Origin of the sequence: Burkholderia cepacia GG4, assembly GCF_000292915.1 — a bacterium.
In the GTDB taxonomy this organism is placed as follows: domain Bacteria; phylum Pseudomonadota; class Gammaproteobacteria; order Burkholderiales; family Burkholderiaceae; genus Burkholderia; species Burkholderia cepacia_D.
The window spans coordinates 1,141,898-1,199,288 of record NC_018513.1 but is presented as its reverse complement, the minus strand read 5'-3'; the positions used below and the strand labels follow the sequence as shown (position 1 = coordinate 1,199,288).

The following is a 57,391-nucleotide window of genomic DNA, read 5'->3' as shown; positions in this document are numbered from 1 at the left end:
TTCGAACTGCTCGTTGAAGATCGTGATCTCGCACTGGCCCGAACCGTCGTCGAGCAACGCGATCAACATCTTGCCGCGCTGGGTCATCTGCGTGCGCAGCGACGCGATGATCCCCGCGACGAGCTTGTCGCGCCCTTCCTTCAGGTCGCCGACCTTCTGCCTCACGAACCGGCGCACTTCGTCGCGATACGCGTCGAACAGGTGACCGGACAGGTAGAAGCCGAGCGCGCCCTTCTCTTCCTGCAGGCGACGCTTGTCGTCCCAGGCAGGTTCGTCGACGAGCGCATGCGCGTGCGGCGACTCGGCGCCCATGTCGAACAGACCGGCCTGCATCGCGTTCGCCGCGGCCTGATCGGCCGCTTCCATCGCGAGCGGCACCGACGCAATCAGCTGCGCGCGGTTCGCATTCAGCGAATCGAACGCGCCGGCGCGGATCAGCGCCTCGACCGTGCGACGGTTGACGACGCGCCGGTCGATCCGCTCGCAGAAGTCGAACAGGTCGGTGAAGCGCTTTTCCTCGCGCGCACGCAGGATTTCCTCGATCGCGTTCTGGCCGCTGCCCTTCACCGCGCCGAGGCCGTAGCGGATCGTGCGCGAGCGCTTGCCGTCGGCTTCGGCGACCGGCTCGAAGCGGTAATGCGACGCGTTGATGTCCGGCGGCAGCACGGCGAGGTTGTTCACGATGCAGTCGTCGAACAGGATCTTCACCTTGTCGGTGTCGTCCATCGCGAGCGTCATGTTGGCCGCCATGAATTCGGCCGGATGGTGCGCCTTCAGCCACGCGGTGAAATACGCGAGCAGTGCGTAGGCCGCCGCGTGCGACTTGTTGAAGCCGTAGCCCGCGAACTTCTCCATCAAGTCGAAGATTTCGTCGGACTTCTCGCGCGTGAGGCCGTTCTTCGCCGCACCTTCGGCGAAGATCTCGCGGTGCTGGACCATTTCCTCGGGCTTTTTCTTGCCCATCGCGCGACGCAGCAAGTCGGCGCCGCCGAGCGAGTAGCCGCCGATGATCTGCGCCATCTGCATCACCTGCTCCTGATAGACCATGATGCCGTAGGTCTCTTTCAGGACGGGTTCGACGCGCGGATCCGGATATTCGACCTTCTCGCGCCCGTGCTTGCGCGCGCAGAAGCTCGGGATCAGGTCCATCGGGCCCGGACGGTACAACGACACGAGCGCGATGATGTCCTCGAAGCGGTCGGGCTGCGCGTCCTTCAGCATGCCCTGCATCCCGCGGCTTTCCAGCTGGAACACGGCGACCGTGTTGGCCTTCTTCAGGATCTGGAACGACGCCGGATCGTCGAGCGGCACCTGCGCGAGCGACCAGTCGGCCTTCGACGGATCGAGGCGGCGAATGTAGCGCTCGGCCCAGTCGAGGATCGTCAGCGTCGTGAGACCCAGAAAGTCGAACTTCACCAGGCCGACGGCTTCGACGTCGTCCTTGTCGTACTGGCTGACGACACCGCCGTCGTCGCCCTGCGTGTACAGCGGGCAGAAATCAGTCAGCTTGCCGGGCGCGATCAGCACGCCGCCCGCGTGCATCCCGACGTTACGCGTGAGGCCCTCGACGCGCTGCGCGAGGTCGAGCAGCTGGTGCACTTCGTCCTCGTGGTCGTAGCGCTCCTGCAGCTGCGGCTCTTCCTTCATCGCGTCGGCGATTGTCACGTGCTTGCCCGGCTTGAACGGGATCAGCTTCGCAACGCCGTCGGTGAACATGTAGCCGAGATCGAGCACGCGGCCGATATCGCGCACGGCCGCCTTCGCGGCCATCGTGCCGAACGTGGCGATCTGCGACACGGCGTCTGCGCCGTATTTCTCCTTCACGTACTGGATCACGCGATCGCGGCCGTGCTGGCAGAAGTCGATGTCGAAGTCGGGCATCGACACGCGTTCCGGATTCAGGAATCGCTCGAACAGCAGGTTGTAGCGCAGCGGGTCCAGATCGGTAATGCCGAGCGCGTACGCGACCAGCGAACCGGCGCCCGAGCCGCGGCCCGGGCCGACCGGCACGCCGTTGTTCTTCGCCCAGTTGATGAAGTCGGCAACGATCAGGAAGTAGCCCGGGAAGCCCATCTTCGTGATGGTCCCGCACTCGAATTCGAGCCGCTTGTAGTACGTGTCGCGCTGCGCGTCGCGCTCCGCGGCGTCCGGAAACAGCTGTGCGAGGCGCTTCTCGAGCCCCTCCTTCGACAGCTGCACCAGGTAGTCGTCGAGCGACATGCCGTCGGGTGTCGGGAACAGCGGCAGCTTCGGCTTGCCGAGCTCGAGCTTCAGGTTGCAGCGTTTCGCGATCTCGACCGTATTCGCGACCGCGGACGGCAGATCGGCGAACAGCGCGACCATGTCGTCCTGGGTGCGGAAGTACTGGTCGGTCGTGAAACGCTTCTGGCGCCGCGGGTTCGCGAGCATGTCGCCTTCCGAGATGCACACGCGCGCTTCGTGCGCGGTGAAATCGTCGTCGGTCATGAACTGCGTCGGGTGCGTCGCGACGACCGGCAGCTGCAGCGCCGCGGCGAGCGTCGCGGCCTGCTGGATGTACGCCTCGGCGCCCGGCTGGCCGTAACGCTGCATCTCGATGTAGAAGCCGCCCGGGAACACCTTCGCCCAGCGCTCGGCATGACGGCGCGCGGCCTCCTCGTTGCCGGCCGCGAATGCGAGCCCGATATCGCCCTGCTGCGCGCCCGACAGCGCGAGCAGCCCCTGCGAGAGTTCACCGTCGAGCCAGCTTGCGTCGAGCTCCGCGCGGCCGCGATACTGGTTCGTGAGCCACGCCTTCGACAGCAGCTCGCACAGGTTCAGGTAGCCGACCTTGTCCTTGACGAGCAACAGCAGGCGCGACGGTTTGTCGCGATCGTCCGGATTGGTGATCCAGACGTCGCAGCCGGCGATCGGCTTGATGCCCTTGCCGCGGGCTTCCTGGTAGAAACGGACGAGGCCGAATGCGTTGCCGAGATCGGTGAGGGCGAGCGCGCCCTGACCGTCCGCGGCCGCCGCCTTGACGATGTCGTCGAGGCGCACGATGCCGTCGGCAATCGAGAATTCGGAGTGAACGCGAAGATGGACGAAGCGGGGATCTGACATGGGCGTTATTGTAGCCGCGTCGTCGCGCAGCCTGCCCAAAAAATCCCCCCGCCTGGCCGTCCGGCCGATGCGCGCGACCTCGGCCAAACGGCCGGGTGCCGGCAGACGTGCAGTTTGCGGGATAATACGGGTTTTCGAATCTTCGCCCCGGCTTCGCACCCTTTTTTGCGGGGCCGCCGTGCGCCCGCCGCACGGCCGCGGCCGTTTTCCCGTCGGACCATCATGACCATCGTCAACCTCGCCGCCTACCACTTCGTGTCGCTCGACGCGACCGAGCAATGGCGCCCGCTCGTCACCGCCCGCTGCAACGAACTCGGCCTGCGCGGCACGATCCTGCTCGCGCCGGAAGGCATCAACCTGTTCATCGCCGGCCCGCGCGAAGCGACCGACGCGTTCATCGACTACCTGCGCCACGATCCGCTGTTCGAAGGCAAGTTCGCGACGCTGCAGTTCAAGGAGAGCCTGTCCGACTCGCAGCCGTTCCGCCGGATGCTCGTGCGTCTGAAGCGCGAGATCATCACGATGAAGAAGCCCGCGATCAAGCCGGAACTCGGCCGCGCGCCGTTCGTCGACGCGCCCACGCTCAAGGCATGGCTCGACCGCGGCCACGACGACACCGGCCGGCCGGTCGTGATGCTCGACACACGCAACGCGTTCGAGGTCGACGTCGGCACGTTCGACAACGCGCTCGACTACCGGATCGACAAGTTCAGCGAGTTCCCGGAAGTGATCGACGCGAACCGCGCCGACCTCGAAGGCAAGACGGTCGTGTCGTTCTGCACCGGCGGGATCCGCTGCGAGAAGGCTGCGATCCACATGAAGGAAATCGGCATCGAGAACGTGTACCAGCTCGAAGGCGGGATCCTGAAGTATTTTGAGGAAGTCGGCGGCGCGCACTATCACGGCGACTGCTTCGTGTTCGACTACCGCACCGCGCTGAACCCGCAACTGCAGCCGACCGAGAACGTCACGTGCTTCGCGTGCCGCGCGGTCGTCACGCCGGAAGCCCAGCAATCACCGAGCTACGTGCCCGGCAAGTCCTGCCCGGCCTGCGCGCAGGCAGCCAGCGCCGCGTAAGCGCGCGCCTGTTCGCGCCCCGATGAACGGCTACCGCGGCCGCTTCGCGCCGTCGCCCACCGGCCCGCTGCATTTCGGCTCGCTGGTCGGCGCGCTCGCGAGCTGGCTCGACGCGCGCGCACACGGCGGCGCGTGGCTCGTGCGCATCGAGGACCTCGACGGCCCGCGCACGGTGCCCGGCGCCGCCGACGACATCCTCGCGACGCTCGCGCATTTCGGCATGACGCCCGACGAACCGCCCGTCTGGCAAAGCACCCGCGATGCCGACTATGCGGCCGCGCTCGAGCGGCTCGTCGCCGCGGGGCTCGTCTATCCGTGCGGCTGCACGCGCAAGGAAATCGCCGATTCGCTGCGCGCCGCGCACGAGCGCCACACGACGCTCGCCTATCCGGGCACCTGCCGCACCGGCCTGCACGGCAAGCCCGCGCGCGCATGGCGGCTGCGCGTGCCCGACGGCGCCGACGCGATCGTCACGTTCGACGACCGCTGGCAGCACACGCAAGCGCAGAACCTCGCCACCGAAGTCGGCGATTTCGTGCTGAAGCGCGCGGACGGCCAATGGGCTTATCAGCTCGCGGTCGTGGTCGACGATGCCGACGCGGGCATCACGCACGTCGTGCGCGGCGCCGACCTGCTGGATTCGACCGCGCGCCAGATCTACCTGCAGCGCTGCCTCGGCGTACCGACCCCCGACTACCTGCACGTGCCCGTCGTCGTCGATGCGAACGGCGAAAAACTCAGCAAGCAGACGGGTGCGACCGCGCTCGAACGCGACGATCCGCTGCCGGCGCTGCGGGCCGCCGCCACGCATCTTGGTCTCGCGGCCGATGGTCACTTGCCGGGCGCTACGCTGGATGCGTTCTACGCGGCCGCGACCGATGCGTGGGCGCGTCGCTTCGGGCCGCACGCCGGTTGACTCGCTGGCGGCATACCGCCTTGCGCCAGCCGCTTCCCTGCTTCCGTCGGAGTTGAACCCGATCGCGTGAGAGCGTGACGGAAGCCGGAATGGAGCGCCCGTCGACGGCAGCACGGCAACGTCTGAAACCGCTCGGCGGCACGCGCCACATGCCAACCGCGGCAGGTCACCACGCCCCCGGACGGCCCGCCCCTTCAAATCGTCTCGCCCAATGAAAAACGGGCACATGCTCATCGCATGCACCCGTTGCTTCGGCAGCGCTCGCGCGCTGCGCCGATCGCCTGGCCCGTCCGCTTACGCCGACGGCTTGCGCGGCATCCCGAACCCGCCGAGCAGCGCGGCGACCTGACGCTTCGGCCCCTTCTTCTCGGGCTGCTGCGCGGACTGCGTCTCTTCCGGCTGCTTCGCCGGCGCCGACGGTTCGTACGGCTTCAGGAAGAAATCGTCGACCGGCGCCTCGTGGCGACGGTGATGGCCGCGCTCGGAACCGCCCGAACGACGCGCCGACGCACCGCGATGCTCGTCGCGCTCGCGCCGGCCACCACGTTCACCGCCACGCTCACCACCGCGGTCACCGCCGCGTTCACCACCGCGCTCGCCGCCGCGCTCTTCGTGACGATGGCGCGCCGGCTTGTCGAGCGCGAGCGTCTGCACGTCGAGCGGCCGCTTGATCAGCTTTTCGATATCGGCGAGCTGCTTGCGCTCGTTCGGGCTGCACAGCGACAGCGCATCGCCCGTCGCGCCCGCGCGGCCCGTGCGGCCGATCCGGTGCACGTAGTCTTCCGCGCTGAACGGCAGGTCGAAGTTGATCACGGCCGGCAGTTCGGCGATGTCGAGACCGCGCGCGGCCACGTCGGTCGCGACCAGCGCCTCGATCTCGCCGCGCTTGAATGCGTCGAGCGCCTGCATCCGCTCGATCTGCGTCTTGTCGCCGTGGATCGCAGACGCGACCACGCCATCGCGCTCGAGGTTGCGGGCCAGCCGGCTCGCACCGATCTTGCTGTTGCAGAACACGATCACCTGCTTGAGCCCGCGATCGCGCAGCAGCTGCACGACGGCAGCCTGCTTGTCGCCTTCGGCGACGTCGTAGACGATCTGCGTGACGTTCGCGTTGGTCGAGTTGCTGCGCGCGACCTCGATCGTCTGCGGATTGCGCAGATAGGTCGATGCGAGCTTCTTGATTTCGCCCGAGAACGTGGCCGAAAACAGCAGCGTCTGGCGCTCCTTCGGCAGCAGGTTCAGGATGCGCTGCAGATCGGGCAGGAAGCCCATGTCGAGCATCCGGTCGGCTTCGTCGAGCACCAGGATCTGGACCTGGCCGAGGTTGGCCGTCTTTTGCTGCACGTGGTCGAGCAGGCGGCCCGGCGTCGCGATCAGGATCTCGACGCCGCGGCGCAGCTCGGCCATCTGCGGGTTCATGTCGACGCCGCCGAACACGACCGCGCTGCGCAGCGGCGTGTGCTTCGCATACGCGTGCACGTTCGCGGCGACCTGGTCGGCGAGTTCGCGGGTCGGCGTGAGGATCAGCGCACGCACCGGGTGGCGCGCCGGGGACGCGCTCGTGTTGGCCTGCGGCAGCAGGCGCTGGATGATCGGTAGCGAGAAACTCGCGGTCTTGCCGGTGCCCGTTTGCGCGGCGCCCATGACGTCGCGGCCGGCGAGCACGACCGGAATGGCCTGCGCCTGGATCGGCGTCGGCGTCGTATAGCCCTGCTCCGCAATGGCTTTCAGGATATCGGCGGCAAGGCCGAATTGATCGAAGGTTGCGTCGACTGGCTTGGCGACAGAATCGGACATGGTGGCGTTTCGCTCAAAAGGCGCGGCGGGGACATCGTGCGTCAGGCCGGCCGGGCCTGCGCTCATCACAATTCGGAAGTAGACGGAGCCGCGGCGCGCCGCGCGGCGCCGCTCTGGCGCTTGGGACCGGTTCGATTCGAACATCGGGCGCCACAGGCCGTGCGGACTCCGTTCGGCGCGAATGCCGGCGGAAAGGGGCGTATTGTAGCACTGCGCGGCCATCTGTCCGTGACAACACCGCGAACGGCCGTGGTGGCGGCTCGCGGCGTGCGCCGGCAGGCCGGTTTCAGGCGCTGCGATGAGCGATCGGGCGATCCCGTTCGGTCGATGAGCAGCATTCGGGGTCGAATCACGATCAGATCCGCCGGAAGGCCGACCTGCAGCCGACGCGGCTGGCCGCCGTGGCCCCGCCGTTCGGCCCAAGGCCAAACCCGGCTAGCCGCGCCGATCCCGGCGATCGGCATCCGCAATCGATCGCGCGCGACGCTCAGCCCTTCTTTTTCTTCTCGACCTGCACGCAGTCGGCGAGCAGCGGCGGCGCCTTCTGGTCGGCGATCTCGTCGCGCAGCGTCCCTTCCTTGCCCTTCGTCCACCACGTATAGCGTCCGGCCTGGTAGCGCACGCCCGACGCCGACACGGTGTCGACGAACAGCAGCTGACGCCCGTTGACCGGCACCAGCGCGAAGCTCTGGCCGTTGCCTGCGAGCCAGTACGACACGCGCACCGGCTGCTTCTGGTTCGCACACTGATAGACGGCCTGCTGGCGCGAATCGGCGTCGATCTCCTCGACGGTCAGTTGCGCGGCATGCGCGACGGAAACGGCGGTGCCGGCCAGCACGAGCGCGGCGAAGGTTTGGCGAATCATGCAGGTCCTCTCACGAGACGGGTGGAAGCGCGCCCTCGCGGGGCGCGCGGTTATCGTTGGTGTTGGGTCGATGGTTGGTCGGTCAGGGATCGATGACGTCGGCGCACGCGTCGGTCGGCGCGGCCGCGACATGACCGACGACCGGCACGATCTTCAGCCCGGCCGACGCAATCCGGCACGGCGCGGCCGCGAGGCCGCAGCCTGCAAGACTCGCGACCAGCGCCAGCGCGGCGCCGAGCTTTCCGATACGTCCGAGACTTTCGAGACTTCCGCCTCGCAGCAAGGTCGATGCCATCGCACGCTCCTCGCCGCTCAGCGCGCCGACACGGGTCGCACGGCCGCCGCGGCGCGCTTGGCGCGTTCACGGGCTTCGTCGACGGTCGCGCCGGTCGCGAGCGCGACGCCCATGCGCCGCTTCGCAAAGCTTTCCGGTTTGCCGAACAGGCGCAGGTCGGTGCCCGGCACCGCCAGTGCCTCGCGCACGCCCTCGAACGCGATGCCGCGCTCGTCGAGCCCGCCATAGATCACCGCCGATGCAGCCGGCGAGCCGAGCGTCGGGTCGACCGGCAGCCCGAGAATCGCGCGCGCGTGCAGCTCGAACTCCGACTGGCGCTGCGACGCGAGCGTGACGAGGCCGGTGTCGTGCGGCCGCGGGCTCACCTCGGAGAACCAGACATCGTCGCCGCGCACGAACAGCTCGACGCCGAACATCCCGCGCCCGCCGAGCGCCTCGGTCACCTTGTGCGCGATCTCGCGCGACTTTTCCAGCGCGACCGCGCTCATCGGCTGCGGCTGCCACGATTCGACGTAGTCGCCCGCCACCTGCACGTGCCCCACCGGCTCGCAGAAGTAGGTGCGCGTCTCGAGCGTCGCGGGGTCGATCGCGCGCACGGTCAGCTGCGTGATCTCGTAGTCGAAATCGATGAAGCCCTCGACGATCACGCGGCCGTGGTTCACGCGGCCGCCCGCCATCGCGTAGTCCCATGCGGGCTTCACGTCAGCTTCGCTCCGCACGACCGACTGTCCCTTGCCGGACGACGACATCACGGGCTTCACGACGCACGGCATGCCGATCTTCGCGACGGCCGCGCTGAACGCATCGAACGAATCCGCGAACGCATACGGCGACGTCGCCAGCCCGAGCTCCTCGGCCGCGAGCCGGCGGATGCCTTCGCGGTTCATCGTGAGCTGCGTCGCGCGCGCGGTCGGGATCACCTCCGCGAGGCCGGCCGCCTCGATCGCCGCGAGCGCGTCGGTCGCGATCGCCTCGATTTCCGGCACGATCAGGTGCGGACGCTCGGCCTCGACGATCGCGCGCAGCGCGGCGGCGTCGGTCATGTCGATCACGTGCGCGCGATGCGCGACCTGGTGGCCTGGCGCGTCCGGATAGCGGTCGACCGCGACGACTTCGACGCCGAGCCGCTGCAACGCGATGATGACTTCCTTGCCGAGTTCGCCGGCGCCGAGCAGCATGACGCGCGTGGCCGAGGGTGAAAGCGGCGTACCGAGCCGCTGACCGATCTGCATGTGGATTTCCCGCTGGTTCTGTTGGAGGACGAAAACGGCTTCGATGTTAACACGCGCACCCGGGCCGGTTTGGCCGGTTTGGTCGTGCCGGTGCTCCGCCATGCGGGGCCCGCGGGCGCGCCGCGAACGTTTTCACGCGTGAAGTGTCGGCTCGCCTCGCGCGGGGCGGGTGCGTTACTCTTACGCCTTGATCAGAATCCGATGAGGAACGAGGCTCATGTCCCACCTGTCCGCGGCCGCACGCGCACGCACCGGCCTGCTTCGACCGTTGCGCGCGCCGCTCTGCGCGTTGACGCTTGCCACGCTTCTCGCCGCCTGCGCGATGCCGACCCACCCCGATTCCGCCGCCCGCGCGCCCGACCCGTACAACCCCGCTGCCGTGCAGCTGCTCGACGACACGAGCTGGGAGCTCACGAGCTGGCTGAATGCCGACGGCACGCAGCGCGCGATTCCGCACGGCGACAACGGCGAGCCGATCAAGCTCGCGCTGTCCACCGAATCGGGCATCCGGCGCGCAAGCGGCTTTTCGGGCTGCAACCGCTATATGGGAACCTACGCGCTCAAGAACGGCTTGCTGAGCTTCGGGCCGCTCGCCGGCACCCGCATGGCGTGCCCGAACGCGCTCGGCGGCGAACTCGAACACGCGTACCTCGATGCGCTCGCCCACATCGAGAAGACCGGTGTGCAGATGCGCGAGCCGCAGCAATTGCAGATCGTGACCGAAGCCGGCGCGACGCTGACCTTCACGCGCCGGAGCCCCTGATGCAGCGCGCGGGCGAAGGCCGACCGGCCGTCTTCGCCGCGCCCGGATAGCGGACGCACGCGTCCGTCGGCCTGAACGCGCATCGATGCGCTCAGGCTGCCTTAGAGTCCTGTTCGTCGGCCGGTTAAACTCGGCGGGTCGCGCACCGCGCTCCCCGCCCTCTTCCTGTTTCATCAAAGCATGCACACGGTTGTCTTCGGCTGGTTCGGCATCTCCGCCGTCTGGTTCCTCCTTCTCTTCTGGCGTCTCGTTCAGGCGATGCTGCCCGGCGGCGGCGGGCTCGCCGGCCGCGGCTCGATTCGCCTGTGGCTCGGCTTCGCGGCCGTGTTCATTGCCAGCTGCACGCTGACGAGCCCGCTGTCGGGCCCCGACACGAACGCGCTCGGCCATGCGTTCTCGACCGGCTTCGCGCACGTGCTCGGCCCGATCGGCACGCCGGTCGCGATGGTCGTGCTGTTGTTCGCGGGGCTGCCGTGGCTGAGCGGCATCGGCTGGCGGCAGTTCGCCGCGTGGGTCGACACATCGTTCGGCGTCAAGCTGGCGCGCGACGTCGACGACGACGATGTGCGCGGCGTCGCCGACCTGCCGCGCAGCGCGCTGCATCGCGACGACGACATCGTGCAGCCGACCACCGCGCATACGGTCAATTCGATGGCGCCCCGGCAGAACGGCCGGTATTCGCGCCCGACGCTGTGGAAACCCGACCCGCAGGCCCGGCCGAAGCCGCGCAGCACGACCGCTCCGCGTCCGCACGCGGAACCCGTCGCCCCGTCGGGCTGGCTGAAACCGACGCCGGCCAATCGCATGCCGCCGGTACCGCCCACACCGGGCCCGGTGAGCGCGATGCCGCCCCCGACGACCGGCAGTACTGCCAGCCTCGCGCGCGCCGCGGCGAACGCACAGGTGGCGCGCCCCGACCCGGCCCCGCTTCCGGCCGGATTCGAACCCGTTCGGCCGCGGCCGACCGCCGTGCGACCGGCTGCTGCCGCACTGAAGCAGCCGGCTGCGCCGCGTACCGCGGTCACGCCACGCCCGGTCGGCGCGACGCCGCCGCGCACGCCGGTGCGCCCGGCTACCGGAACAGGTGGCGCCGGCCAGTCGCAGGATGCGGCACGACGCCGTCCTGCGCCGCCGGCACCCGCACGCGCCCCGCTCTACGCGTGGGTGCAGCAGCCCACGGAACCGATCACGCCGGCGCCGAGCGTTCACGACACGCTGCGCTCGATCGAGGCCAGTACCGCGCAGTGGGCGACGCTGGACGGCGCCAGGCCGACCGACGCGTCGCGTACGGTCGCCGCGGCCGCGACCGTGGCCGGTGCGGCTGCAGCGGTAGGCAGCGTGGCCGCGTCTGCGTCGACGGCCGTGCCGGCCGGATTCGTTTCGGATGCGCATCCGTTCGCGTCCCATGGCACCGGTCGCCCGGACGAACACGATGCCGCATCGGCATACGACGACACCGCACCGATCGTGCTGGACGCCTTCATGCCCGCCGCGCCGAGCGTGCACGCTCCGGTTGCCGAGACCGGCGCGCCGGTGTTCGGCGCTACCGCATCGCTCGCGCTGCCGGACCTCGGCGCCGATGCGCCGACGCACCATGCGGACGACGACGGCCGACCTGTCACCGATGTCCGTGCCGCGGCTGCATTCGATGCGCCTATCGACTTCGCCCCGTGGGAAGACATCGTCAGCCCGCCGGTTCCCGCGTTCGATTGGTCGCACGACAGCCCGGTTGCCGCGCCGTCGACGGTTGCCGGCGAATCTGCAGGTGCACGCGCGACCGCCGTCCCGCCTTCGGCCGCCGTCACACAGGTGGAAAACGAGACGGTTCGCCGCTTCGATGCGAACGTAGCGGCCACGTCCGCCGACGTCGTCGATCGGTACGCGCCACAACCTGCGCCCTCCGCCCCCGCATCCCTGCCGGACGATGCGGTGTGGAGCACTCGCGCAACCGTGGGCAGCATGGAGCCCGTCGCGCAGACCGCTCCGACCATGCCCCTCCCCGCTTCGTCGCGCGCCGAAACGACGACGCGCGGCCTTGCCGACGCGATGCCCGTTGCGGCAGCGACGGCGGCTGCGGCGACACTGGCCGCATCGCATGCGGCCGTGGCCCCCGCTGTGACGGGAACGGCCGCGAATGCAGCAGCAAAGAACACCGTTGAAGCCGCACCGTCGTCCGCAGGCACGCAACACGCGACGACGCCGGCACCAGACTCGGCGCCGGCGGCTTCCGCGAATGCCGTTGCGTCCGCGCCGTGGTCAAAGCCGTCGTCGGCTCAATCATTCGGTGACGCGCAGACAGTGTCGGCCACCAGCGCGTCGTCGCCCGTCGGCACCGCGCCCGGTTCGGTTGCGCCGACACCCGCACCGACACCGGCAAACACATCGAACAGCGCCGTTGGTGCGACGCAGCCTTCGTTCGCCGGCGTGACGAACACGGCTTCCGGTTCGCAGTCGCAACCGGCCGCGTCGGCATCGCCCGTTGCATCGGTTGCACCGTCCGGGGTTGCAGGCACTGCACATGGTTCCAGCGATCGCATGCCGGCTGCCGCATCGTCGACGATCGGCGCTACGGGTCCGGTATCCGGCACGGTCACGCCATCGCCGGCACCGACGACGCCGGTCCAGACGCCCGCGACTGGCGCCTCCGCCCTGCCCACCGCGCAGCCTTCCTCGCTCGCGGCGACTGCAGCAGTGGCAACGACTGTCCCGACGCCCGCGATTGGCGCCTCCGCCCTGCCCGCCGCGCAGCCTTCCTCGCTCGCGGCGACTGCAGCAGCGGCAACGACTGTCCCGACGCCTGCGACTGGCGCCTCCGCCCTGCCCACCGCGCCGCCTTCCTCGCTCGCGGCGACTGCAGCAGCGGCAACGACTGTCCCGACGCCTGCGACTGGCGCCTCCGGTTTTGCTGCGGCACAGCCATTCGCATCCGCGCCAACCACCGCGACAGCGACTTCTGTCCCGACGTCTGCGACGAGCGCTTCCGGTCCGACCACGGCGCAGCCTTTCGGGGCGACACCGACCGCAGCGGCCGCGACGTCTGCCCCGACGCCTTCGATTGGCGCATCCGGGCCGACTATCGCGCAGCCTTACGCGACCACGCCGACCGTGACTGGCGCCACCGGCTCCGCCTCGGCCGGCACGACCTTCAGCGCGACCGCGTCGCAACCGACGGCAAGCAAGCCGATGCCACCTGCCGCAACGTCTTCCGCACCGTCGGGTATCGCATTTGCCGCGACGACGACCGGATCGGCCACGGCTTCGGCAGCACCGCCGCCCCGCATGCCTGACACCGCGACGATCGGCGGGCCGGCCGTGCCGACCGGCGTTGCGCAAGCAGCAACCGGCACCCTGCCAGCCGCTGCCGTCGTCACGGCGCCGTCCTCCGGCGCACGCGCTCCGCTGAGCACGAACGCGGCCGCTTCACCCGCCGCGTTCGGCGGCACGCCCGCCCAGACGAGTGCCGCGCTCGCCTCCACCGCCGCAACCACGGCGGCGACGTCGGCGACCGCGTCCCTGGCTTCCGCTGCCGCGACGCTGTCAGCATTGCCGACCTTCTCCGTTCCGCGCGCATCGATGGACACGGCAGCACCGGCGACCACGCCCGCACCCGCGACGCGGGCCCAGTCGTTCGCGACGCCGCCGGCGCCTGCCGCTTCGCCGGCGACCTGGTCGATGTCCGGTACCGGCGCAACGCCCGCGACAGCCGGCATCGCCGCACCGGCCGTCACGACCGCGCCGCTCCCGGCTGCCACACTCGCCGACGCGCACCTGCCGCCGGCGACCGATCCCGCCGCCGCCGCGGAACCGAGCGCGCCGGCCCCCGACGCATCGGCCGCACCGGCACGCCCGCCGCGCCCGAACGCGTTCGAATTCCACGCACCCGCGTCGTTCAACGTCGAACTGCCGACGCTCGACCTGCTCGAGCCCGCGTCCGGCGACATCGAGACAATCACCGAAGAACACCTCGCGCAGACCGGCCAGGTGATCGAACAGCGCCTGCAGGAGTTCAAGGTGCCGGTGACGGTAGTCGGCGCATCGGCGGGCCCGGTGATCACGCGCTTCGAGATCGAGCCCGCACTCGGCGTGCGCGGCAGCCAGATCGTCGGCCTGATGAAAGACCTGTCGCGCGGCCTCGGCCTCACGTCGATCCGCGTCGTCGAGACGATTCCCGGCAAGACCTGCATGGGTCTCGAACTGCCGAATGCGAAACGGCAGATGATCCGCCTGTCGGAGATCCTCGAATCGCGCCAGTACCAGCACTCGACGTCGCAGCTGACGATCGCGATGGGCAAGGACATCACTGGCCACCCGGTCGTCACCGATCTCGCGAAGGCGCCGCACATGCTGGTCGCGGGCACGACGGGTTCGGGCAAGTCGGTCGCGATCAACGCGATGATCCTGTCGCTGCTGTACAAGGCGACGCCCGAGGACGTGCGGCTCATCATGATCGACCCGAAGATGCTCGAGCTGTCGGTCTACGAAGGCATCCCGCACCTGCTCGCGCCGGTCGTCACCGACATGAAGCTCGCAGCGAACGCACTGAACTGGTGCGTCGGCGAAATGGAAAAGCGCTACCGGCTGATGTCGGCCGTCGGCGTGCGCAACCTCGCGGGCTTCAACCAGAAGATCCGCGACGCCGAGGCGAAGGAAAAGAAGATCGGCAATCCGTTCTCGCTCACGCCCGAGGATCCGGAGCCGCTGTCGAAGCTGCCGCTGATCGTCGTCGTGATCGACGAGCTGGCCGACCTGATGATGGTGGCCGGCAAGAAGATCGAGGAACTGATCGCCCGCCTCGCGCAGAAGGCGCGCGCGGCCGGTATCCACCTGATCCTCGCGACCCAGCGCCCGTCCGTCGACGTGATCACCGGCCTCATCAAGGCGAACATCCCGACGCGCGTCGCGTTCCAGGTATCGTCGAAGATCGACTCGCGCACGATCCTCGACCAGATGGGCGCGGAATCGCTGCTCGGCCAGGGTGACATGCTGTTCCTGCCGCCGGGCACCGGCTACCCGCAGCGCGTGCACGGCGCGTTCGTCGCCGACGAGGAAGTGCACCGGATCGTCGAATACCTGAAGCAGTTCGGCGAGCCGCAGTACGAGGAAGGGATCCTCGACGGCCCGGCCGCCGACGGCGCGACGCAGGACCTGTTCGGCGAAGCGCCCGATGCGGAAGCCGATCCGCTGTACGACGAAGCCGTCGCGTTCGTCGTGCGCACGCGGCGCGCGTCGATTTCGTCGGTGCAGCGGCAGTTGCGCATTGGCTACAACCGCGCCGCGCGCCTGGTCGAGCAGATGGAAGCGGCCGGGCTCGTGTCGCCGATGGGGATCAACGGCAGCCGCGAGGTGCTCGTGCCGGCCGCGGCCGACTGAGCATCGCGGCCGCACGGCCGCCGACGGGCGAAACGGGCGCGCCGCTCAAGCGGCCGCCCAAAACAAAGGGCGCTGCCTCGGCAGCGCCCTTCGTCATTTACTGCGCTACCGGCACCAGCTTGAAATCGACCGGGCTGCCGACCGCCACCTTCTGCGGATTCGGGCCGAGCTGCCCGGTTTCGACATCGCGGCTGAACACGTAGAACGTGTCGCTGTCCTGGTTGCCGACGATCAGCCACTTGCCGGTCGGATCGATCATGAATTCACGCGGCGTCTTGCCGAGGCTCGACTGGCGGCCGACGGTCTTCAGCCGGCCATCGGCCTGGTTCACCGAATAAATCACGAGGTCGTTGACGTCGCCGCGGTTGCTCACGTACAGGAAGCGGCCGTCCGGCGACAGGTGGATCGCGCCGCCGCCGACCTTGCCCTTGAAGCCGGGCGCCGTCATCGGCAGCGTCTCGACCGGCGTCAGCTTGCCGTCGTGGTAGCCGAACACCTCGACCGACGCGTTGAGTTCGCTCGTCACGTACGCGAACCGGCCGTCGGCGCTGAACACCATGTGACGCGGGCCGGAGCCGGCCTTCACGGACGTGTAGCGCGTGTCGGTCGGGCTGATCAGCCCGCGGCTGCCGTCCACCGTGTAGCGGTAGCCGTAGAGCTTGTCCGTGCCGAGGTCCTGCACGAACAGGTAACGGCCATCCGGCGAAAATACGGTCGAGTGCACGTGCGCGCCGTCCTGGCGCCCCTTCACGGGGCCCTTGCCTTCGTGATGCACCGCCAGCACGGCCGCGCCGACCGCGCCGCCGTCGCGGATCGGGAACACCGTGAAGCTGCCGCCCGGATCGGCCGCAACCGAGTAGTTGGCCGTGACGAGGTACTTGCCGTCCGGCGACAGCGCGAGATAGCAAGGATCGTTCCCTTCCGACGACACGCGGTCGATGAACGTGAGCGCACCCGACTTCGCATCGAAGCTGAACGCGCTGACGCCGCCGCGCTGCGTCGCCGGCCCGTTGTCGCCGGGCTGCTCGTTGACCGCGTAAACGGTGCGACCGTCGCGGCTCGGCAACAGGTACGACGGATTCACGGCCTTCGCCGACGACACGGGCACGACGCTGCCCGATTTCGTATCGAAGCGGTACACGTAGATCCCGTCGCTGCCGTGGCCCGTATAGGTGCCGACGAGCAGGTTGTAGACGCCATCGGCCGGTGCCGGCGCTTGCTGAGCGAACGCGTGGGTCGCGGACAGTGAAAGTACGATTGCGAAACCTTTCATCCAGTGAGCGAGCCTAAGCGGGAACCCTCGTGTCGAAGCGTGTGCGTCACGCTCGCATAAACGGTTGGGCATTGAATCCTCCTTGCATCGAGTCGCTTCAAGTGTTGAGATAGGACGAAACGCCGGCCGTTCATGCGCGCCGCCGCCCGGCCGAGTATACGGGGCGCGACGCCGACACGTGAAGAAGCCCGGGCGCCGCAGCCTGCATTGTGAACTCGAATACCCAAGGACCGCTTGCCCATGCCCGCCCTGATCGAAGACTACGCCCTCGTCGGCGACGGCCACACGGCCGCGCTGATTTCAAAAGACGGCTCCGTCGACTGGCTGTGCTGGCCCCGCTTCGATTCGGGCGCCTGTTTCGCGGCGCTGGTCGGCACCCCCGAGCACGGCCGCTGGCTGCTCGCGCCGGCCGCCGACGCCGCGATCACGCACACGACACGCCGCTATCGCGGCGACACGCTGATCCTCGAAACCGATTACGAAAGCGCCGACGGCGCCGTCACCGTGGTCGATTTCATGCCGCCCGGCAACGGCTGGTCGGAACTCGTGCGGATCGTCGTCGGCCGCCATGGCACGATGAAGATGCGCATGGAACTGGTGTTGCGCTTCGACTACGGTTTCTCGATCCCGTGGGTCACGCAGCTGCCCCGCGAGAACGGGGTGAAAGCCATTGCAGGTCCCGATACGGTCGTGCTGCGCACGCCGGTGGCGCTCACCGGCAAGAACCTGCACACGCTCGCGGAATTCACGGTGAGCGCCGACGAGCGCGTGCCGTTCTCGCTCGCCTACGCGGCGTCGCACCTGCGGCTGCCGCCCGAGCGCGATCCGCTGTCGATGCTCGCGCGCACCGAGAACTACTGGCTCGAATGGTCCGGGCGCTGCCAGGTGCAGGGCCGCTACGCGGCCGCCGTGCGCCGGTCGCTGATCACGCTGAAGGCGCTCGCCTACGAGCCGACCGGCGGCATCGTCGCGGCGCCGACCACCTCGCTGCCCGAGAAGATCGGCGGCAACCGGAATTGGGACTACCGCTACTGCTGGCTGCGCGACGCGACGATCACGCTGCTCGCGCTGATGCGCGGCGGCTATTACGACGAAGCGCGCGCGTGGCGCACCTGGCTCGGCCGCGTGATGGCCGGTTCGCCCGAGCAGATCCAGATCATGTACGGGATCGCGGGCGAGCGCCGGCTGCCGGAAATGGAGCTCGACTGGCTGCCCGGCTACCAGGATTCGAAGCCGGTGCGCATCGGCAACGGCGCCGCGAACCAGCTCCAGCTCGACGTGTTCGGCGAGGTGATGGCCGCGCTGCACCTCGCGCGCGTGGGCGGCCTGCAGGCCGACGACACGGTGTGGTCCGTGCAGTGTTCGCTGCTCGACCATCTCGAGAAGATCTGGCAGGAGCCCGACGAGGGCATCTGGGAAACGCGCGGCGGCCGCCGCCACTTCACGTTCTCGAAGGTGATGGCGTGGGTCGCGTTCGATCGCGCGATCAAGTCGGCCGAGATGTTCCGGCTGCCCGCGTCACTGGACCGCTGGCGCGCGCTGCGCGAGCAGATCCACGCGGACGTGTGCGACAACGCGTGGCACGAGGGCAAGCAGGCGTTCACGCAGAGCTACGGCAGCGACGAGCTCGACGCGAGCGTGCTGCTGCTGCCGCTGCTCGGCTTCCTGCCGCCGGAAGACCCGCGCATCGTCGGCACGGTCGACGCGGTCGAGCGGGAATTGCTGCACGACGGGCTGGTGATGCGCTACCGCACGACCGAGTACAACGACGGCTTGCCGCCCGGCGAAGGCACGTTCCTCGCGTGCAGCTTCTGGCTGGTCGACAACTACGCGCTGCTTGGCCGGATCGACGACGCGCACCGGCTGTTCAGCCGGCTGCTCGCGCTGTCCAACGACCTCGGGCTGCTCGCCGAGGAATACGACCCGGTCGAGGGTCGGCTCGTCGGCAACTTCCCGCAGGCGTTCTCGCACGTGGCGCTGGTGCATACCGCGATGAACCTGATGCACCACGAAGAGGCAATGGCACGCGCGGTCGGCCAGCCCGCGCCGGCCTTGGCCACGGGGCGCTGACCGGCGGCGGGGGCGGCTTCTTCAGAGAACGTCAATTCGCAAAACTTTGATGAAAAATCGGGGAAATGTTGCATTGCAACACCCATCGTTGTCCGATATGATCGACGCGATTGTCCGGCCGCAGCGCAACATGGCCGGTCGCTGACCCACACGGCACGCCGCGACGCCCCACGCCGCCCCTGCGCACCGTCCCCCAAGCGGGAGTAGTCTGCATGCTTTACCAACTGCACGAATTCCAGCGGGCCATGCTGAGCCCGCTCACGGCCTGGGCCCAGGCCGCCTCCAAGTCGTTCGCCAATCCGTCCAGCCCGTTCTCGCTGATGCCCGGCGCGACGCGGATGGCCGCGGCGTATGAGCTGATGTACCGGCTCGGCAAGGATTACGAGAAGCCCGAATTCAACATTCATCAGATCGTCAAGGACGGCCACAACATCCCGATCGTCGAGCAGACGATCATCGAGAAGCCGTTCTGCCAGCTGCTGCGCTTCAAACGCTATTCGGACGACGCCGATGCCGTCACGCAACTGAAGGACGAGCCGGTCGTGCTGGTCTGCGCGCCGCTGTCGGGCCACCACTCGACGCTGCTGCGCGACACCGTGCGCACGCTCCTGCAGGATCACAAGGTGTACATCACCGACTGGATCGATGCGCGGATGGTGCCGGTCGAGGTCGGCCCGTTCCACCTGCACGACTACATCGCGTACATCCAGGAATTCATCCGCCACATCGGCGCGCGCAACCTGCACGTGATCTCCGTGTGCCAGCCGACGGTGCCGGTGCTCGCGGCGATCTCGCTGATGGCGAGCCGCGGCGAGGACACGCCGCTGACGATGACGATGATGGGCGGCCCGATCGATGCGCGCCGCAGCCCGACGTCGGTCAACTCGCTGGCAACCCAGCACTCCACCGCGTGGTTCGAGAACAACGTGATCCATACGGTGCCCGCGAACTATCCGGGCGAAGGCCGTCAGGTGTATCCGGGCTTCCTGCAGCACACGGGCTTCGTCGCGATGAACCCGGAACGTCACGCGCAATCGCACTGGGACTTCTACCAGAGCCTGCTGCGCGGCGACGAAGACGACGCCGAAGCGCACCGCCGCTTCTACGACGAGTACAACGCGGTGCTCGACATGGCCGCCGAGTATTACCTCGAGACGATCCGCGTCGTGTTCCAGGAATTCCGGCTCGCGGAAGGCACGTGGGATGTCGAAGGCGAGCGCGTGCGTCCGCAGGACATCAAGCACACCGCACTGATGACGATCGAGGGCGAACTCGACGACATCTCGGGCAGCGGCCAGACGCATGTCGCGCACGAGCTGTGCACGGGCATCCCGCAAGACGATCGCCGCAGCCTGACCGCCGAGAAGTGCGGTCACTACGGGATCTTCTCGGGCCGCCGCTGGCGCACGATCATTTATCCGCAACTGCGCGACTTCATCCGCGAGCATGCGCCCGAGCCGAAGAACGGCGCAACGAAGGGGCCCGGCGATGCACCGGCCGTGACGACGCTCGCCGCCGTGCCGGTCAGCAAGCCGCAGCCCGAAGCGACGGCGCGCGCCACCGCCGCGAAGCGCACGCGCGTGAAGGCACCGGCCGCGACGGTCGCGCCGGCCAAGACGGCAACCGCGAAGGCCGCGCCGGCCGCGAAACGCGCGGGCAGCACGCGCGCCAAACCCGTTCGCGCGCGCAAGGCCGCCTGACGCACCGCGTTCCGACGCAAAAACGCCGCCGTTGCTTGCGCACGGCGGCGTTTTTTATCCGGCGGCCGCGGGCGGGCGGCTCATCGGCTCGTCAACTCAGCGTCGCAGCAGATACGCGAGCAGTACCTCGGTGTTCATCCTGACCATCTCGGCGCGCTCGTCGGCTTCGCTGAAGTCGCGGCCGAGCGTCGCGGCGAGCGTGAAGCGGTTCGACACGATGTAGTAGCCGAGTCCCGACAGCGTCACGTAGAAGCGCAGCGGATCGACATCGCTGCGGAACAGCCCGGCCTTCTGGCCGCGCATCAGCACGTTGCCGAGCTTCGCAACGATCGGCGACATCATCTCGCGGATCCGCGTCGACTTGTGCAGGTAGCGCGCCTCGTGCAGGTTCTCGTTGTTGATGAGCCTCAGCAGTTCCGGATGGTCGCGGTAGTAATCCCACACGAAATGTGCGAGCCGCGTGACGGCTTCGACGGGCGCGACGCCATCTAGATCGAGCACGCGCTCGGCCTCGGTCAGCGCGGAGAACGCATGTTCGAGCACAGCCGTAAACAGCTGCTCCTTGCTGCCGAAGTAGTAATAGAGCATGCGCTCGTTGGTTTCGGCCCGGCGCGCGATCTGGTCGACGCGCGCGCCGAACAGCCCTCCACTCGCGAACTCTTCGGCTGCCGCCATCAGGATGCGGCGGCGGGTACCTTCAGGATCTCTTTTGATTTTTGGCTGATTCATGGTGGCGTTTTGCTTTGTGAGCCGCGTGATCCGGACCGGCACCCCCATCGCCTCGGCGCCGGCTGCCCTGGAACGAGCGCGCCGCGTGCGGCCGCCCTCCTGCTGAGCCCCTGCAAAAAAGCGGTTCGATTATGCGCACAGACAGCGTCCAGCGCAATGCGGGAAATCGGCGATAATTGAGCTTTGGCAAACCTTTCCGGCCGCGCCAGACGCGGCCGAGAGCCATTCGGCGCTGCTGCGCCCGTTGTCACCGTGACCGATTCCAAGACCCTCGCAGATCGCATCGAAGATCTGCTGCCCCAGACGCAATGCACGAAGTGCGGCTATAACGGCTGCCGTCCGTACGCCGACGCGATCGCCGCTGGCGACGCGAACTACAACCAGTGCCCGCCCGGCGGCGCCGAAGGCATCGCACGCCTTGCGGGCCTGCTCGGCAAACCCGTGATCCCGCTGAACCCCGTCAACGGCAGCGAGCATCCGCGCGCCGTCGCGTTCATCGACGAAAGCCTGTGCATCGGCTGCACGCTGTGCATGCAGGCGTGCCCGGTCGACGCGATCATCGGCGCACCGAAGCAGATGCACACGATCATCGAATCGCTGTGCACCGGCTGCGACCTGTGCGTGCCGCCGTGCCCGGTCGACTGCATCGCGATGGTGCCCGTGACCGGCGATCGCACCGGCTGGGACGCGTGGTCGCAGGAGCAGGCCGACGCCGCGCGTGAACGCCACGACCGCCGGCTCGCACGCCAGCGTCGCAGTTCGACGTGCGTCACGATGTGAATCAGAGAATTGTCGTGGACATCGATCACCTGTTGAGGCGAGGTAGCATGTTGATGGACATAGACAGATGTGCATATCTTCGCATTCAGCACGGTGACAGAGGCGTTTTCTTCGTGACCCTACTTGATCACGGCGGAAATTGGTGAGTTGGATTGGCGCAGAACCTTCAGTCGTGGACCGAGGGCGATGATCGATTTGTTTTCATTGGTCTGGAGAAATCACATGACATTCATAAACAATTTGGGCGGTTTGGCATTGCTTTTCACTCCCCGCTGGTCCGCCCCTGCGCAAGGACGCAATGGACAGACCCGCAGATCGCCGGATTTGTGGGTACGTCCAACCAGTTCGACATGCAGGCCGGGACCCTGGCGGAAAACAAAACACATACGCAACCCCCCAAAAGCTCAGGAGAGTCAATGGTCACCGATCACACCAAAGTGAACAAATGATCATGTTGCCCGGCGACCAGGCTGAACTTGAAACCCGAAACCATCGCGACGATCGACCCCGTTAAGAAAGAGGGTGACGGAAAAGTCGCCGCGCTCCAGGGGGACAAGGGGCATGCATTCGACAATGCGTAACAAGATCACGAGGTTACCTTTCATCAACAGGTCATTGATCCGATCGACAAGCAGCTGACACCGTCGGCGAAGAACGACGACCGGAACGATCCGTCCGCGCCGCCCGACAAGAACAGTCCATGAACGCCAGCAAACGACGCGCGATCTACGAAACGCTGCAAAGCCTCAATCCACATCCGACCACCGAGCTCGAATACACGACACCGTTCGAGCTGCTGATCGCGGTGATGCTGTCCGCGCAGGCAACCGACGTGTCGGTCAACAAGGCGATGAGGAAGATGTTTCCGGTCGCGAACACCCCGCGACAAATCGTCGCGCTCGGCGAAGAAGGCGTCGCCGACTACATCAAGACGATCGGCCTGTACCGGACCAAGGCGAAGAACGTGATCGCGACGTGCAACATCTTGCTCGAGCGCTACGACGGCGAGGTGCCGGCCGATCGCGAAGCGCTCGAAAGCCTGCCGGGCGTCGGCCGCAAGACCGCTAACGTCGTGCTGAACACCGCGTTCGGCCAGCCGACGATCGCGGTCGACACGCATATCTTCCGCGTCGCGAACCGCACGGGGCTCGCGCCGGGCAAGGACGTGCGGGCCGTCGAAGCCGCGCTCGAGAAGTTCACACCGAAGGAATTCCTGCAGGACGCGCATCATTGGCTGATCCTGCACGGGCGCTATGTATGCAAGGCCCGCAAGCCCGAATGCTGGCACTGCGCGATCGAGCCGCTGTGCGAATTCAGGCCGAAGACGCCGCCACCGAACGAATGAGCGTCAGCCGCGGCTGACCCGCCGCCGGGGCCGCACGGCACCGCCGGCCGGCCACGTTGCGGCGCCGGCCGCTTCCCTTTCCCCGCTATGCGTTGGACGTCGCCGTCGCATCGTCGGCCGCCGCGCCGCCCGCGCGCACGAGCGCCAGCACGGCCGCGAGGATCGCGACGCCGCCGGCCCACTGCAGCGGCGACAGCGCCTCGCCGAACAGCAGCGCCGCGAGCGCGACCGTCACGACCGGTTCGAGCGTCGACAGCATCGACGTGCGCGCGGCCCCCAGCCGCTCGAGCCCGGCGAAGAACGCGAGCATCGCCGTGACCGTCGACACCAGCGCGATCGCGAGCATCGACGCCCAGCCGCCGGCCGTCGCCGGCCAGCGCGGCGGCGCGCCGAATGCAGCGGTCCGCACGATCGCGATCGCGACGAGCGTCGCGGTCGCCGACAGGCAGATGATCGCGGTGGTCGCGAGCGGATCGACGCCGCGCGTCGCCTTCGTGCCGCCGACGATGTACAGGGAATAGATCACCGCGGCGGCCAGCGCGAGCGCGATGCCGAGCGGCTCGCCGTGGCCACCGCCGACCATCAGCGCCGAGCCCGCAACACAGAGCACCAGCGCGACCGCCTTCGCACGCGTGAGGCGCTCGCCGAGCCACCACGCGGCCAGCAGCGTAACGAAGGCCGGATACAGGTACAAGAGCAGCGCGACGAGGCTCGCCTGCGCGTGCTGGAGCGCGCTGAAATAGCAGAACGACTGTCCGACGTAGCCGAGCGCGCCCATCGCCACGAGCGGCGCAAGCGCGCGGCCGCGTGGCCATGCGACACGGCGGTGCCGGGCGATCGCAGCGAGGACCGCGCCGCCGATCGCGAAGCGCACGATCAACAGCCCGAGCACGTCGACGCCGGCGGCATACGCATAGCGGCCGAAGATCGCCATCGCGCCGAACGCGACGGCGGACAGCGCGACATAGAGCGCGCCCTGCAGCGCGGCCGACGGTGAGCGGGTGGTGGCGGACATGACGATACGGCGCGAACGCGACGACGGGAATCGTCGGAGTGTAGCGGCGCGGCGACGCTCAGCCTAGCCCGCGCTTACCCGTTGCGCCGCCCCGCCGCGCAAGCCGCGCCGGCCGACTGCCGCCACCCGCGGCGGCGCCAGCACCGTCCGCCGACCCGGCGTACAATGCCCGACGCGGCATGAGGCCGCCCGAATCACGACGCTTCCCCACCATGTTCAATCCGAGTCGCGACGAAGTCCGTCGCTTTTTCACCGAAACCTGGCGCAAGCAGCGCGCCGGCGAGATCCTGACGCCGCTGGAAGCGATGGCAGCAGACTGGATCGTCGAGCACCCCGAATACCACGCCGACCTCGCGGACGCCGACGGCGCCGCCGCGCGTAATTACACGCCCGAGGAAGGCCGGACCAACCCGTTCCTGCACCTGTCGATGCACCTCGCGATCAGCGAGCAGTTGTCGATCGACCAGCCGCCCGGCATCCGCGCCGCGCACGACAAGCTGGCCGCGAAGCTCGACTCGACCCACGACGCGCAACACGTGATCATGGAATGCCTCGGCGAGACGATCTGGGAAGCGCAGCGCACCGGCACGCCGCCCGATACGGACGCGTACCTGCAGCGCATCCTCCGTCGCGCGTCGCGCGACTGAGCGCCGCGGACAAAAAAATACCCCGCCGTGGCGGGGTATTCTTGCTGCGTGGGCCGGCAAGGCCCGTCGCGCTTACTTCTTGAACACGAGGTCGGTTTCTTTCAGCGACTCGATGTAGGCCGCGATGTCCTTCATGTCGCTGACCGACAGGTTCTGCACCTGCGCCTGCATGATCGCGTTGTTGCGACCGAGCAGCGGGTTCGTCAGCCCCATCTGGTACTGGCGCATCGCCCACACGAGGTAGTCGGCGTGCTGGCCCGCGAGACGCGGATATTCGGCGTTGATCGGCTTGTTCAGCTGCGCGCCGTGGCAGGCCGCGCAGTTGTGCGATTCGACCAGCTCCTTGCCCTTCGTGGTGTCCGCCGCATGCGCGGCACCGATCGCGAGGCCGGCCGCCAGTGCAACCGCCACCGTCTTGAATGCGTTGTTCATGAATGCTCCTGTCCCGCCGGTCAGATCGGCGGCGCGCGCTTTACTTGTAGGGATTGTCCTTCGTGTCGGCCTTCTGGGCGGCGTAGTACGCCGACAGATCCGCGATGTCCTGGTCCGTCAGCGAACCGGCAATCGCGTTCATCGACGGGAAGTGACGATCCTTCTTGCGGTAGGCCTTCAGCGCGTTCTCGAGGTATTGCTGGTTCTGGCCGCCGAGGACGGGCACCCGGTAGACCTCCGGGTACGCTGCGCGGTAATCCTGGATGCCGTGGCAGCCGATGCACATGGCGGCCTTGCTCGCCCCGTCCTTCGGGTTGCCGACCACACCGGCCGCCTGCGCGCTGCCCGCGAGCGCCACGAGCGCTGCGACAACGACGTGTTTGCCGACGAATTTGTTCATAGCTCTTGTAACCTAGCTTGAGGGGAAACTGGCGCCGAAGCGGCAACGGCCCGCGCCGTTTTGCTGATCGGATCGCCACGCAGGCCAAAAAAAACGGCCAGATTGTACCGCGCCGGCGGGGAATGCGTCCATACGGCGCCCCGGTTGGTCCCGCCGCAGCCCCGCAACGATACGCGGGCCCGGCCCAACCGGACAGCCCTTCTGACTTATACTGGGTTTTTTTGCGATTAAGAAGAGCGCCGCCATGCGTTTCGAAGGATCCTCGCACTACGTCGCCACCGACGATCTGAAGCTCGCGGTCAACGCCGCACTGACGCTGCAACGCCCACTGCTGATCAAGGGCGAGCCCGGCACCGGCAAGACCATGCTCGCCGAGGAAGTGGCCGCCGCGCTCGACATGCCGCTGTTGCAGTGGCACATCAAGTCGACGACGAAGGCGCAGCAGGGCCTGTACGAATACGACGCGGTGTCGCGGCTGCGCGACTCGCAGCTCGGCGACGCGCGCGTGAAGGACATCTCGAACTACATCGTGAAGGGCGTGCTGTGGCAGGCGTTCGATGCCGAACACCCGAGCGTGCTGCTGATCGACGAGATCGACAAGGCCGACATCGAATTCCCGAACGACCTGCTGCGCGAGCTCGACCGGATGGAATTCCACGTGTACGAGACGCGCGAGACCGTGCGCGCGAAGCATCGCCCGCTCGTCATCATCACGTCGAACAACGAGAAGGAACTGCCCGACGCGTTCCTGCGCCGCTGCTTCTTCCACTACATCCAGTTTCCCGACCCGGCGACGATGCAGAAGATCGTCGCGGTCCACTTCCCGAACATTCGCGAGGAGTTGCTGCACGCGGCGCTCGAGAGTTTCTTCGAGTTGCGCAGCGTGTCGGGGCTGAAGAAGAAGCCGTCGACGTCCGAACTGCTCGACTGGCTGAAGCTGCTGCTCGCCGAGAACATCCCCGCCGACGCGCTGCGCGGCGTCGACGCGAAGCAGATCGTGCCGCCGCTCGCGGGCGCGCTGCTGAAGAACGAGCAGGACCTGAGCCTGCTCGAGCGGCTCGTCTACATGAACCGGCACAACCGGTAACCCCACCCGCGAAGGCCCGGCCATGCTGCTCAGTTTCTTCTACGCGCTGCGCGCAGCCAAGCTGCCCGTCTCGGTGAAGGAATACCTGACGCTGCTCGAATCGCTGAAGGCCGGGCTGATCTCGCCGTCGATCGACGCGTTCTACTTCCTCGCGCGGATGACGCTCGTCAAGGACGAGCAGTACTTCGACAAGTTCGACCAGGCGTTCGGCGCGTATTTCCACGGCGTGTCCGCACTGCCGACCGAAGCGTTCGACATCCCGCTCGACTGGCTCGAGAAGCGCCTCGAGCGCGAGCTGTCGCCGGAGGAGAAGGCGCAGATCGAAGCGATGGGCGGGCTCGACAAGCTGATGGAGCGGCTGAAGGAACTGCTCGACGAGCAGAAGGAGCGCCACGAAGGCGGCAACAAGTGGATCGGCACGGGCGGCACCTCGCCGTTCGGTCATGGCGGCTACAACCCGGAAGGCGTGCGCATCGGCGGCCCGTCGAACGGCAACCGCACCGCGGTGAAGGTGTGGGAAGCGCGCGCGTACCGCGACTACGACGACTCGGTCGAGATCGGCACGCGCAACATCAAGGTCGCGCTGCGGCGCCTGCGCCGCTTCGCGCGCGAAGGCGCGGCCGAGGAACTCGACCTGCCCGGCACGATCCGCAGCACGGCGGCGAACGCCGGCTGGCTCGACCTGCGGATGGTGCCCGAGCGCCACAACAACGTGAAGGTGCTGATGCTGCTCGACGTCGGCGGCTCGATGGACGATCACATCAAGCGCACCGAAGAGCTGTTCTCGGCCGCGAAGGCCGAGTTCAAGCACCTCGAGTTCTACTACTTCCACAACTGCGTGTACGACCACCTGTGGAAGAACAACCGCCGCCGTCACGCGGAGCGCACCGCGACGTGGGACGTGCTGCACAAGTTCACGCCCGACTACAAGCTGATCTTCGTCGGCGACGCGACGATGAGCCCGTACGAGGTACTGCAACCCGGCGGCTCGGTCGAATACAACAACCCGGAAGCCGGCGCCGTGTGGCTGCGCCGCCTCGCCGACCAGTTCCCCCATCATGCATGGCTGAACCCCGAGCCCGAGCGGCTATGGGAATACCGGCAATCGGTCGCGGTGATCCGCGACCTGCTGGGCCAGCGCATGTATCCACTGACGCTCGCGGGCCTCGAAGCCGCGATGCGCGCACTCAGCAAGTAACGAACCCAACCTGCAGACACGAAGGCCGCGTCCGAGCGGCCTCCCCCCCGGAGATAGCATGAACCCTTCGCCCACCGCGAGCGCTGGCCGCGCCGGCGGCCGCCGCTTTTTCGCCGATACGTCCGTCTCCGCGCTCGTCGCCGGCTTCGTCGCGATGATGACGGGCTACACGAGCTCGCTCGTGCTGATGTTCCAGGCCGGCCGCGCCGCGCACCTGACCGACGCGCAGATCTCGTCGTGGATCTGGGCATTGTCGATCGGCATGGCGCTGACGACGATCGGCCTGTCGCTGCGCTTTCGCGCGCCCGTCGTCGTCGCATGGTCGACTCCCGGTGCCGCGCTGCTGATCGCGTCGCTGCCCGGCGTGCCGTACCCCGAGGCGATCGGCGCGTTCGTCGTTTGTGCGCTGCTGCTGACGGCCGTCGGCGTGAGCGGGCTGTTCGACACGCTGATGCGGCGGATTCCGGCCGGCATCGCCGCCGCCTTGCTCGCGGGCATCCTGTTCGAGATCGGTATCGAGATCTTCCGCGCCGCGCAGTTCCAGACCGCGCTCGTGCTCGCGATGTTCTTCACGTACCTGATCGTCAAGCGGCTCGCGCCGCGCTACGCGATCGTCACGACGCTGATCGTCGGCACCGCGGTGGCCGGCGGCCTCGGCCTGCTCGACTTCAGCCGCTTCCACATCGCGCTCGCGCAGCCCGTGTTCACGATGCCCGCGTTCTCGATCGCGTCGATCGTCAGCATCGGCATTCCGCTGTTCGTGGTTGCCATGGCGTCGCAGAACGTACCGGGCATCGCGGTGCTGCGCGCCGACGGCTATCAGACACCGTCATCCCCGCTGATCGCGACCACCGGCCTCGCGTCGCTGCTGCTCGCGCCGTTCGGCTCGCACGGCGTGAACCTCGCGGCGATCACGGCCGCGATCTGCACGGGCCCCGAAGCGCACGAGGACCACGCGAAGCGTTACACCGCCGCCGTGTGGTGCGGCACGTTCTACCTGATCGCCGGGATCTTCGGCGCGACGATCGCCGCGTTGTTCGCGGCGCTGCCGAAGGCGCTCGTCGTATCGGTCGCCGCGCTCGCGCTGTTCGGCTCGATCATGAGCGGGCTCGCGAACGCGATGCAGGACGTGAAGCAGCGCGAAGCCGCGCTCGTCACGTTCATGGTCACTGCGTCGGGCCTCACGCTGCTGTCGATCGGCTCGGCGTTCTGGGGGCTCGTCGCGGGGATCGTCACGCAGGTGATCCTGAACGCGCGGCGCCCCGCGTGATACGGCGCGACGCCCGCCACGGCGGGGGCCGGACACGCCAAAACGTGCTCGACACGAATCGGGCCTAAAATGATGGATCGGAGGCGGCGCCCTGCGCCGCTTCGCTTCGCCGCCGCGCTCGCGCGGCCCGTGAGAACCCGGCGCTCCGCGCCCTTCTTCCGAATCGCCATGACTACCGCACTCGACCAGCTGAAGCAGTACACGACCGTCGTCGCCGACACGGGCGATTTCCAGCAGCTTGCGCAATACAAGCCGCAGGACGCGACCACGAACCCGTCGCTGATCCTGAAGGCCGTCCAGAAGGATGCGTACAAGCCCATCCTCGAGAAAACCGTCCGCGATCACCGCAACGAAAGCACCGGATTCATCATCGACCGCCTGCTGATCGCATTCGGCACCGAAATCCTGAAGCTGATCCCGGGCCGCGTATCGACCGAAGTCGACGCGCGCCTGTCGTTCGACACGCAGCGCTCCATCGACAAGGGTCGCGAACTCATCAAGCTGTACGAAGCCGCCGGCATCGGCCGTGAGCGCATCCTGATCAAGCTCGCGTCGACGTGGGAAGGCATTCGCGCGGCCGAGGTGCTGCAGAAGGAAGGGATCAAGTGCAACATGACCCTGCTTTTCTCGCTCGTGCAGGCCGCCGCATGCGCGGAAGCCGGCGCGCAACTGATCTCGCCGTTCGTCGGCCGCATCTACGACTGGTACAAGAAGCAGGCCGGCGCAGAATGGGATGAAGTGAAGAACGGCGGCGCGAACGATCCGGGCGTGCAGTCGGTGCGCGGCATCTACACGTACTACAAGACGTTCGGCTACAACACCGAAGTGATGGGCGCGAGCTTCCGCACGACGAGCCAGATCACTGAGCTCGCGGGCTGCGACCTGCTGACGATCAGCCCCGATTTGCTGCAGAAGCTGCAGGAGAGCACCGACACGGTCGCGCGCAAGCTGTCGCCGGACGCGCGTCAGGACAAGCCGACCGCGCGCGTCGCGATCGACGAGGCATCGTTCCGCTTCCAGCTGAACGAAGATGCGATGGCGACGGAAAAACTGTCCGAAGGCATCCGCGTGTTCGCCGCCGATGCGGTCAAGCTCGAGAAGCTGATCGACGCGCTGCGCTGAACCGGACTGCGCGAGATTGCTGTCAGTTGAACTGTCAGCAACCCTGACACCAGCCGTCAGCAAGCGTGACCAACGGCCGCGAACTTCGTGTTCGCGGCCGTTTTTATTTTTCATTCCATCGTCAGGCGCGCGCACTACAATCCACGTCACGAGTGCGCCGGCCGCATCCCGACGTGCTCTTCCCGGTCAATCTTGGAAGTACCCGAGCCGACACCGACACGCCGGCCCGGTCCACAGGAGACAACGATGCAAGTCCAACCGTATCTGACGTTCTACGGCCGCGCGGAAGAGGCCCTGCAGTTCTACGAAAAGGCGCTCGGCGCGAAGACCATGTTCAAGATGCACTTCAAGGATGCGCCGCCGAATCCCGATCACCCGATGTCGCCGGAGATGGGCGACAAGGTGATGCATGCGAGCTTCATGATCGGCGACTCGATGATCATGTGCTCGGACGGCGACTGCAGCCAGCCGGCAGGCGCCGCGCACGCCGGCTACTCGCTGTCGCTGAACCCGGCGACGGTCGAGGAAGGCCAGAAGCTGTTCAATGCACTCGCCGACGGCGGCGAAGTGACGATGCCGTTCGGCAAGACGTTCTGGGCGCTCGGCTTTGGCATGGCGAAGGATCGTTTCGGCGTGCACTGGATGGTCAACGTCGAGGACCTGTCGCAACGCGAAGATCTCGCGAAGCGCGCACAGGGCTGACGCCAACGAAAACGCCCGCCACTTCGCAGTGGCGGGCGTCGTGGTCGCGGCGCGATGCGCGGCCCGCGACACGCGGCCGCGCCGCCCGCATCAACCCTCGACGACGTCGAGATAATCCTCCGGCCGCGTGCGATCCTCCGCATGCGCCATGCCCATCGCGCGCACCAGCACGCTCACCACCACCGCCACCACCAGGTTCACGACCAGCGACCACACGGCCGCGTAGCCGGGAATCGCGAGGCCGAACAGGTGGATCGTGAAGATCGAGCTTGCGAGCTTCAGCGACACCGCCATCCACGTGCCGCACACGATGCCGGCCGCCCAGCCGGCCAGCAGGCCGCGATGGTCGAGCAGCCGCGTGTACAGGCCGAGCACGATCGCGGGCAGCGTCTGGATGATCCAGATCCCGCCGAGCAGCTGCAGCTGGATCGCATAGGTGAGCGGCAGCCCGAGGATGAACGCGACCGCGCCGACTTTCACGATTAGCGAAGTGAGCTTCGCGACGTGCGTCTCCTGGTCGTGCGTCATGTCGCGGTTGATGAACTCGCGGTGGATGTTGCGCGTATAGAGGTTCGCGGCCGCGATCGACATGATCGCCGCCGGCACCAGCGCGCCGATGCCGATCGCCGCGAACGCGACGCCGACGAACCAGGACGGAAAATACTCGAGGAACAGCGCGGGCACCGCGAAGTTCGGGCCGAACGCCTTGAAGTACGGCGCGTACTGCGGCATGTCCTTCACGCCCGCCGCAAGCGCCATGTAGCCGAGCAGCGCGAGCAGGCCGAGCACGAACGAGTACGCGGGCAGCATCGCCATGTTGCGGCGGATCGAGTTGCCGGACGACGACGACAGGATCGCCGTGACCGAGTGCGGATACAGGAACAGCGCGAGCGCCGAGCCGATCGCGAGCGTCACGTACGCGCTGTAGCCGTTCAGGCTCGCCGCGTCCGGCGCCTTCAGCAGCAGCTTCGCGGGCGGCACGCTCGCGAAGATATGGCCGAAGCCGCCGAGCTTCGCGGGGATCACGATGACCGCCGCGGCGATCGTGATGTAGATCAGGATGTCCTTCACGATCGCGATCATCGCGGGTGCGCGCAGCCCCGACGTATACGTGTACGCGGCGAGAATCGCGAACGCGATGATCAGCGGCAGGTCGCCGACGAAGCCGGTCGTATCGAAGCCGAGCGCGCCGATCACCACTTCGATGCCGACGAGCTGCAGCGCGATGTACGGCATCGTCGCGAGGATACCCGTCACCGCGATCGCGAGCGCGAGCATCCGGCTGCCGTAGCGGGCGTTCACGAAGTCGGCAGCCGTCACGTAGCCGTGGCGCTTCGCGATGCTCCACAGCTTCGGGAACACGATGAACGCGAACGGGTAGATCAGGATCGTGTACGGCAGCGCGAAGAAGCCCATCGCGCCGGCACCGAACACGAGCGCGGGCACCGCGACGAACGTGTAGGCCGTGTAGAGGTCTCCGCCGAGCAGGAACCACGTGACGATCGTGCCGAAGCGGCGGCCGCCGAGGCCCCATTCGTCGAGGTGGGCGAGATCGCCGCGCCGCCAGTTCGCAGCCAGGAAACCGATGATGGTGACGCCAATGAACAGGAGTACGAAGACGAAGGTTGCGCCGAGATTCATCGTGCACCTCCCTGCGGGCCGCTCGCCTTCCACGCGTTCTTGGTCTTGAAATAGACGAACGCGGTGATCACCGCGCTAATGAAGACCCAAAGCAGCTGGTACCAGTAGAAAAACGGAAATCCGAACCATTGCGGTTCGATCTTGCTGTACGACGGTACCCACACCATCGCGATCAGCGGCAGCACCAGCAGCCAGAGCCAGCGCTTGGCGGCCCGATTGGCGTCGGCATTGTGAGCCATGACGTCTCCTCATCTTTCCCGGTTATCGATCTTGTTAAGCGGGTACGGCGGCGAGAGGAGCGACAAAACGGGTAAGCTGCGGCCCCCCTGGCTTCGCGCCAGTATAGGAGCCGCGAGCGAGCGGTCAAGCGGGGGCGAACCCGAGGTGATCCGCCCCCAGTCATGCGGTTGCACCGGCATGCGGCCGGTGCATGAGCGTCAGATCGCGAACGAGGATTCGCGTGCGCCGGCCGTTTCTTTCAAAGCTTTCACCCACTTGCGCGCGGGCAGCTTCAGCGTGTCCTCGATCAGCTTCGCGCGTGCGTCGAGCTGGGCGAACGACACGTCGAGCGCGGGGCCCGAGAACGCGATCGCGATCCGGTTGCCGTCGTGCACTTCCGGCAGCGCGATCACGCGATGGTCGAACGCCGCGTTCAGGTGCTTCATGTTGCGTACGAAGCTCGGATGATCGCCGAACAGGTTGATCGTCGCGATGCCCGCATCGGCCAGGCAGCCGCGCACCGCGCGGTAGAACGCGACGCTGTCGAGCACCGGCCCGCGCGCGGTCGCATCGTACAGGTCGATCTGGATCGCGCCCGTGGTGCCGCGATTGGCCGGGTCGTTGACGAAATCCCAGGCGTCGGCTTCGTGCACGGCGAGGCGTGCGTCATCGGGCGGCAGCGCGAACATCGTGCGCGCGGCGACGATCACGGCCGGGTTCAGTTCGACGGCCTCGACCTTCGCGTGCGGCAGGAAGCGATGCGAGAACTTGGTCAGCGCGCCGGTGCCGAGCCCGAGCTGGACGATCCGCCCGGGCGTTTCGAGGAACAGCAGCCACGCCATCATCTGCTGCGCGTATTCGAGTTCGATGTGCAGCGGCTTCGAGATGCGCATCGCGCCCTGCACCCATTCGGTACCGAAGTGCAGGAAGCGCACGCCGCGCTCTTCCGAGAACGTGACGGGTGCGAAGCGCGGCTTGCGCGGTGCTTCGAGGACGGGCACGTCGTCGTGTTCGTCGATGTCCGGGCGGCGCTTCACGCGCGGCGGCTGGAGTTTTTCGGAGCCGTTGTACGCGGACGTCTTGCGTTGCTTGAACGCGCGCGCCTCGGCGGACGCGCGCTTGATCAGTCGGGTCATGATTGAATCTCGCTGGGTAATGCTGGTTTTAGCGGACGAGAGGATAGCATTGGTGCGGGGTGGCGGCCTTGCCGCGTGCCCGGCCACGCATGACGTCGAATCCCGTCGGCGCTACGCCGATTCACTGAGCGACGGAGGACAGATGGCCTCGAACGACAAGAAGATCTGGTTTCCGGCGAAGCGCCATGGCTGGGGATGGGGGTTGCCGGTCGCGTGGCAGGGCTGGGTCGTGCTGCTGCTGTTCGCGATCGGGATCGTTGCGAGCGCGTGGCTGCTGCCGCCGCATCGTTCGCCGCTTGCGTACGGCGCCTGCGTCGTGGTGTTGGTCGCGCTGCTGACTGTCGTGTGCTGGATCAAGGGCGAGAAACCGCGGTGGAGATGGGGCAAGGATGAGTGACCATGACGCGCGATCCGTGCGTGCCCCATCGACCAGCTTGCCGCCAGGATCGCGGAGATCATCAAGGCACGCAAATGGGCGCAGCAGCACGCGGCCGGGTTGCTCGGCATGACGCAGCCCAAGCGGTCGAACATGCTGCGCGGTCAGTTTCGCGGTGTGAACGAAGCGAAAATGCTCAAATGCCTGGCAAAGCTCGGGCGCGATGTGCAGATCGTCGTCGGGCCCGACCGCGATTCGGAAGCCGAAGGACATATCGAGGTCGTATTCGCCGCCTGACGAGGAGCGGCGCGCGGCACGATCCGTGCTTCCACGGATCGGCCGATCCTGTACTGCCACGACGGGATTGCGCATAATCAAATCACGCGCGGCCTGTATCGGCACCGCCTGCAATGAATGGCGCAACAAAAAGACAAGCGAGGTCCTGCTATGCCATACGCATTCCACGCGGCGCTCCTGGCGATCACCAGCGTCGCGGCGTGCCTGCTGCCGGGCAGCGCGCACGCCCAGGCACCATCATCGGCAACGCAGGCCCCTGCCGCAGCAGGCGTCGATGCGAGCTGGATCAAGGGCAAATGGCAGGTCGACGTCGCGGGCGAGGCCGTGGTGCGTACGCTCGACGTCGCAAATGTTCAGGCGAAAGATGGTTCGACCTACACGCTCGACGCAACGTATGGCGTGACAAACACCCAACTGCAGCCGGTCCCTGCTGAATTGCGTCGAGTCGACAGCAAATGGACGCTCGCCATCACGACTCAGATCAGCGCGACGATATCCGCCGAATCCTCTGACCAAATGGCGTTCTCCGGCGCGATTACGTACAAGAACGGCGTCAGCAAACCGCTGACCATCGTCATGGCGAACATGGCGCGTCATTGGCTGGATCATGACGAAGTCGCGGCCGTGCTGATCGGCAAGCACGTGACGTTCGTACGGCTTCGCGACGGTACCGAGGTGACCTGGCAGGTCGACGACAACGGCATGCTCTACGCGCACAACAACAAGGGGCAGAGTGATAGCGCGCGTTGGCAACTGAGCTCGCAGGGCGAACTCTGCCTGACGTGGAAAGGAAACTCGGGAGACGGTTGCTCGTATGTCTTCCGCGACGGAGACAACGGTCCCCTGATGTTGACGCCGAAGAAGAGTCCGACCTCACAACCCTGGTCGAAGATCGTGTCGCCGTGAATGAAGTGACGCGGGACTGACGCGGGACTGACGCGGCAACGACGGGCGCAGCGGGTGCCGAAGCGCCATCCACCCCGTCGCGTCAAAAGGCCAGCCTCAGGAAAGAATCTCTCGCCAGAAGGACAGCTTTCGATCGAACGAAAGTACGGCATTCGCCGGACTCGACGAAGGCAGCACGAGCGTGTCGTACCCGGCCTGGCCGATCACGTCGGCAAACCGCCCTGCCGTCTTCCCGTTGAAACACACTTTCTTCAGCAACGGCGCATGCTCCCTCAACGACGCAAAGTCGTTCGGCTGCGCATTGCGGATCGCCGAATCGAGACTGCCTTGCCGATGGCATGCATCGAGGACATCCCAGATGCCGATGCCGTGCGAAAGCACGCGCTCGAGCCGTGCGTCATAAGCAAGCTCGTGCAGTTCAGGCTCGCCGAGCACCGCACCCAGCAACCGCCAGAACTGGTTACGTGGATGCGCGTAGTACTGCGCGGCATCGAGCGACGCCTCGCCCGGAAAGCTGCCGAGGATCATCGTGTGCGTATTCGGGCCGGCGACCGGCGGAAAACCTTGCAGCATCACGCTGCTCCGTGCGGCCCGACCGAGCGCGGCCCGTCGCCGTGCGCATCGAGATGGCGCCACAGCGCCGGCAGCATGCACTCGGTGACCATCAACGGCTTGCCGTGCCGCTGGAACACCGAGCGCCGCGCGGCAAACGCATGCGGCGCTCGCACGCCTGCGCCGAGCGCATGGGTCGCCAGTGCATACAACGGATGTCCCGCAATCACGCGCCGGCTGACGAGCGCGGAGCGCTCGACCTCCGGATCGCTGTACAGCAACTCCGCGAGCGGCCGCGTGCGCAACCGCCGCATCGCCTGCCAGACGCCCTTGCTGGCCGCGAGCGGCGCGATGCTGTGCGCGGCGACGAACGGCGTGCCGTCGACCGACAGGATCACCTCGCGCACCCACATCGGCGCACGCGGCGCACTGGCGAGCGCGACCGGCTCGTCGAACCACGGACAGTCGACGGCCTCGCGCGTCACGCGCACCTTCACGCTACCGAGCCGCGCGAGATGCGCGGTCAGCGACCCGCCGCGCGTCAGCCAGTCGCGCTGGTCGAGCGTGCAGCCGGGCCGGGGCGTTTCGCGCCAGCCCGCCTGTGCGCCGTCGAATCGCATCCGCGCGTTCACGCGGCGCGCGACAGCAGCAGCGCGTTGGTCCGCTTCACGAAGCTCGCCGGATCGTCGAGCATGCCGCCTTCGGCCAGCAGCGCCTGGTCGAACAGCAGATGGGCCCAGTCGCCGAAATCGGCGCTGTCGGCGTTCAGCTGCTTGACGAGCGCGTGCTCGGGGTTGATCTCGAGGATCGGCTGCATCGCGGGCGCGTTCTGGCCAGCCGCCTTCAGCATCCGCTGCAAGTAGCCGCTCATGTCGTTGTCGTCCGCGACGAGGCACGACGGCGAATCGGTCAGGCGGAACGTGACGCGCACTTCCTTCACCTTGTTGCCGAGCGCTTCCTTCATCTTCTCGACGACCGGCTTGATCGCCTCGCCGGCCTGCTCCTGCGCCTTCTTTTCCTCGTCGTTCAGCTCGCCGAGGTCGAGATCGCCGCGCGCGACGCTCGCGAGCGGCTTGCCGTCGAATTCCTGCAGGAACGACAGCATCCATTCGTCGACGCGATCGGTCAGCAGCAGCACCTCGACACCCTTCTTGCGGAACACTTCCAGATGCGGGCTGTTCTTCGCGGCCTGCCACGTATCGGCGGTCACGTAGTAGATCTTGCTTTGCTCGGGCTTCATGCGCGACACGTAGTCGGCAAGCGACACGTCCTGCGCATCGGTCGTGCCGTGCGTCGAGGCGAAACGCAGCAGCTTCGCGATGCGCTCGCGGTTCGCGTGATCCTCGCCGAGGCCTTCCTTCAGCACCTGGCCGAACGCGCTCCAGAACGCCTTGTACTTCTCCTTGCCGGCATCCTCTTCCGCGTTCGCGAGTTCCTCGAGCATCGACAGCGCGCGCTTCGTCACGCCTTCGCGGATCGCCTTCACGTCGCGGCTTTCCTGCAGGATTTCACGCGACACGTTCAGCGGCAGGTCGGCCGAATCGACGACGCCCTTCACGAAGCGCAGGTATTGCGGCAGCAGCTGCTCGGCGTCGTCCATGATGAACACGCGCTTCACGTACAGCTTCAGGCCGCCGCGGTAGTCGCGGTTCCACAGGTCGAACGGCGCGTGCGCCGGCACGAACAGCAGCTGCGTGTATTCGCTGCGGCCCTCGACGCGGTTGTGCGTCCACGTGAGCGGATCCTGGTGGTCGTGCGCGATGTGCTGGTAGAACTGCGTGTACTGCTCGTCGGTGATTTCGCTCTTCGAACGCGTCCACAGCGCGCTTGCCTGGTTGACGGTCTCGTCCTCGTCCTTCAGGACCATCTCGCCCTTTTCCTGATCCCACTCTTCCTGCTGCATCAGAATCGGCAGCGCGATGTGATCGGAGTACTTCTGGATGATCGACTTCAGGCGATGCGACGACAGCAGTTCGTCCTCGCCTTCGCGCAGGTGCAGCGTGATCGTGGTGCCGCGCTGCGCGCGCTCGATCGCGTCGATCGTGAAATCGCCCTCGCCCGCGCTTTCCCAGCGCACGGCTTCGCTCGCCGGCAGGCCGGCGCGGCGCGTCTCGACGGTGATCTTGTCGGCGACGATGAAGCCCGAGTAGAAACCGACGCCGAACTGGCCGATCAGCGCCGCGTCCTTCTGCTGGTCGCCCGACAGCTTCGTGAAGAATTCCTTGGTGCCAGAACGCGCGATCGTGCCGAGGTTCGCGATCGCCTCGTCGCGGCTCATGCCGATGCCGTTGTCCTCGATCGTGATCGTGCGTGCCGCCTTGTCGAAGCCGATACGGATGCGCAGGTTCGGATCGTTCTCGTACAGCGCGTTGTCCGCGAGCCCTTCGAAACGCAGCTTGTCGGCCGCGTCGGACGCGTTCGACACCAGTTCGCGCAGGAAGATTTCCTTGTTGCTGTAGAGCGAATGGATCATCAGGTGGAGGAGTTGCTTGACCTCTGCCTGAAAGCTCATCGTTTCGTGTGCCATGGATGCTGTTTCCTCTTACTTGAACTTGAATGGTGTGGCGCAGGCGCCCGGCGCGCGATGCCGGTGGGCTCGTCAAGGACAACCGTCTGGCGCAAGCGGTTTGCGCGCGTATCTGGGGACGGGCGGCCGGATTTCAAGGGGCGGCGTGCCGCCCCCGTCACGACGCGCGCCGCGCCGCCGAGTCGATATAGCGCGCGAGAAACCCCGGCAGCGCCGGATCGCCGCAGTTCGCGACGTTGAAGCGCGTCCACGTCGACGTCGACTGCTGCGGCGAGAACAGGCTCCCCGGCGTCAGCAGGAACCCTTCCTCGTGCGCGGCGGCCGCGAGCGCGTCCGAATCGACGCCCGTGTCGGCCCACAGAAACATCCCGGCCGCCGGCATCGTGAAGAGCCGCAGCCCGGTGCGCTCGAGCATCCGCGCCGTCTTGTCGCGCACGCCGTCGAGCCGCGCGCGCAGCCGCTCGACGTGGCGCCGGTAATGCCCCTCGGTCAGGATCTTGTAAAGCACGCGCTCGTTCAGCTCCGGCGTGGTCATCCCCACCAGCATCTTCTGGTCGGTGATCGCCTTCGCGATCTCGGGCGCGCAGGCGACGTAGCCGACCCGCAAATTCGCCGCGAGCGTCTTCGAATAGCTGCCGAGGTAGATCACGCGCTTCAACTGATCGAGGCTCGCGAGCCGCGTGGCCGGATAGCTCGGCGGGCACAGGTCGCCGTACACGTCGTCCTCGACGACCAGGAAATCGTACGCCTCGGCGAGCTTCAGGATCCGGAACGCCTGCGCGGCCGACAGCGACGTGCCGGTCGGGTTCTGCAGCACCGAATTGATCACGAGCATCTTCGGCCGCCACATCTGCACGAGCGTCTCGAGCGCGTCGAGGTCCGGGCCGTCGGGCGTGTACGGCATCCCGACGAGCTGCGCGCCCTGCGACGCGAAGCGGCCGAACATCTGGAACCACGCGGGATCGCCGACGATCACCGCATCGCCGGGCCGCACGTAGATTCGCGAGATCAGGTCGATCGCCTGCGTGATGCCGGACACCAGCACGAGCTGCTCGGGCTTCGCGCCGATCTCGACTTCCGCGAGCCGCGTCTGCAGTTGCTGGCGCAGCGGCAGGAAACCCTGCGCGGTGCCGAAGCCGAGCATCTGCGCGCCGGACTGGCGCCCGAGCGCGCGTAGCGCGCCGGTGATCAACTCGCCGTCGAGCCAGCGGCCCGGCAGGTAGCCGAGACCCGGCCCCTTTTCCGGGCTGACGGTGTGCAGCATGTTGCGCAGCAGCCAGACGACGTCGATCGTGTTGTGGACCGGCGCAGCCTCGGCCACGCGCACCACGCTGTCGGCCGGCTGCGGGCCGGTGGCCGTGCGCTCGCGCACATAGAAGCCCGAGCCGCGCCGCGAGTCGAGATAGCCCTGCGCGACGAGCCGCTCGTAGGCCTCGACCACGGTGAAGCGCGACACGCTCTTGTCGAGCGCGAGCTTGCGGATCGACGGCATCCGCATGCCGGGCCGGAACACGCGCTCATCGATGCGGCGCCGCGCCCACTGGACGAGCTGGTCGACGAGCGTGAGCGTGGCCGTATCGTGCGGCACGGGAATCTGGGCGAGAGGGACGGTGGACATGGGCGGCAGCTCCAACTGTACCGAAGGCTATCGCGCCGATTGTACCGTTACTGTGCCGGTGCCGACGATTACAGTTGACCGCAATGGCGACCCTGCGGCCGCCGTTCCGGCCTTGCCGCACTTGGGCGGCGCCCGCCGGACCGCAGCGCGGCCCGTGCATCGGCCGGCCGCGCAGCCACCCGGCGGATCGCCCGCCCACCATGACACTTTCACTTCCCGACCGACGTTCATGCCAGCCCGCTCCGTGACCCTCGACCATCTCGTCATCGCCGCGCGCACGCTCGACGAAGGCGTGCGCCATGTCGCCGACGCGCTCGGCATCGAGCCGGCCGGCGGCGGCCGCCATCCGCTGATGCGCACCCATAATGCGCTGTTCGGCGTGTGGGGCGGGCTGTACCTCGAAGTGATCGCGATCGATCCCGACGCACCCGCTGCGGGCGACGCCGCCGCGCCACCACGCGCCCGGCTGTTCGGGCTCGACGATCCGGCCATCCACGCGCGGCTCGCGCAGGGCCCGTTCCTCGCGCACTGGGTCGCGCGCGTCGACCGCCCGCGCCAGCTCGCGCTGTGGCAGAGCCAGTACCCGGCCCGCATCGCGCCGGTGGTCGCGATGCGGCGCGGCGACCTGAGCTGGGGTCTCACGGTCCCCGACGACGGCGCGTTCCCCGCGTGGCAAGGCGCCGGCGACGGCCTCGTGCCGTCGCTGATCCAGTGGGACAGCCCGCGCCATCCGGCCGAATCGCTGCCGCACGACGGCGTCGCGCTGAAGGTGCTCAAGGGCGTCCACCCGCGTGCGGACACGATCCGCGAGCAGCTCGACTGGCTCGGCGCCGGCCACCTGCTCGAGCTCGAAACCGGCGACGGCCCGCCCGCGCTCGTCGCCGAATTCGATACGCCGCAAGGTACCCGCACGCTGCGCTGACCGCCCTGCCGCCCCTTCCATTACACGAACCCAGCAATACGGAGACACCCACGACATGAATTCGCGCGAAACCCGGGGCATGCTGCTCGGCCTCATCGGCGTGATGATCTTCAGCCTGACGCTGCCGATGACGCGTATCGTCGTCTCCGAACTCAATCCGCTGCTCAACGGGCTCGGCCGTGCGCTCGCCGCGTCGGTGCCGGCCGGCCTGCTGCTGTGGTGGCGCCGCGAACGGCTGCCGAGCCGCGCGCAACTGAAAAGCCTCGCGGTCGTGTCGGCCGGCGTGATCATCGCGTATCCGGTGTTCTCCGCGTGGGCGATGAAAACGGTGCCGGCGTCGCACGGCGCGGTCGTCAACGGCTTGCAGCCGCTGTTCGTCGCGCTGTACGCGGCGTGGCTGTCGCACGAGCGGCCGTCGAAGGCGTTCTGGGTCAGCGCGCTGGCGGGCAGCGCGCTGGTGATCGCGTTCGCGCTGCGCGACGGCGGCGGCACCGTGCAGGCCGGCGACGCGCTGATGCTCGTCGCGGTCGGCATCGGCGCGCTCGGCTATGCGGAAGGTGCGCGCCTCGCTCGCCAGATCGGCGGCTGGCAGGTGATCTGCTGGGCGCTCGTCGTATCCGCGCCGTTCCTCGTGCTGCCGGTCGGCTGGCTCGCATGGACGCAGCACATCGCGCATCCGGCCCCGCTCGCGCTGCGCACGTGGCTCGCGTTCGGCTACGTGACCCTCTTTTCGCAATTCATCGGCTTTTTCGCGTGGTATGCGGGGCTCGCGATGGGCGGCATCGCACGCGTCGGCCAGGTGCAATTGCTGCAGATCTTCTTCACGATCGCCTTTTCCGCGCTGCTGTTCGGCGAAACGGTGACGCCGTCGACGTGGCTGTTCGCGGCCGCCGTGATCGCGACCGTGATGCTCGGCCGGCGCTCGGCGGTGGTCACGGCCCCGCGTCCCGCTCGCGCCGGTTGATGAGGTGCGCCATAATGTTTGTTTTGCCTGAACGGTTTTGCCCACCCGGCCGCGACGGCCCGATCGCGCTCCCGCACGCCCACCCGGCTGCGTCGACGCGCTCAGCCTGATCGACCTTTCTTGACTGACCACGATATCCGAACGAGGAGACTATGAATCCGAGCGACCTGCATCCGCCGCACTGGCAGCTTTCCGAACGCGCCCGCAAGCTGACGAGCTCTGCGATCCGCGAGATCCTGAAGGTGACGGAACGCCCCGAGGTCATCTCGTTCGCAGGCGGCCTGCCCGCTCCCGCGACGTTCCCGGCCGAACGCATGCGCGCCGCGGCCGACCGCGTGCTGCGCGATTCGCCCGCCGCCGCCCTCCAGTACAGCGCGACCGAAGGCTACCTGCCGCTGCGCGAATGGATCGCCGAGCGCTACAGCGTGCGCGTGTCGCAGGTACTGATCACGACCGGCTCGCAGCAGGCGCTCGATCTGCTCGGCAAGGTGCTGATCGATCCGAACAGCCCGATCCTCGTCGAAACGCCGACCTACCTCGGCGCGCTGCAGTCGTTCTCGCTGTATGAGCCGCGCTACGTCCAGGTGCCGACCGACGAACAGGGCCTGCTGCCTGAAGGCCTCACGCCCGAACTCACGCAAGGTGCGCGCCTGCTGTACGCGCAGCCGAACTTCCAGAACCCGACCGGCCGCCGCCTGCCCGTCGAGCGCCGCCGCGCGCTCGCCGCGTTCGCGCAGACGAGCCCGTTCCCGGTGCTGGAAGACGATCCGTACGGCGCGCTGAACTACCAGGGCGAGCCGCTGCCGACGATGCTGTCGATGGCGCCGGATCACGTCGTGCACCTCGGCACGTTCTCGAAGGTGCTCGCGCCGGGCCTGCGGATCGGCTACATCATCGCCCCCGAAGAACTCCACTTCAAGCTGGTGCAGGCCAAGCAGGCCACCGACCTGCACACGCCGACGCTCACGCAGCGCATCGCACACGAAGTGATCAAGGACGGCTTCCTCGACGAACACATCCCGACGATCCGCCAGCTGTACGGCGCGCAGTGCGAAGCGATGCTCGCGTCGCTCGCGCGCCACATGCCGGAAGGCGTCACGTGGAACCGCCCGGAAGGCGGGATGTTCATCTGGGTGGATCTGCCCCCGCAGATCGACAGCATGAAGCTGCTCGCCGCGGCGGTCGACAACCACGTCGCCTTCGTGCCGGGCGCGCCGTTCTTCGCGGACAACGCGCAGCCGAACACGCTGCGCCTGTCATTCGTGACGGTGCCGCCCGAGAAGATCGAGGAAGGCGTCGCGCGGCTCGGCAAGCTGCTGCGCGAGCGTCTCTGAGCCCCTTTTTCCTGTCACGACTCTCTACGAGGAATCGAACACATGGCTAACGTCTACGACAAACTGAAGTCGCTCGGCATCGAGCTCCCGACCGCCGGCGCACCGGCCGCCGCCTACGTGATGAGCGCGCAAAGCGGCAACACGGTCTACCTGTCGGGCCACATCGCGAAGAAGGACGGCAAGGTCTGGGCCGGCAAGCTCGGCGCCGATCTGCAAACGGAAGACGGCAAGGCCGCTGCTCGCTCGATCGCGATCGACCTGCTCGCGACGCTGCACGCGCACACGGGCGACCTGAACAAGGTCACGCGTATCGTCAAGCTGATGAGCCTCGTCAACTCGACGCTCGACTTCACCGAACAGCACATCGTCACGAACGGCGCATCGGAACTGATCGCCGAAGTGCTCGGCGACGCGGGCAAGCACGCGCGTTCGGCATTCGGTGTCGCGCAGATTCCGCTCGGCGCATGCGTCGAGATCGAGCTGATCGCCGAAGTCGCGTAACGGACGCAGCGCGATGCCCGGCCGTCTCGTCCGCTTCAAGCAGGTTGACGTGTTCACGTCGGTGCCGTTCAAGGGCAACGCGCTCGCCGTGGTGTTCGACGCCGATTCTTTCGGCGACGACGCCATGCTCGAGATCGCCCGCTGGACGAACCTGTCGGAAACGACGTTCGTCTGCACGCCGACCGATCCGGAAGCCGACTACCGCGTACGGATCTTCACGCCGTGCGGCGAACTGCCGTTCGCCGGCCACCCGACGCTGGGCACCGCGCATGCGTTCCTGGAAAGCGGCGCGCAGCCGCGCACGCCGGGCCGGCTGATCCAGCAGTGCGGGGTCGGCCGGGTCGCGCTGCGCGAGCAGGCCGACGGCTGGGCGTTCGCCGCGCCTCCGGCACGCGTCACGCCGCTCGACCGTTCGGACTACGCGGCGCTCGCTGCCGCGTTGCGCAGCGATGCGATCGACCTGGATGCCGAGCCGTGCGCAGTCGACAACGGCGCGCCGTGGCTAGTCGTGCGGCTGAAGTCGGCCGACGCGTGCATCGGCCTGACGCCCGATCCGGCCGCGCTGGAGGCACTCACGCACCGCTACGGCGCGGACGGCCTCGCGGTCTACGCGCCGCACGCCGAAGGCGGCCCCGCGACGTTCGAAATCCGCTGCCTGATGACCGGCGGCAACTTCGGCGTCGGCGAGGACCCCGTCACCGGCAGTGCCAACGCCGCGCTGGCCGGGCTGCTGAGCCGCCAGCAGCGCCGCCCCGGCACGTCGTATACCGCCCGCCAGGGCACGGCGATCGGCCGCGACGGCCGCGTCTTCGTCCGCTACGGCGACGACGGTACGATCTGGATCGGCGGGCACGCCGTCACGATCGTCGACGGCACGTTCCAGGCGCCCGCCTGACGTTTCGCAAGGTGCGATGGTGCCGGCCCCGCCGGCACCCTACGATTCACCCGGCTATCGCAAAAACGTTCCAGCCAGTAATATCGGGCCTAATCCGTCGCTTCGGCGGGTCTGTCCATGGTTGCGCGTCCCGCGAACGAACAGACGCCGGTGCGACCCTAGCCATAGCCGGCCATTCCGACGGGGATGGCGCACGCGCGCAGGACGCCGCCCTTTTTCGATGAGCTCCGCCCGGACCAACCACACGCCACCGACCCGGCCGCTGCGCGCGCCGCGCAAGTCGCGCCGGCGCGCGCTGTTCGCGATCCCGCTGCTCGGGATGCTGGCGCTTGCGCTGCTGTGGGCGGTAATCGTCGCGCGGCTGGCGGTCGAAAAGGACAGCGCGTTCAAGGAAGCGGCGGCATCCGCGGCGATCCTGTCGTCCGCGCTCGAACAGCATACGGTGAAGGCGATCCACCAGGTCGACCAGATCACCCGCTTCGTCAAGTTCGAGTTCGAGAAATCGCCGTCGCGCTTCAACCTCGCGAGCACGGTCGAGAAAGGCGTCGTGCCGAGCGACACGCTGATCCAGGTCTCGCTCGTCAACGCGAAAGGCATCCTGTTCGCGAACACGGCCGAGCGCCATCCGCTGCCGATCAACCTGTCCGATCGCGAGCACTTCAGGGTCCACCTCTCGCACAACGACGACCGCCTGTACATCAGCAAGCCCGTGCTCGGCCGCGTATCGAGCCACTGGACGCTGCAGATGACGCGCCGCCTGAACAACCCGGACGGCAGCTTCGCCGGCATCGTCGTCGTGTCGGAAGACCCGAGCTATTTCACGAACGACTTCTACAACAACGCGGCGATCGGCAAGGAAGGCGTGATCTCCGTCGTGTCCGACACCGGCGCCGTGCTTGCGCGCCGCACCGGCTCGGTCAGCAACGCGCCGGGCGCGTTCTCCGCGTCGGGCGTGTACCCGATCGCCGAGCGCGTGACGGGCACGATCCTCGATCCGATCGACGGCGTGACGCGCATCGTGTCGTACCGCCATCTCGACGGCTACCCGCTCGCGGTGATGGTCGGGCTGTCGCAGACCGAGGAATACGCGGACTACTACCACACGCGCAACGTCTACCTGCTGATGACGAGCTTCATCACGCTCGCGATGCTCGCGTTCTTCGGTGTCGCGACGGGCCTGATCGGCAAGCTGCTCGGCCGCGAGCGCGAGATGACCCAGCTCGCCGAATACGACCTGCTCACCGGTCTCGCGAACCGCTACGCGACGCTGCGCGGGCTGCGCAACGAGGTGGCGCTGCCGACGAGCCTTTCGCGGCTCGGCCTGCTGTTCATCGATCTCGACAACTTCAAGACCGTCAACGACACGCTCGGCCACAACGCCGGCGACATCGTGCTGCAGATGACCGCGTCGCGCCTGTCGGATGCGGTCGGCGACGAAGGGTCGCTCGCGCGGATCGGCGGCGACGAGTTCGTCGTCGTGATGAAGGGCGACGACGTCGAACGGCGCGCGGTGCGGCTCGCGGAAGCGATCATCCGGATGTTCGGCGAGCCGTTCGACGTGCGCGGCAGTTCGTTCGTGCTGCATGCAAGCATCGGCATCGCGCTGCACACCGTCGCAAACGAAAGCGAGATCGACCTGCTGAAAAAGGCCGATCTCGCAATGTACAGCGCCAAGGATGCCGGCAAGAACTGCTACCAGTTCTATGCGCCGCACCTGTCGCACCGCGCGGACCACCTGATGCGCTGGGAACAACAATTGCGCGTCGCGCTCGCCGAGCAACAGCTGTTCCTCGCGTACCAGCCGAAGATCGACCTCACGCATCGCACGATCACGGGCTTCGAGGCGCTCGCACGCTGGGACCATCCCGAGCACGGCATCATCTCCGCGAACGAATTCATTTCGATCGCCGAATCGACGGGCCTGATCGTGCCGATCGGCGACTTCGTGATCCGCACCGCGTGTGAGCAGATCGCGCGCTGGCGTGACGACGGCCACGACACGCTGACGCTCGCGGTCAACATCTCGCCCGTGCAATTCTGGCGCGGCGACCTGATCGAGACGATCTCGCGCACGCTGCAGGAAACCGGCATCGACGCGAACCGGCTCGAACTCGAGATCACCGAGACTGCGATGATGGAATACCCGGAGCTCGTGTCCGAGAAGATCGTCGCGCTGAAGAAGCTCGGCATCCGGATCGCGCTCGACGATTTCGGCACCGGCTATTCGTCGCTGTCGTACCTGCACCGCTTCTCCGTCGATACGCTGAAGGTCGACCGTTCGTTCGTGCAGGCGATTCCGAACGATCGCAGCGTGTGCGTGATGGTGTCGTCGATCGTGCATCTCGCCCGCTCGCTCGGCCTGACGGTCGTCGTCGAGGGCACCGAGACCGAGGAGCAGATCATCTGGCTGTCCGCGCTCGGCGAGATCGAGGCGCAGGGCTTCCTGTTCTCGCGGCCCGTGCCGGCCGATGCGATCCCGGCGCTGATCGCGCGCTTCGGCGTGCGCGGCGACCGGCCGAACGTCATCGCGCACCGCGCGACGGGCAGCGCAGGCGTCTGAGCGCCCCGCCGCCCCCCACGGCACACTTGTTGCGCCGCACGCCGATTGTTTCGGCTTCCGATCCGGTTGTTTAGTCCATTTACTAGCGTTTTCGCGCATGGCAGTGTCACGGTGCGCGGCGGACAATCCGGAGGGCCAGCGTGTCGGCGGGCCGCCGGCATGTCCGTATGCGCGAGATCGGCCCTGCACCAACAGCACAATCATGACCACCGTCGAAGTCGAAGCGGCCAAACGTGTCGAACGGGCACAAGAGGCATCCCTGTGGACCTTGTTCAAGGTCATCGCCGGCATTTCCGCCATGTCATGGGGTGGGCTCTCGATGATGGCACAGCTCGAACGCCACTACGTCGACCGGTTGCAGCGCATCGAGCCGCACATGTTCGCCGATCTCGTCGCGCTCGCGTGGCTGGTGCCAGGCCCGGTCGGCTGCAATGTCGCGGTACAGGTCGGCCAGACGCTGCACGGCCGCGTCGGCGCATGGGTCGCCGGCATCGCGAGCGTGCTGCCGTTTTCCGTGCTGATGACGCTGTTCGCGATCTTCTATCGCACGCCGGTCGTACGCTCGCTCGCCGCGCCGGTGCTGATCAATCACTTCGGGATGGTGCTCGCCGCGCTGATCGGCGTGACGTGGTGCAGGCAATTGCGCACGCTCGCGCGCACCCGGCTCGAACGTCTGATCGCCGCGCTGTCGACGATTCTGCTCGCTTTTGCGCAGAGTCCTACCGCTTTCGTCGGCATTCTCTTCGCTGCGTTTGCAGCAGGCTGGCTCACCGGGCCGTCGCAAGACGACACGGTCGATTTCACACTGTCGAAGCGCGACCGCAACCTGCTCGTGCTGCTGGCGATTCTCGTCACGCTGTTCGCGGTGCCGCTGCCCGGCGACTACCAGGTGACGCTGCTGTGGCCGCGGCTCGCCGGCGCCGGCATGACACTGTTCGGCGGCGGCTTCTCCGCGCTGCCCGTGCTCAAGGCGTTGTTCGTGTCGCCGGCAACCGGCATCTCGGACCACGACTTTACACTGGCCTTCGCGCTGTCGCCGGTGTCGCCCGGACCGCTGCTGAACGTCGTGCCGTTTCTCGGCTACCTGACGGACGGCTGGGTCGGTGCGCTGCTCGCGACCGCCGCGCTGTTCATTCCGTCGGGATGTCTCGTGGTATTTGCACGGAACCACCTGTTCCGGCTCAAGCGCCATTCGCGCTTCGAGCACGGCATGCACCTGCTGCGCGCGGCGACGACGGGCTTTCTCGTCGTCGCCGTCGTGAAGATCCTGCATCGCGAACCGGCCGATCCGGTCTATTGGGTGACCGGCGCATTCGCGGCGCTGTGCTTCGCACGCTTCAAGGTGCCCGTGTACGCCGTCTACGGCGCGGTCGCGATCGCGTGCGGCGTGTGGCTGTGGGCCGCCGCGCACTGACGGGCGTCCGCAGTCGACGCCCCCACGCCGCCGGCCGCGTAACGCTCAGCCTGCCTGCATCGCGACCCGGCGGGCGACCCAGCGAGCCCGCAGCGCGTCGTACGCGAGGTTGAAACAGAACGTATAAGGCAGGAAGAACAGCACGATGCCGAGGTCGAGCAGCAGCGCCTCGACGAGGCTCACGTTCAGCCACCACGCTGCAACCGGCACCACCATCGCGACCAGACCGAGCTCGAACATGACCGCATGCGCAATCCGCATGCCAAGCGTGCGCGTCAGTCCCGCACGCCGCTCGATGCGGTCGAACAGCGTGTTGAACGTCATGTTCCACGCCATCGCGATCAGCGACACCATCACCGTCAGCACGCCGACGTGCGACACCGGCATGTCGAGCAGCCACGCGCCGATCGGCGCGCACAGAGCGATCGCCACCAATTCGAACGTCAGCGCGTGCACGAGGCGTTCCGCCACCGTTTTGTTCACATGTTTCATGGTTCCCTCCGATGCTTCGTTGGTTCAGCTCATGCCGGTCATTTTGATCGGCAAAACCGTATGAATCCAGTTTGATATCATCGGTTTTACCGATATAACGCCATGAGGACGCCGCATGCGTCACGCCCCCGAAGCCCTGCTCGCCTTCGTCGAAGCTGCGCTGCTCGGCTCGTTCACGGCCGCCGCGCGCAAGCTCGGCAAGCGCCAGTCGACCGTGTCCGAAGCGATCGCGAACCTCGAGATCGACCTCGGCGTGCAGCTGTTCGACCGCTCGACGCGTACGCCGACGCTGACCGATGCCGGACGCGCGCTGCTGCCGCAGGTGCAGCGCGCGCTGGAAGCCGGCGCGGCGATCGATCGCACGGCCGCGCGGCTCGCGCAGGGCGAGGAAGCGCGGCTCACGCTCGTCGTGTCCGATACCTACCAGTCGAAGCGTTACGAGGAAACGTTGATGGCGCTCGAACGGCGCTTTCCGGCGCTCGAACTCGAATGCCAGATCGCCGAGCACGAGGATGTGCTCGACCTGATCCAGCAGGGCCGCGCGCAGCTCGGGCTGATGGCCGCGCGCGCCGCCTACCCGCCCGATATCGGCGCGGCAACGGTGGCGGAGGAATCGGAGATCGGCTTGTTCGTCGGGCGCATGCACGCGCTCGCGGCATACGGCGACGCCGAAGTCCCGCATGCCGCGCTGCGCGACGCGCGCGAGCTGCGCCTCAACACCTACGTGAAACCGGAAGATCGCGGCGCCGACGGCCGGATCGTCGTCGGCACGCAGCGCTGGCTCGCGCCAAGCTATCTGATGCTGCTGGAGATGGCGGTGTTGGGGTTCGGCTGGGCCGAGCTGCCGCGCTGGATGGTCGACCACTTCGCGCGCGATCGCCTGTGCGAGCTGCGCTCGCGCGGCTGGCCGCGCCGGGTGCGGGTCGATGCGGTATGGTCGCGCAACCGGCCGCTCGGCCCGGCCGGTGCATGGCTGCTCGACGCGATGCTGGCCGCGTAGCAGCGCGCCACGCCGGCGCCTGGCGCCAAGCGGCGCCGCAAGCTCAGAAACCGCGCGACAGCACGGCCGCGCCGACCGTCACGACACCGAGCACGAGGTTGACGACGACCAGCAGGCGCACCGTGTTCACCGCGCGCGCACCGTCCGGCCAGTTCTGCGACTGCACCGCGCGGCGGATGCGCGGGAACAGCGCGAAGCGGATATGGCCGAAGATCAGCATCATCACGACGCCGAGCCCGGCCATCGCATGCAGCGTCCACGTCGCGTGCGCGCCGCCGAATGCCATCAGCAGGAAACCGCCGGACAGCAGGATCACGATCACCGAGCCCGACACCCAGTTGAAGAAGCGGCCGAACACGCTCTCGATCAGCGGCAGCCGAAGCTGCGGCGTCAGGTCGGACAGCGCCGGGCGCAGGCAGAAGTTCGCGAAGACCATGCCGCCCACCCACACGGCGACGGCCAGCAGATGAAGAAACAGCGCAACGGCAACAGCGTGGGACATGGCGGCAATCCTGTTATGGGTTATGTGCAACGAACAGCCGCGTCACGCGCGGTCTCGAGCGACGTTCGACCGGCGTGCCGCCGCTCGGTTCAGGCCCCTGGCGGCATTTCACAATATTTTGCAAGTTCCGCATGACGGCGCCACTCTCGCTTACCTGAATACGTCGTCCCAAAAAATAACAGGCCGCACGCCCGCCTAAGCGGAGGTGCGGCCTTCGATGCCGGTCGACCGGCGACCGGATTCGGCGTCAGCCGAGCAGCGGACGCAGCTCGTTGACGACCTTGAGCTTCGTGTCCGGCGCGCGGCCCTTGCGTGCGCGCTTGCCGACGTGCGGCGCGAGCCCCGCATACGACAGCGTTTCGTCCTGCGCCTTGCCGCCGCGACCGGTGCCGATCAGCACGACGCCGGCCGGATCGATCGCGAGCGCCTGCACGAGCGTTTCCTTGTCGTCGAGCGCCATCAGGATCACGCCGCGGCCGCCGCCCGACAGCGTCTTCATCTCGTCCATCCCGAACACCAGCAGCCGGCCGCCGCTCGACAGACACGCGACCTGGGTCGCGTTCGGCAGCACCGGCATCGGCGCAAGCGGCACCGCGCCCGGATCGATTGTCATGAACGACTTGCCGGCCTTCACGCGGCTCACCATGTCGCCGACCTTCGCGAGGAAGCCGAAGCCGTTGCTCGACGCGAGCAGCAGCTGCTGCTCGGCCGGCGCAGCGTAGTAGTGCATCAGGTGCGAGCCCGATTCGAGCTCGATCAGCGACGTCACGGGCACGCCGTCGCCGCGGCCGCCCGGCAGCACCGACACGTCGACCGAGTACACGCGGCCGCTGCTGCCCCACGCGATCAGCCGGTCCGGTGTGCGGCACTGGAACGCCGCGTACAGATGATCGCCGGCTTTGAACGTGAAGCCGGCCGGGTCGAGCCCATGGCCCTTCAGCGCGCGCACCCAGCCCTTCTGCGACACGACGACCGTCACCGGCTCGTCGACCACCTTCGCCTCGAACGTCGCGCGCTTTTCCTGCTGGATCAGCGTGCGGCGATCGTCGCCGTACTGCTTCGCGTCGGCCTCGATCTCCTTGATCATCAGCCGCTTCATCGCGCTTTCGTTCGCGAGCAGTTCCTCGAGTTTCGCCTTCTCGTCGCGCAGCGCTTCGAGTTCCTTCTCGATCTTGATCTTCTCGAGCCGCGCGAGCTGGCGCAGGCGGATTTCGAGGATGTCTTCGGCCTGGCGGTCGGTGAGGCCGAACGCGCTCATCAGCGCGGCCTTCGGCTCGTCGGCCTCGCGGATGATGCGGATCACCTCGTCGATGTTCAGGAAGACGATCATCCGCCCTTCGAGGATGTGGATGCGGTCGTCGACCTTCGCGAGACGATGGCGGCACCGGCGCGTCATCGTCAGCTGGCGGAACTTCACCCATTCGTCGAGGATCGTCAGCAGCCCCTTCTGGCCCGGCCGGCCGTCGGCGCCGATCATCACGAGGTTCAGCGTCGCATTCGACTCGAGGCTCGTGTACGCGAGCAGCGTGTTCACGAATTCCGTCTGGTCGATCGTGCGCGACTTCGGCTCGAACACGAGCCGCACCGCCGCTTCCTTGCCCGACTCGTCGCGCACCGCGTCGAGCAGGTCGAGCATCGCCTTCTTCGTGTTGAGCTGCTCGGGCGTCAGCGTCTTCTTGCCGAGCTTGAGCTTCGGGTTGGTCAGTTCCTCGATTTCCTCGAGCACCTTCTGGCCCGACGTGTTCGGCGGCAGCTCGGTGACGACGAGCTGCCACTGGCCGCGCGCGAGATCCTCGATCTTCCAGCGCGCGCGCACCTTCAGGCTGCCGCGGCCGGATTCATAGGCCGCCGCGATCTCGGTGTCGCTCGAGATGATCTGGCCGCCGCCCGGGAAGTCCGGGCCGGGGATCAGGTTCACCAGTTCCGCGTGCGTGAGCTTCGGATTGCGGATCAATGCGACCGCCGCCGCCGCGACCTCGCGCAGGTTGTGCGAGGGGATTTCGGTGGCGAGACCGACCGCGATGCCCGACGCGCCGTTCAGCAACACGAACGGCATGCGGCTCGGCAGCGTCTTCGGTTCCTCGAACGAGCCGTCGTAGTTCGGCATGAAGTCGACCGTGCCCTGGTCGATCTCGTCGAGCAGCAGCTTCGAGATCGGCGTGAGCCGCGCTTCGGTGTATCGCATCGCCGCCGCGCCGTCGCCGTCGCGTGAGCCAAAGTTGCCCTGCCCATCGATCAGCGGATAGCGCAGCGAGAAATCCTGCGCGAGACGCACAAGCGCGTCGTAGGCCGACTGGTCGCCGTGCGGATGGTATTTACCGAGCACGTCGCCGACCACGCGCGCCGACTTCACCGGCTTCGCGTCGGGACCGAGGCCCATTTCGTTCATCGCGAACAGGATCCGGCGCTGCACCGGCTTCTGGCCGTCGCACACGTCGGGCAGCGCGCGGCTCTTCACGACGCTGACCGCGTAGCTGAGGTACGCCTGCTCCGCGTAGTTGCCGAGCGTCAGCGCATCGGCGCCCGGTGCATCGGACCCGGCGAAGAGATCGGAAGTATTGTCGTCCATCTGAATTCCGTATTCGTAAGTGGCGTGAGGCCGGGCCGGGCGTCATGCCCGGCCGCGCAGATGCTGTGTCGTGTTCGATGCCAAGCAGTGCTGATGCGCCAGCGGATTCGCGTTCGTGGCAAGAAGCAAACCGCAGCGATGCCGGGCGGCATCGCGAGGATGTGCGACGCCGCCACGGGCGCGAAGGCGCAGCGCATCAGTGCCGATTGGTGTCGAACACTGCACTAAATGTCCGCTTCGACGTCGTTGCCCTTTTCCTCGAGCCAGCCGCGCCGCGCGGCTGCCTCGCCCTTGCCCATCAGCATCGTCATGCGCGCGACGGTTGCCTCGTAGTCGAGCTCGCCGAGCTTCACCGGCATCAGGCGGCGCGTGTCGGGGTTCATCGTCGTGTCCCACAGCTGCTCCGCGCTCATTTCGCCGAGACCCTTGAAGCGGCTGATGCTCCACTGCGTGTCGCGCACGCCGTCCTTGCGCAGCTTGTCGAGGGTCGCCTCGAGTTCGCCTTCGTCGAGCGCATAGAGCTTCTGCGCGGGCTTCTTGCCGCGCGCGGGCGCGTCGACCCGGAACAGCGGCGGCCGCGCGACATGCACGTGACCGCGCTCGATCAGCTGCGGGAAATGCTTGAAGAACAGCGTGAGCAGCAGCACCTGGATGTGCGAGCCGTCGACGTCCGCATCCGACAGGATGCAGATCTTGCCGTAGCGCAGGTTCGACAGGTCGACGGTGTCGTCCGGGCTGTGCGGATCGACGCCGATCGCGACCGAGATGTCGTGCACCTCGTTGTTCGCGAACAAGCGGTCACGCTCGGTTTCCCACGTGTTCAGCACCTTGCCGCGCAGCGGCAGGATCGCCTGGTATTCCTTGTCGCGGCCCATCTTCGCGGAGCCGCCCGCCGAGTCGCCCTCGACGAGGAACAGTTCGTTGCGCGCGATATCTTCCGTCTCGCAGTCGGTCAGCTTGCCCGGCAGCACCGCGACGCCCGAGCTCTTGCGCTTCTCGACCTTCTGGCCCGCGCGCGTGCGCGCCTGCGCCTGCTTGATCACGAGTTCGGCGAGCTTCTTGCCGAGCTCGACGTGCTGGTTCAGCCACAGTTCGAGCGCGGGACGCGAGAACGACGACACGAGCTTCACTGCGTCGCGGCTGTTCAGGCGTTCCTTGATCTGCCCCTGGAACTGCGGATCGAGCACCTTCGCGGACAGCACGAACGACACACGCGCGAACACGTCTTCCGCGAGCAGCTTCACGCCCTTCGGCTGCAGGTTGTGCAGTTCGACGAAGCTTTTCACCGCCTGGTAGAGACCGTCGCGCAGGCCCGACTCGTGCGTGCCGCCGGCCGGCGTCGGGATCAGGTTCACGTACGACTCGCGCACGAGCGAGCCTTCCTCGCTCCATGCGACGACCCACGACGCGCCCTCGCCCTCGGCGAACGTGTCGTCGCTCGACCGCGCATCGGCGAAGCGCTCGCCTTCGAACAACGGAATCAGCAGCTCGCTGCCGTTCATCTCGTCGAGCAGGTAGCCGCGCAGGCCGTCCTCGTATTTCCAGGTCTGGCGCTCGCCGCTCTTCTCGTTGACGAGCACGACCTCGACGCCCGGCAGCAGCACGGCCTTCGAGCGCAGCAGGCGCTGCAGCTCGCCGAGCGGCAGGTTCGGCGAATCGAAATACTTCGGATTCGGCCACACCTGCACGCGCGTGCCGGATTTCTTCTCGCCGCGGCCGGCGCCTTGCGTCGCCAGCGGCTTCACGACATCGCCATCGGCGAAGCCGAGCTGCGCGATCTTGCTGTCGCGCCAGACCGTTACGTCGAGGCGCGTCGCGAGTGCGTTCGTCACCGACACGCCGACGCCGTGCAAACCGCCCGAGAACGTGTATGCGCCGCCGGCGGCCTTGTCGAACTTGCCGCCCGCGTGCAGGCGCGTGAACACGATCTCGACGACCGGCACGCCTTCTTCGGGGTGCATGCCGAACGGGATGCCGCGACCATCGTCCTCGACCGACACCGACTGGTCGGCGTGCAGCGTGACCGTGATCTGCTTGCCGTAGCCGCCGAGCGCCTCGTCGGACGCGTTGTCGATGACTTCCTGGATGATGTGCAGCGGATTTTCGGTACGGGTGTACATGCCGGGCCGCTGCTTGACCGGCTCGAGGCCCTTGAGCACCTTGATCGATGCTTCGCTATAGGCCACGCTGGGCTTCTTCGTTGACATAGGCGCTGAATTTCGTCATTCATCGGGACGTTGTCCACATCTCGTGTGGATAACGTCGTGGACAAAACGTTGAGTTCGGTAAAAAAGCGAATCGAAACAACGGTGTGCTTGGACTGCTCCGAAAGCGGGCGCGCGGCATGCGCTGCGCGACCCGGGACGCGCGGTATTTTACTGGTTCCGCGTGGCGCGCCATCGCTAGATCGTCGCAGTGTCGCCGCAGGCCGGGCAGCCGGCCAAGGGGCGCCGGCCGGGCCCGCCCGCGCGATGCATCAGGCCGGCTTGCGCTTCGCCTCGAGCGTCTCCCACCGCTCGAGCGCGGCGAGAAGTTCATCGTCGATCGCCGCGAACCGCTCGGTCAGGCGCGTGCCTTCCTGCGGATCCTTCGCGAAGATCGAGCCGTCTTCGAGCTGCGCGTTGATCGTCTTCTGTTCTTCCTCGAGCGCTGCAATCTTCTCCGGCAGCGAATCGAGCTCGCGCTGCTCGTTGAACGAAAGCTTCACCGTGCGCTGCGCGTTGCGGCCGGCCGCGCTTTTCGCCGCGTCTTCCTTGACCGGCGCCGCTTCCTTCACCGCGCGCTTCGCCGCTTCCTGCTGTGCGAGTTGCTGCGACCGCTCGCTCTGGATCTGCCAGTCGGTGAAGCCGCCGACATATTCGCGCCACTTGCCGTCGCCCTCGGCCGCGATCACCGACGTCGCGACGTTGTCGAGGAATGCGCGATCATGGCTGACGAGCAGCACCGTGCCGTCGTAGTCGGCCAGCAGCTCTTCGAGCAGTTCGAGCGTCGGGATGTCGAGGTCGTTGGTCGGTTCGTCGAGCACCAGCACGTTGGCCGGACGCGCGAACAGACGCGCGAGCAGCAGCCGGTTGCGCTCGCCGCCCGACAGCGACTTCACCGGCGAACGCGCGCGTTCCGGCGCGAACAGGAAGTCGCCGAGATAGCTCATCACGTGCTTGCGCACGCCGCCGATCTCGACCCATTCGCTGCCGGGGCTGATCGTGTCGGCCAGGCTCTTTTCCTGGTCGAGCTGCGCGCGCATCTGGTCGAAATACGCGACCTGCAGGTTCGTGCCGGTGCGCACCGTGCCCGCGTCGGGCTTCAGCTCGCCGAGGATCAACTTGAGCAGCGTGGTCTTGCCGGCGCCGTTCGGGCCGACGAAACCGATCTTGTCGCCGCGCATGACCGTCGTCGAGAAGGTGTCGACGACCGTGCGATCGCCGTAGCGCTTCGTCACGTCCGTCAGCTCCGCGACGATCTTGCCCGACTTCTCGCCCTGCGCGACGTCGAGCTTCACGTTGCCCTGCGAGTTGCGGCGCTCCGCACGCTCGTTGCGCATCTGCACGAGCCGCGCGATGCGGCCGACGCTGCGCGTGCGGCGCGCCTCGACGCCCTTGCGGATCCACACTTCTTCCTGCGCGAGCAGCTTGTCGAACTTCTCGTTTTCCACACGCTCGACTTCGAGCTGCTGCGCCTTGCGCGTCTGGTATGCGGAGAAATTGCCCGGATACGACAGCAGCCGGCCGCGATCCAGCTCGACGATACGCGTCGCGACGCGGTCGAGGAACGCGCGATCGTGGGTGATGAACAGCAGGCCC

At 67.4% G+C, this 57,391-nt stretch carries 48 protein-coding genes and 1 pseudogene (2 of these 49 cut by a window edge); 26 read left to right on the top strand and 23 right to left on the bottom strand.

The annotated features are described in order from the left end of the window. On the bottom strand, positions 1-3,081 hold the 5' portion of the coding sequence (dnaE, locus tag GEM_RS05420; RefSeq protein WP_014896439.1) for a DNA polymerase III subunit alpha. 453 nt of this gene lie to the left of the window's left edge; only the first 3,081 of its 3,534 coding nucleotides appear in the window; its start codon is at positions 3,079-3,081; its stop codon lies off the left edge, out of view. A 222-nt stretch (positions 3,082-3,303) separates the two neighbouring features. Between dnaE and GEM_RS05415 the strand changes: the two genes are divergently transcribed. Beyond that, positions 3,304-4,158, top strand: coding sequence for a sulfurtransferase (locus GEM_RS05415; RefSeq protein WP_014896438.1), 855 nt, complete (start codon positions 3,304-3,306; stop codon positions 4,156-4,158). A gap of 22 nt (positions 4,159-4,180) precedes the next feature. Beyond that, on the top strand, positions 4,181-5,074 hold the full coding sequence (gene gluQRS / locus GEM_RS05410; protein ID WP_014896437.1) for a tRNA glutamyl-Q(34) synthetase GluQRS: 894 nt from the start codon (positions 4,181-4,183) through the stop codon (positions 5,072-5,074). Between the two features lie 294 nt (positions 5,075-5,368). On the opposite strand, the gene GEM_RS05405 is transcribed toward gluQRS, so the two are convergent. From GEM_RS05405 to purT, 4 genes are all read right to left on the bottom strand, one after another. Next, positions 5,369-6,937 (bottom strand): DEAD/DEAH box helicase, encoded by a 1,569-nt coding sequence (locus GEM_RS05405; protein ID WP_041490616.1) that lies wholly within the window; start codon positions 6,935-6,937, stop codon positions 5,369-5,371. 421 nt (positions 6,938-7,358) lie between these two features. Continuing rightward, the gene (locus GEM_RS05400) at positions 7,359-7,736 is read right to left on the bottom strand and encodes an MliC family protein (RefSeq protein WP_014896435.1); all 378 of its coding nucleotides are present in this window, start codon (positions 7,734-7,736) and stop codon (positions 7,359-7,361) included. 82 nt (positions 7,737-7,818) lie between these two features. Further along, on the bottom strand, positions 7,819-8,031 hold the full coding sequence (locus GEM_RS05395; RefSeq protein ID WP_014896434.1) for a DUF6726 family protein: 213 nt from the start codon (positions 8,029-8,031) through the stop codon (positions 7,819-7,821). A gap of 17 nt (positions 8,032-8,048) precedes the next feature. Further along, positions 8,049-9,263, bottom strand: coding sequence for a formate-dependent phosphoribosylglycinamide formyltransferase (purT, locus tag GEM_RS05390; protein WP_041490614.1), 1,215 nt, complete (start codon positions 9,261-9,263; stop codon positions 8,049-8,051). A gap of 217 nt (positions 9,264-9,480) precedes the next feature. Between purT and GEM_RS05385 the strand changes: the two genes are divergently transcribed. Next, the gene (locus tag GEM_RS05385; protein ID WP_014896432.1) at positions 9,481-10,026 is read left to right on the top strand and encodes an META domain-containing protein; all 546 of its coding nucleotides are present in this window, start codon (positions 9,481-9,483) and stop codon (positions 10,024-10,026) included. 251 nt (positions 10,027-10,277) lie between these two features. Here GEM_RS05385 and GEM_RS32140 read toward each other — a convergent pair whose 3' ends face one another. Further along, a complete protein-coding gene (locus GEM_RS32140; protein ID WP_272148384.1) occupies positions 10,278-10,832 on the bottom strand; it encodes a hypothetical protein in 555 nt (184 codons plus the stop codon). Here GEM_RS32140 and GEM_RS05380 point away from each other — a divergent pair. Then, positions 10,831-15,396, top strand: coding sequence for a DNA translocase FtsK (locus GEM_RS05380; protein ID WP_420358930.1), 4,566 nt, complete (start codon positions 10,831-10,833; stop codon positions 15,394-15,396). The two genes, GEM_RS32140 and GEM_RS05380, sit on opposite strands and share 2 nt — an antisense overlap. A gap of 97 nt (positions 15,397-15,493) precedes the next feature. On the opposite strand, the gene GEM_RS05375 is transcribed toward GEM_RS05380, so the two are convergent. Next, positions 15,494-16,741 (bottom strand): lactonase family protein, encoded by a 1,248-nt coding sequence (locus GEM_RS05375; RefSeq protein WP_014896430.1) that lies wholly within the window; start codon positions 16,739-16,741, stop codon positions 15,494-15,496. 168 nt (positions 16,742-16,909) lie between these two features. Between GEM_RS05375 and GEM_RS05370 the strand changes: the two genes are divergently transcribed. Both GEM_RS05370 and GEM_RS05365 read left to right on the top strand, forming a co-directional pair. Further along, positions 16,910-18,739: a glycoside hydrolase family 15 protein gene (locus GEM_RS05370; protein ID WP_014896429.1), complete on the top strand. Its 1,830-nt coding sequence runs from the start codon at positions 16,910-16,912 to the stop codon at positions 18,737-18,739. A gap of 212 nt (positions 18,740-18,951) precedes the next feature. Continuing rightward, complete coding sequence (locus GEM_RS05365) at positions 18,952-20,439, top strand: polyhydroxyalkanoate depolymerase (RefSeq protein WP_014896428.1); 1,488 nt, start codon at positions 18,952-18,954, stop codon at positions 20,437-20,439. A 96-nt stretch (positions 20,440-20,535) separates the two neighbouring features. On the opposite strand, the gene GEM_RS05360 is transcribed toward GEM_RS05365, so the two are convergent. After that, a complete protein-coding gene (locus GEM_RS05360; protein ID WP_041490613.1) occupies positions 20,536-21,168 on the bottom strand; it encodes a TetR family transcriptional regulator in 633 nt (210 codons plus the stop codon). Between the two features lie 183 nt (positions 21,169-21,351). Here GEM_RS05360 and rsxB point away from each other — a divergent pair. From rsxB to nth, 3 genes and pseudogenes are all read left to right on the top strand, one after another. Next, positions 21,352-21,924, top strand: a pseudogene (gene rsxB, locus GEM_RS05355) (electron transport complex subunit RsxB); the annotation flags it as partial. Between the two features lie 176 nt (positions 21,925-22,100). Then, positions 22,101-22,397 carry a DUF4142 domain-containing protein gene (locus GEM_RS32135; RefSeq protein WP_272148345.1) on the top strand — a complete coding sequence of 99 codons (297 nt, stop codon included), beginning with the start codon at positions 22,101-22,103 and terminating at the stop codon, positions 22,395-22,397. A 251-nt stretch (positions 22,398-22,648) separates the two neighbouring features. Next, a complete protein-coding gene (nth, locus tag GEM_RS05350; RefSeq protein WP_014896425.1) occupies positions 22,649-23,293 on the top strand; it encodes an endonuclease III in 645 nt (214 codons plus the stop codon). Positions 23,294-23,378: 85 nt separating this feature from the next. Here nth and GEM_RS05345 read toward each other — a convergent pair whose 3' ends face one another. Beyond that, a complete protein-coding gene (locus tag GEM_RS05345; protein WP_014896424.1) occupies positions 23,379-24,308 on the bottom strand; it encodes a DMT family transporter in 930 nt (309 codons plus the stop codon). 179 nt (positions 24,309-24,487) lie between these two features. Between GEM_RS05345 and GEM_RS05340 the strand changes: the two genes are divergently transcribed. Continuing rightward, positions 24,488-24,955 carry a DUF1841 family protein gene (locus GEM_RS05340; protein ID WP_420358927.1) on the top strand — a complete coding sequence of 156 codons (468 nt, stop codon included), beginning with the start codon at positions 24,488-24,490 and terminating at the stop codon, positions 24,953-24,955. Positions 24,956-25,027: 72 nt separating this feature from the next. Here GEM_RS05340 and GEM_RS05335 read toward each other — a convergent pair whose 3' ends face one another. Together GEM_RS05335 and GEM_RS05330 are read right to left on the bottom strand one after the other, a co-directional pair. Further along, positions 25,028-25,387: a c-type cytochrome gene (locus tag GEM_RS05335; protein WP_014896422.1), complete on the bottom strand. Its 360-nt coding sequence runs from the start codon at positions 25,385-25,387 to the stop codon at positions 25,028-25,030. A gap of 40 nt (positions 25,388-25,427) precedes the next feature. Next, a complete protein-coding gene (locus GEM_RS05330; protein WP_006478192.1) occupies positions 25,428-25,787 on the bottom strand; it encodes a c-type cytochrome in 360 nt (119 codons plus the stop codon). A 244-nt stretch (positions 25,788-26,031) separates the two neighbouring features. Here GEM_RS05330 and GEM_RS05325 point away from each other — a divergent pair, with 244 nt between their 5' ends. The 5 genes from GEM_RS05325 to GEM_RS05305 all read left to right on the top strand — a co-directional run bounded on the left by GEM_RS05325 (position 26,032) and on the right by GEM_RS05305 (position 31,166). Further along, positions 26,032-26,874 (top strand): AAA family ATPase, encoded by an 843-nt coding sequence (locus tag GEM_RS05325; RefSeq protein ID WP_014896421.1) that lies wholly within the window; start codon positions 26,032-26,034, stop codon positions 26,872-26,874. Between the two features lie 22 nt (positions 26,875-26,896). Then, positions 26,897-28,072 (top strand): vWA domain-containing protein, encoded by a 1,176-nt coding sequence (locus GEM_RS05320; protein WP_014896420.1) that lies wholly within the window; start codon positions 26,897-26,899, stop codon positions 28,070-28,072. A gap of 58 nt (positions 28,073-28,130) precedes the next feature. Next, positions 28,131-29,342 carry a benzoate/H(+) symporter BenE family transporter gene (locus GEM_RS05315; protein WP_014896419.1) on the top strand — a complete coding sequence of 404 codons (1,212 nt, stop codon included), beginning with the start codon at positions 28,131-28,133 and terminating at the stop codon, positions 29,340-29,342. 168 nt (positions 29,343-29,510) lie between these two features. Beyond that, entirely contained in the window at positions 29,511-30,464 is a 954-nt protein-coding gene (gene tal, locus GEM_RS05310) for a transaldolase (protein WP_014896418.1), read from the top strand. Positions 30,465-30,710: 246 nt separating this feature from the next. Further along, complete coding sequence (locus tag GEM_RS05305) at positions 30,711-31,166, top strand: VOC family protein (protein WP_014896417.1); 456 nt, start codon at positions 30,711-30,713, stop codon at positions 31,164-31,166. A 90-nt stretch (positions 31,167-31,256) separates the two neighbouring features. On the opposite strand, the gene mctP is transcribed toward GEM_RS05305, so the two are convergent. The 3 genes from mctP to GEM_RS05290 form a co-directional block, all read right to left on the bottom strand. After that, positions 31,257-32,807 (bottom strand): monocarboxylate uptake permease MctP, encoded by a 1,551-nt coding sequence (gene mctP, locus GEM_RS05300; protein WP_014896416.1) that lies wholly within the window; start codon positions 32,805-32,807, stop codon positions 31,257-31,259. Then, the gene (locus tag GEM_RS05295; RefSeq protein WP_014896415.1) at positions 32,804-33,046 is read right to left on the bottom strand and encodes a DUF3311 domain-containing protein; all 243 of its coding nucleotides are present in this window, start codon (positions 33,044-33,046) and stop codon (positions 32,804-32,806) included. The genes mctP and GEM_RS05295 overlap by 4 nt, the downstream gene beginning before the upstream one ends. 198 nt (positions 33,047-33,244) lie before the next feature. Beyond that, positions 33,245-34,162, bottom strand: a complete 918-nt coding sequence (locus GEM_RS05290) for a spermidine synthase (protein WP_014896414.1) — start codon at positions 34,160-34,162, stop codon at positions 33,245-33,247. Positions 34,163-34,304: 142 nt separating this feature from the next. On the opposite strand from GEM_RS05290, the gene GEM_RS05285 reads away from it, so the two are divergent. The 3 genes from GEM_RS05285 (at position 34,305) to GEM_RS05275 (ending at position 35,741) form a co-directional block, all read left to right on the top strand. Further along, positions 34,305-34,559 carry a hypothetical protein gene (locus tag GEM_RS05285; RefSeq protein ID WP_014896413.1) on the top strand — a complete coding sequence of 85 codons (255 nt, stop codon included), beginning with the start codon at positions 34,305-34,307 and terminating at the stop codon, positions 34,557-34,559. A 12-nt stretch (positions 34,560-34,571) separates the two neighbouring features. Further along, positions 34,572-34,835, top strand: a complete 264-nt coding sequence (locus tag GEM_RS05280) for a helix-turn-helix transcriptional regulator (RefSeq protein ID WP_051137964.1) — start codon at positions 34,572-34,574, stop codon at positions 34,833-34,835. 150 nt (positions 34,836-34,985) lie between these two features. Beyond that, positions 34,986-35,741: a hypothetical protein gene (locus GEM_RS05275; RefSeq protein WP_014896411.1), complete on the top strand. Its 756-nt coding sequence runs from the start codon at positions 34,986-34,988 to the stop codon at positions 35,739-35,741. A gap of 96 nt (positions 35,742-35,837) precedes the next feature. On the opposite strand, the gene GEM_RS05270 is transcribed toward GEM_RS05275, so the two are convergent. The 4 genes from GEM_RS05270 to GEM_RS05255 all read right to left on the bottom strand — a co-directional run bounded on the left by GEM_RS05270 (position 35,838) and on the right by GEM_RS05255 (position 40,438). Further along, a complete protein-coding gene (locus tag GEM_RS05270; RefSeq protein ID WP_014896410.1) occupies positions 35,838-36,314 on the bottom strand; it encodes a DNA-deoxyinosine glycosylase in 477 nt (158 codons plus the stop codon). Continuing rightward, positions 36,314-36,913 carry a chorismate--pyruvate lyase family protein gene (locus GEM_RS05265; protein ID WP_014896409.1) on the bottom strand — a complete coding sequence of 200 codons (600 nt, stop codon included), beginning with the start codon at positions 36,911-36,913 and terminating at the stop codon, positions 36,314-36,316. The genes GEM_RS05270 and GEM_RS05265 overlap by 1 nt, the downstream gene beginning before the upstream one ends. Positions 36,914-36,921: 8 nt before the next feature. Further along, positions 36,922-38,820 (bottom strand): molecular chaperone HtpG, encoded by a 1,899-nt coding sequence (gene htpG / locus GEM_RS05260; protein WP_014896408.1) that lies wholly within the window; start codon positions 38,818-38,820, stop codon positions 36,922-36,924. 157 nt (positions 38,821-38,977) lie between these two features. Further along, the gene (locus GEM_RS05255; RefSeq protein WP_014896407.1) at positions 38,978-40,438 is read right to left on the bottom strand and encodes a PLP-dependent aminotransferase family protein; all 1,461 of its coding nucleotides are present in this window, start codon (positions 40,436-40,438) and stop codon (positions 38,978-38,980) included. A gap of 229 nt (positions 40,439-40,667) precedes the next feature. On the opposite strand from GEM_RS05255, the gene GEM_RS05250 reads away from it, so the two are divergent. The 7 genes from GEM_RS05250 (at position 40,668) to GEM_RS05220 (ending at position 49,028) form a co-directional block, all read left to right on the top strand. Then, a complete protein-coding gene (locus tag GEM_RS05250; RefSeq protein WP_014896406.1) occupies positions 40,668-41,360 on the top strand; it encodes a VOC family protein in 693 nt (230 codons plus the stop codon). A gap of 55 nt (positions 41,361-41,415) precedes the next feature. Beyond that, on the top strand, positions 41,416-42,324 hold the full coding sequence (locus tag GEM_RS05245; RefSeq protein WP_014896405.1) for a DMT family transporter: 909 nt from the start codon (positions 41,416-41,418) through the stop codon (positions 42,322-42,324). 152 nt (positions 42,325-42,476) lie between these two features. Next, positions 42,477-43,658, top strand: a complete 1,182-nt coding sequence (locus GEM_RS05240; protein ID WP_014896404.1) for a PLP-dependent aminotransferase family protein — start codon at positions 42,477-42,479, stop codon at positions 43,656-43,658. Between the two features lie 42 nt (positions 43,659-43,700). Next, on the top strand, positions 43,701-44,159 hold the full coding sequence (locus GEM_RS05235) for a RidA family protein (RefSeq protein ID WP_014896403.1): 459 nt from the start codon (positions 43,701-43,703) through the stop codon (positions 44,157-44,159). Positions 44,160-44,172: 13 nt separating this feature from the next. Further along, the gene (locus GEM_RS05230) at positions 44,173-45,054 is read left to right on the top strand and encodes a PhzF family phenazine biosynthesis protein (RefSeq protein WP_014896402.1); all 882 of its coding nucleotides are present in this window, start codon (positions 44,173-44,175) and stop codon (positions 45,052-45,054) included. A gap of 220 nt (positions 45,055-45,274) precedes the next feature. After that, a complete protein-coding gene (locus GEM_RS05225) occupies positions 45,275-47,614 on the top strand; it encodes an EAL domain-containing protein (protein WP_014896401.1) in 2,340 nt (779 codons plus the stop codon). 202 nt (positions 47,615-47,816) lie between these two features. After that, entirely contained in the window at positions 47,817-49,028 is a 1,212-nt protein-coding gene (locus GEM_RS05220; RefSeq protein WP_014896400.1) for a chromate transporter, read from the top strand. A gap of 45 nt (positions 49,029-49,073) precedes the next feature. On the opposite strand, the gene GEM_RS05215 is transcribed toward GEM_RS05220, so the two are convergent. Then, on the bottom strand, positions 49,074-49,520 hold the full coding sequence (locus GEM_RS05215) for a multidrug/biocide efflux PACE transporter (protein WP_014896399.1): 447 nt from the start codon (positions 49,518-49,520) through the stop codon (positions 49,074-49,076). 115 nt (positions 49,521-49,635) lie between these two features. Here GEM_RS05215 and GEM_RS05210 point away from each other — a divergent pair, with 115 nt between their 5' ends. Beyond that, positions 49,636-50,520 carry a LysR family transcriptional regulator gene (locus GEM_RS05210; protein WP_014896398.1) on the top strand — a complete coding sequence of 295 codons (885 nt, stop codon included), beginning with the start codon at positions 49,636-49,638 and terminating at the stop codon, positions 50,518-50,520. Positions 50,521-50,563: 43 nt separating this feature from the next. Here GEM_RS05210 and GEM_RS05205 read toward each other — a convergent pair whose 3' ends face one another. From GEM_RS05205 to GEM_RS05190, 4 genes are all read right to left on the bottom strand, one after another. Beyond that, a complete protein-coding gene (locus GEM_RS05205; RefSeq protein ID WP_014896397.1) occupies positions 50,564-51,022 on the bottom strand; it encodes a CopD family protein in 459 nt (152 codons plus the stop codon). A 247-nt stretch (positions 51,023-51,269) separates the two neighbouring features. Further along, positions 51,270-53,591, bottom strand: coding sequence for a DNA topoisomerase IV subunit A (gene parC / locus GEM_RS05200; RefSeq protein WP_014896396.1), 2,322 nt, complete (start codon positions 53,589-53,591; stop codon positions 51,270-51,272). 224 nt (positions 53,592-53,815) lie between these two features. After that, positions 53,816-55,798 carry a DNA topoisomerase IV subunit B gene (locus GEM_RS05195; RefSeq protein ID WP_014896395.1) on the bottom strand — a complete coding sequence of 661 codons (1,983 nt, stop codon included), beginning with the start codon at positions 55,796-55,798 and terminating at the stop codon, positions 53,816-53,818. Positions 55,799-56,067: 269 nt separating this feature from the next. After that, positions 56,068-57,391 carry the 3' portion of an ATP-binding cassette domain-containing protein gene (locus GEM_RS05190; RefSeq protein ID WP_187293240.1) on the bottom strand. It continues 662 nt past the right edge of the window, so 1,324 of the gene's 1,986 nt are visible here — the last part of the coding sequence; its start codon lies beyond the right edge, outside the window — the gene reads right to left on this strand; its stop codon occupies positions 56,068-56,070.

Coding starts and splice junctions, on each gene's coding strand:
- GEM_RS05415 (WP_014896438.1), top strand. CDS start 3,304: ATGACCATCGTCAACCTCGCCGCCTACCACTTCGTGTCGCTCGACGCG.
- gluQRS (WP_014896437.1), top strand. CDS start 4,181: ATGAACGGCTACCGCGGCCGCTTCGCGCCGTCGCCCACCGGCCCGCTG.
- GEM_RS05405 (WP_041490616.1), bottom strand. CDS start 6,937: ATGAGCGCAGGCCCGGCCGGCCTGACGCACGATGTCCCCGCCGCGCCT.
- GEM_RS05400 (WP_014896435.1), bottom strand. CDS start 7,736: ATGATTCGCCAAACCTTCGCCGCGCTCGTGCTGGCCGGCACCGCCGTT.
- GEM_RS05395 (WP_014896434.1), bottom strand. CDS start 8,031: ATGGCATCGACCTTGCTGCGAGGCGGAAGTCTCGAAAGTCTCGGACGT.
- purT (WP_041490614.1), bottom strand. CDS start 9,263: ATGCAGATCGGTCAGCGGCTCGGTACGCCGCTTTCACCCTCGGCCACG.
- GEM_RS05385 (WP_014896432.1), top strand. CDS start 9,481: ATGTCCCACCTGTCCGCGGCCGCACGCGCACGCACCGGCCTGCTTCGA.
- GEM_RS05380 (WP_420358930.1), top strand. CDS start 10,831: ATGCCGCCGGTACCGCCCACACCGGGCCCGGTGAGCGCGATGCCGCCC.
- GEM_RS32140 (WP_272148384.1), bottom strand. CDS start 10,832: ATGCGATTGGCCGGCGTCGGTTTCAGCCAGCCCGACGGGGCGACGGGT.
- GEM_RS05375 (WP_014896430.1), bottom strand. CDS start 16,741: ATGCCCAACCGTTTATGCGAGCGTGACGCACACGCTTCGACACGAGGG.
- GEM_RS05370 (WP_014896429.1), top strand. CDS start 16,910: ATGCCCGCCCTGATCGAAGACTACGCCCTCGTCGGCGACGGCCACACG.
- GEM_RS05365 (WP_014896428.1), top strand. CDS start 18,952: ATGCTTTACCAACTGCACGAATTCCAGCGGGCCATGCTGAGCCCGCTC.
- GEM_RS05360 (WP_041490613.1), bottom strand. CDS start 21,168: ATGAATCAGCCAAAAATCAAAAGAGATCCTGAAGGTACCCGCCGCCGC.
- nth (WP_014896425.1), top strand. CDS start 22,649: ATGAACGCCAGCAAACGACGCGCGATCTACGAAACGCTGCAAAGCCTC.
- GEM_RS05345 (WP_014896424.1), bottom strand. CDS start 24,308: ATGTCCGCCACCACCCGCTCACCGTCGGCCGCGCTGCAGGGCGCGCTC.
- GEM_RS05340 (WP_420358927.1), top strand. CDS start 24,488: ATGAGGCCGCCCGAATCACGACGCTTCCCCACCATGTTCAATCCGAGT.
- GEM_RS05335 (WP_014896422.1), bottom strand. CDS start 25,387: ATGAACAACGCATTCAAGACGGTGGCGGTTGCACTGGCGGCCGGCCTC.
- GEM_RS05330 (WP_006478192.1), bottom strand. CDS start 25,787: ATGAACAAATTCGTCGGCAAACACGTCGTTGTCGCAGCGCTCGTGGCG.
- GEM_RS05325 (WP_014896421.1), top strand. CDS start 26,032: ATGCGTTTCGAAGGATCCTCGCACTACGTCGCCACCGACGATCTGAAG.
- GEM_RS05320 (WP_014896420.1), top strand. CDS start 26,897: ATGCTGCTCAGTTTCTTCTACGCGCTGCGCGCAGCCAAGCTGCCCGTC.
- GEM_RS05315 (WP_014896419.1), top strand. CDS start 28,131: ATGAACCCTTCGCCCACCGCGAGCGCTGGCCGCGCCGGCGGCCGCCGC.
- tal (WP_014896418.1), top strand. CDS start 29,511: ATGACTACCGCACTCGACCAGCTGAAGCAGTACACGACCGTCGTCGCC.
- GEM_RS05305 (WP_014896417.1), top strand. CDS start 30,711: ATGCAAGTCCAACCGTATCTGACGTTCTACGGCCGCGCGGAAGAGGCC.
- mctP (WP_014896416.1), bottom strand. CDS start 32,807: ATGAATCTCGGCGCAACCTTCGTCTTCGTACTCCTGTTCATTGGCGTC.
- GEM_RS05295 (WP_014896415.1), bottom strand. CDS start 33,046: ATGGCTCACAATGCCGACGCCAATCGGGCCGCCAAGCGCTGGCTCTGG.
- GEM_RS05290 (WP_014896414.1), bottom strand. CDS start 34,162: ATGACCCGACTGATCAAGCGCGCGTCCGCCGAGGCGCGCGCGTTCAAG.
- GEM_RS05285 (WP_014896413.1), top strand. CDS start 34,305: ATGGCCTCGAACGACAAGAAGATCTGGTTTCCGGCGAAGCGCCATGGC.
- GEM_RS05275 (WP_014896411.1), top strand. CDS start 34,986: ATGCCATACGCATTCCACGCGGCGCTCCTGGCGATCACCAGCGTCGCG.
- GEM_RS05270 (WP_014896410.1), bottom strand. CDS start 36,314: ATGCTGCAAGGTTTTCCGCCGGTCGCCGGCCCGAATACGCACACGATG.
- GEM_RS05265 (WP_014896409.1), bottom strand. CDS start 36,913: ATGCGATTCGACGGCGCACAGGCGGGCTGGCGCGAAACGCCCCGGCCC.
- htpG (WP_014896408.1), bottom strand. CDS start 38,820: ATGGCACACGAAACGATGAGCTTTCAGGCAGAGGTCAAGCAACTCCTC.
- GEM_RS05255 (WP_014896407.1), bottom strand. CDS start 40,438: ATGTCCACCGTCCCTCTCGCCCAGATTCCCGTGCCGCACGATACGGCC.
- GEM_RS05250 (WP_014896406.1), top strand. CDS start 40,668: ATGCCAGCCCGCTCCGTGACCCTCGACCATCTCGTCATCGCCGCGCGC.
- GEM_RS05245 (WP_014896405.1), top strand. CDS start 41,416: ATGAATTCGCGCGAAACCCGGGGCATGCTGCTCGGCCTCATCGGCGTG.
- GEM_RS05240 (WP_014896404.1), top strand. CDS start 42,477: ATGAATCCGAGCGACCTGCATCCGCCGCACTGGCAGCTTTCCGAACGC.
- GEM_RS05235 (WP_014896403.1), top strand. CDS start 43,701: ATGGCTAACGTCTACGACAAACTGAAGTCGCTCGGCATCGAGCTCCCG.
- GEM_RS05230 (WP_014896402.1), top strand. CDS start 44,173: ATGCCCGGCCGTCTCGTCCGCTTCAAGCAGGTTGACGTGTTCACGTCG.
- GEM_RS05225 (WP_014896401.1), top strand. CDS start 45,275: ATGAGCTCCGCCCGGACCAACCACACGCCACCGACCCGGCCGCTGCGC.
- GEM_RS05220 (WP_014896400.1), top strand. CDS start 47,817: ATGACCACCGTCGAAGTCGAAGCGGCCAAACGTGTCGAACGGGCACAA.
- GEM_RS05215 (WP_014896399.1), bottom strand. CDS start 49,520: ATGAAACATGTGAACAAAACGGTGGCGGAACGCCTCGTGCACGCGCTG.
- GEM_RS05210 (WP_014896398.1), top strand. CDS start 49,636: ATGCGTCACGCCCCCGAAGCCCTGCTCGCCTTCGTCGAAGCTGCGCTG.
- GEM_RS05205 (WP_014896397.1), bottom strand. CDS start 51,022: ATGTCCCACGCTGTTGCCGTTGCGCTGTTTCTTCATCTGCTGGCCGTC.
- parC (WP_014896396.1), bottom strand. CDS start 53,591: ATGGACGACAATACTTCCGATCTCTTCGCCGGGTCCGATGCACCGGGC.
- GEM_RS05195 (WP_014896395.1), bottom strand. CDS start 55,798: ATGTCAACGAAGAAGCCCAGCGTGGCCTATAGCGAAGCATCGATCAAG.